The sequence below is a fragment of the Arthrobacter sp. Leaf141 genome, from assembly GCF_001424565.1.
Lineage (GTDB): Bacteria > Actinomycetota > Actinomycetes > Actinomycetales > Micrococcaceae > Arthrobacter.
Map to the genome: position 1 here is coordinate 1 of NZ_LMOL01000023.1, position 55,213 is coordinate 55,213.

59 protein-coding genes and 1 tRNA gene (1 of these 60 cut by a window edge) are annotated in these 55,213 nt (G+C 64.7%); 21 read left to right on the forward strand and 39 right to left on the reverse strand.

Annotated features, from left to right (window positions below; all coding sequences use genetic code 11):
- Positions 1-422 precede the first annotated feature (422 nt).
- Complete coding sequence (locus ASF72_RS15065) at positions 423-887, reverse strand: hypothetical protein (RefSeq protein WP_050687183.1); 465 nt, start codon at positions 885-887, stop codon at positions 423-425.
- A gap of 202 nt (positions 888-1,089) precedes the next feature.
- Here ASF72_RS15065 and ASF72_RS15070 point away from each other — a divergent pair, with 202 nt between their 5' ends.
- From ASF72_RS15070 to ASF72_RS20095, 3 genes are all read left to right on the forward strand, one after another.
- The gene (locus ASF72_RS15070; protein WP_056600270.1) at positions 1,090-1,398 is read left to right on the forward strand and encodes a hypothetical protein; all 309 of its coding nucleotides are present in this window, start codon (positions 1,090-1,092) and stop codon (positions 1,396-1,398) included.
- 179 nt (positions 1,399-1,577) lie between these two features.
- Positions 1,578-2,573, forward strand: coding sequence for a hypothetical protein (locus ASF72_RS15075; protein WP_157371000.1), 996 nt, complete (start codon positions 1,578-1,580; stop codon positions 2,571-2,573).
- 626 nt (positions 2,574-3,199) lie between these two features.
- On the forward strand, positions 3,200-3,853 hold the full coding sequence (locus tag ASF72_RS20095; protein WP_235504743.1) for a hypothetical protein: 654 nt from the start codon (positions 3,200-3,202) through the stop codon (positions 3,851-3,853).
- Between the two features lie 1,019 nt (positions 3,854-4,872).
- On the opposite strand, the gene ASF72_RS15085 is transcribed toward ASF72_RS20095, so the two are convergent.
- From ASF72_RS15085 to ASF72_RS20380, 3 genes are all read right to left on the reverse strand, one after another.
- Positions 4,873-5,406 (reverse strand): helicase associated domain-containing protein, encoded by a 534-nt coding sequence (locus ASF72_RS15085; protein ID WP_056600281.1) that lies wholly within the window; start codon positions 5,404-5,406, stop codon positions 4,873-4,875.
- Between the two features lie 220 nt (positions 5,407-5,626).
- Positions 5,627-5,827 carry a hypothetical protein gene (locus ASF72_RS15090; protein ID WP_157371001.1) on the reverse strand — a complete coding sequence of 67 codons (201 nt, stop codon included), beginning with the start codon at positions 5,825-5,827 and terminating at the stop codon, positions 5,627-5,629.
- Between the two features lie 42 nt (positions 5,828-5,869).
- Positions 5,870-6,088: a hypothetical protein gene (locus tag ASF72_RS20380; RefSeq protein ID WP_157371002.1), complete on the reverse strand. Its 219-nt coding sequence runs from the start codon at positions 6,086-6,088 to the stop codon at positions 5,870-5,872.
- A gap of 584 nt (positions 6,089-6,672) precedes the next feature.
- Here ASF72_RS20380 and ASF72_RS20385 point away from each other — a divergent pair.
- Positions 6,673-6,972, forward strand: coding sequence for a hypothetical protein (locus ASF72_RS20385; protein ID WP_157371003.1), 300 nt, complete (start codon positions 6,673-6,675; stop codon positions 6,970-6,972).
- Positions 6,973-7,022: 50 nt separating this feature from the next.
- Here ASF72_RS20385 and ASF72_RS21270 read toward each other — a convergent pair whose 3' ends face one another.
- The 6 genes from ASF72_RS21270 to ASF72_RS15120 form a co-directional block, all read right to left on the reverse strand.
- Positions 7,023-7,112: a hypothetical protein gene (locus tag ASF72_RS21270; RefSeq protein WP_432244581.1), complete on the reverse strand. Its 90-nt coding sequence runs from the start codon at positions 7,110-7,112 to the stop codon at positions 7,023-7,025.
- A 26-nt stretch (positions 7,113-7,138) separates the two neighbouring features.
- Positions 7,139-7,528: an RCC1-like domain-containing protein gene (locus ASF72_RS21275; protein WP_050687198.1), complete on the reverse strand. Its 390-nt coding sequence runs from the start codon at positions 7,526-7,528 to the stop codon at positions 7,139-7,141.
- Between the two features lie 575 nt (positions 7,529-8,103).
- Entirely contained in the window at positions 8,104-9,186 is a 1,083-nt protein-coding gene (locus ASF72_RS15105; protein WP_056600285.1) for an Ig-like domain-containing protein, read from the reverse strand.
- A 548-nt stretch (positions 9,187-9,734) separates the two neighbouring features.
- Entirely contained in the window at positions 9,735-10,010 is a 276-nt protein-coding gene (locus ASF72_RS15110) for a hypothetical protein (RefSeq protein WP_050687202.1), read from the reverse strand.
- A gap of 36 nt (positions 10,011-10,046) precedes the next feature.
- Positions 10,047-11,327 carry a Y-family DNA polymerase gene (locus ASF72_RS15115; protein ID WP_200933666.1) on the reverse strand — a complete coding sequence of 427 codons (1,281 nt, stop codon included), beginning with the start codon at positions 11,325-11,327 and terminating at the stop codon, positions 10,047-10,049.
- Between the two features lie 29 nt (positions 11,328-11,356).
- Entirely contained in the window at positions 11,357-11,788 is a 432-nt protein-coding gene (locus ASF72_RS15120) for a LexA family protein (RefSeq protein ID WP_056600291.1), read from the reverse strand.
- 284 nt (positions 11,789-12,072) lie between these two features.
- On the opposite strand from ASF72_RS15120, the gene ASF72_RS20390 reads away from it, so the two are divergent.
- Entirely contained in the window at positions 12,073-12,306 is a 234-nt protein-coding gene (locus ASF72_RS20390; RefSeq protein WP_157371004.1) for a hypothetical protein, read from the forward strand.
- Positions 12,307-12,768: 462 nt separating this feature from the next.
- Positions 12,769-13,491: a hypothetical protein gene (locus ASF72_RS15125; RefSeq protein WP_157371005.1), complete on the forward strand. Its 723-nt coding sequence runs from the start codon at positions 12,769-12,771 to the stop codon at positions 13,489-13,491.
- Positions 13,492-13,670: 179 nt separating this feature from the next.
- Here ASF72_RS15125 and ASF72_RS15130 read toward each other — a convergent pair whose 3' ends face one another.
- Positions 13,671-14,612: a glycoside hydrolase family 43 protein gene (locus ASF72_RS15130; protein WP_082484323.1), complete on the reverse strand. Its 942-nt coding sequence runs from the start codon at positions 14,610-14,612 to the stop codon at positions 13,671-13,673.
- Positions 14,613-14,993: 381 nt separating this feature from the next.
- Here ASF72_RS15130 and ASF72_RS15135 point away from each other — a divergent pair, with 381 nt between their 5' ends.
- The gene (locus ASF72_RS15135; RefSeq protein ID WP_050687209.1) at positions 14,994-15,530 is read left to right on the forward strand and encodes a DUF3090 domain-containing protein; all 537 of its coding nucleotides are present in this window, start codon (positions 14,994-14,996) and stop codon (positions 15,528-15,530) included.
- 58 nt (positions 15,531-15,588) lie between these two features.
- Here the strand turns inward: ASF72_RS15135 and pcp are convergent, their stop codons facing one another.
- Positions 15,589-16,230 (reverse strand): pyroglutamyl-peptidase I, encoded by a 642-nt coding sequence (pcp, locus tag ASF72_RS15140; protein ID WP_056600295.1) that lies wholly within the window; start codon positions 16,228-16,230, stop codon positions 15,589-15,591.
- Positions 16,231-16,282: 52 nt separating this feature from the next.
- Between pcp and arr the strand changes: the two genes are divergently transcribed.
- The 5 genes from arr (at position 16,283) to ASF72_RS15165 (ending at position 20,338) form a co-directional block, all read left to right on the forward strand.
- Complete coding sequence (arr, locus tag ASF72_RS15145; protein WP_050687211.1) at positions 16,283-16,693, forward strand: NAD(+)--rifampin ADP-ribosyltransferase; 411 nt, start codon at positions 16,283-16,285, stop codon at positions 16,691-16,693.
- 51 nt (positions 16,694-16,744) lie between these two features.
- Positions 16,745-17,185 (forward strand): VOC family protein, encoded by a 441-nt coding sequence (locus ASF72_RS15150; protein WP_050687213.1) that lies wholly within the window; start codon positions 16,745-16,747, stop codon positions 17,183-17,185.
- A 106-nt stretch (positions 17,186-17,291) separates the two neighbouring features.
- Entirely contained in the window at positions 17,292-18,488 is a 1,197-nt protein-coding gene (locus tag ASF72_RS15155) for a type III polyketide synthase (RefSeq protein ID WP_056600298.1), read from the forward strand.
- A 13-nt stretch (positions 18,489-18,501) separates the two neighbouring features.
- On the forward strand, positions 18,502-19,188 hold the full coding sequence (locus ASF72_RS15160) for a class I SAM-dependent methyltransferase (RefSeq protein ID WP_442854169.1): 687 nt from the start codon (positions 18,502-18,504) through the stop codon (positions 19,186-19,188).
- A gap of 1 nt (position 19,189) precedes the next feature.
- On the forward strand, positions 19,190-20,338 hold the full coding sequence (locus ASF72_RS15165; RefSeq protein WP_056600301.1) for an FAD-dependent oxidoreductase: 1,149 nt from the start codon (positions 19,190-19,192) through the stop codon (positions 20,336-20,338).
- A 12-nt stretch (positions 20,339-20,350) separates the two neighbouring features.
- On the opposite strand, the gene ASF72_RS15170 is transcribed toward ASF72_RS15165, so the two are convergent.
- Positions 20,351-20,764, reverse strand: coding sequence for a nuclear transport factor 2 family protein (locus ASF72_RS15170; RefSeq protein ID WP_056600304.1), 414 nt, complete (start codon positions 20,762-20,764; stop codon positions 20,351-20,353).
- A 61-nt stretch (positions 20,765-20,825) separates the two neighbouring features.
- On the opposite strand from ASF72_RS15170, the gene ASF72_RS15175 reads away from it, so the two are divergent.
- From ASF72_RS15175 to ASF72_RS15195, 5 genes are all read left to right on the forward strand, one after another.
- The gene (locus ASF72_RS15175; RefSeq protein ID WP_056600306.1) at positions 20,826-21,506 is read left to right on the forward strand and encodes a peptide deformylase; all 681 of its coding nucleotides are present in this window, start codon (positions 20,826-20,828) and stop codon (positions 21,504-21,506) included.
- 59 nt (positions 21,507-21,565) lie between these two features.
- The gene (locus tag ASF72_RS15180) at positions 21,566-22,444 is read left to right on the forward strand and encodes a methyltransferase domain-containing protein (RefSeq protein WP_056600309.1); all 879 of its coding nucleotides are present in this window, start codon (positions 21,566-21,568) and stop codon (positions 22,442-22,444) included.
- Between the two features lie 127 nt (positions 22,445-22,571).
- Positions 22,572-23,039, forward strand: coding sequence for an NfeD family protein (locus tag ASF72_RS15185; RefSeq protein WP_050687227.1), 468 nt, complete (start codon positions 22,572-22,574; stop codon positions 23,037-23,039).
- A gap of 33 nt (positions 23,040-23,072) precedes the next feature.
- Entirely contained in the window at positions 23,073-24,014 is a 942-nt protein-coding gene (locus ASF72_RS15190) for an SPFH domain-containing protein (RefSeq protein ID WP_050687229.1), read from the forward strand.
- 247 nt (positions 24,015-24,261) lie between these two features.
- Entirely contained in the window at positions 24,262-24,609 is a 348-nt protein-coding gene (locus tag ASF72_RS15195) for an RNA polymerase-binding protein RbpA (protein ID WP_013600997.1), read from the forward strand.
- Between the two features lie 83 nt (positions 24,610-24,692).
- Here the strand turns inward: ASF72_RS15195 and ASF72_RS15200 are convergent, their stop codons facing one another.
- The 18 genes from ASF72_RS15200 to ASF72_RS15285 form a co-directional block, all read right to left on the reverse strand.
- Positions 24,693-25,430, reverse strand: coding sequence for a polyprenol monophosphomannose synthase (locus tag ASF72_RS15200; protein WP_050687300.1), 738 nt, complete (start codon positions 25,428-25,430; stop codon positions 24,693-24,695).
- Positions 25,431-25,525: 95 nt separating this feature from the next.
- Entirely contained in the window at positions 25,526-27,178 is a 1,653-nt protein-coding gene (locus ASF72_RS15205) for an amidohydrolase (protein WP_056600312.1), read from the reverse strand.
- A 55-nt stretch (positions 27,179-27,233) separates the two neighbouring features.
- Positions 27,234-30,134 carry a DEAD/DEAH box helicase gene (locus tag ASF72_RS15210; protein WP_050687304.1) on the reverse strand — a complete coding sequence of 967 codons (2,901 nt, stop codon included), beginning with the start codon at positions 30,132-30,134 and terminating at the stop codon, positions 27,234-27,236.
- A 20-nt stretch (positions 30,135-30,154) separates the two neighbouring features.
- Positions 30,155-30,949 carry a twin-arginine translocase subunit TatC gene (gene tatC / locus ASF72_RS15215; protein WP_050687408.1) on the reverse strand — a complete coding sequence of 265 codons (795 nt, stop codon included), beginning with the start codon at positions 30,947-30,949 and terminating at the stop codon, positions 30,155-30,157.
- A 48-nt stretch (positions 30,950-30,997) separates the two neighbouring features.
- Positions 30,998-31,282 carry a Sec-independent protein translocase subunit TatA gene (gene tatA, locus ASF72_RS15220; protein ID WP_050687306.1) on the reverse strand — a complete coding sequence of 95 codons (285 nt, stop codon included), beginning with the start codon at positions 31,280-31,282 and terminating at the stop codon, positions 30,998-31,000.
- 26 nt (positions 31,283-31,308) lie between these two features.
- Positions 31,309-31,662, reverse strand: coding sequence for a hypothetical protein (locus tag ASF72_RS15225; protein ID WP_050687308.1), 354 nt, complete (start codon positions 31,660-31,662; stop codon positions 31,309-31,311).
- A 10-nt stretch (positions 31,663-31,672) separates the two neighbouring features.
- On the reverse strand, positions 31,673-33,655 hold the full coding sequence (locus tag ASF72_RS15230) for a helix-turn-helix transcriptional regulator (RefSeq protein WP_200933667.1): 1,983 nt from the start codon (positions 33,653-33,655) through the stop codon (positions 31,673-31,675).
- Between the two features lie 144 nt (positions 33,656-33,799).
- The gene (locus ASF72_RS15235; RefSeq protein WP_056600318.1) at positions 33,800-34,195 is read right to left on the reverse strand and encodes an FKBP-type peptidyl-prolyl cis-trans isomerase; all 396 of its coding nucleotides are present in this window, start codon (positions 34,193-34,195) and stop codon (positions 33,800-33,802) included.
- Between the two features lie 72 nt (positions 34,196-34,267).
- Positions 34,268-35,194 carry an FKBP-type peptidyl-prolyl cis-trans isomerase gene (locus ASF72_RS15240; RefSeq protein WP_056600321.1) on the reverse strand — a complete coding sequence of 309 codons (927 nt, stop codon included), beginning with the start codon at positions 35,192-35,194 and terminating at the stop codon, positions 34,268-34,270.
- 110 nt (positions 35,195-35,304) lie between these two features.
- On the reverse strand, positions 35,305-36,669 hold the full coding sequence (gene pafA / locus ASF72_RS15245; RefSeq protein ID WP_050687316.1) for a Pup--protein ligase: 1,365 nt from the start codon (positions 36,667-36,669) through the stop codon (positions 35,305-35,307).
- Positions 36,670-36,677: 8 nt separating this feature from the next.
- Positions 36,678-37,400 carry a proteasome subunit alpha gene (gene prcA / locus ASF72_RS15250; RefSeq protein WP_050687317.1) on the reverse strand — a complete coding sequence of 241 codons (723 nt, stop codon included), beginning with the start codon at positions 37,398-37,400 and terminating at the stop codon, positions 36,678-36,680.
- 1 nt (position 37,401) lies between these two features.
- On the reverse strand, positions 37,402-38,223 hold the full coding sequence (gene prcB, locus ASF72_RS15255) for a proteasome subunit beta (protein ID WP_056600323.1): 822 nt from the start codon (positions 38,221-38,223) through the stop codon (positions 37,402-37,404).
- 80 nt (positions 38,224-38,303) lie between these two features.
- A complete protein-coding gene (locus tag ASF72_RS15260) occupies positions 38,304-38,507 on the reverse strand; it encodes a ubiquitin-like protein Pup (protein WP_015937113.1) in 204 nt (67 codons plus the stop codon).
- An 86-nt stretch (positions 38,508-38,593) separates the two neighbouring features.
- A complete protein-coding gene (gene dop, locus ASF72_RS15265; RefSeq protein ID WP_157371012.1) occupies positions 38,594-40,213 on the reverse strand; it encodes a depupylase/deamidase Dop in 1,620 nt (539 codons plus the stop codon).
- Between the two features lie 50 nt (positions 40,214-40,263).
- Positions 40,264-42,015: a proteasome ATPase gene (arc, locus tag ASF72_RS15270; protein WP_056600329.1), complete on the reverse strand. Its 1,752-nt coding sequence runs from the start codon at positions 42,013-42,015 to the stop codon at positions 40,264-40,266.
- A gap of 82 nt (positions 42,016-42,097) precedes the next feature.
- Entirely contained in the window at positions 42,098-43,162 is a 1,065-nt protein-coding gene (locus ASF72_RS15275; protein WP_056600332.1) for a tRNA (adenine-N1)-methyltransferase, read from the reverse strand.
- A gap of 92 nt (positions 43,163-43,254) precedes the next feature.
- The gene (locus ASF72_RS15280; RefSeq protein ID WP_056600335.1) at positions 43,255-44,421 is read right to left on the reverse strand and encodes a site-2 protease family protein; all 1,167 of its coding nucleotides are present in this window, start codon (positions 44,419-44,421) and stop codon (positions 43,255-43,257) included.
- Positions 44,414-45,145, reverse strand: coding sequence for an HAD family hydrolase (locus tag ASF72_RS15285; RefSeq protein WP_056600338.1), 732 nt, complete (start codon positions 45,143-45,145; stop codon positions 44,414-44,416). The genes ASF72_RS15280 and ASF72_RS15285 overlap by 8 nt, the downstream gene beginning before the upstream one ends.
- A 152-nt stretch (positions 45,146-45,297) precedes the next feature.
- Between ASF72_RS15285 and ASF72_RS15290 the strand changes: the two genes are divergently transcribed.
- Entirely contained in the window at positions 45,298-46,203 is a 906-nt protein-coding gene (locus ASF72_RS15290) for a PAC2 family protein (RefSeq protein ID WP_056600341.1), read from the forward strand.
- 56 nt (positions 46,204-46,259) lie between these two features.
- Here the strand turns inward: ASF72_RS15290 and mshC are convergent, their stop codons facing one another.
- Together mshC and ASF72_RS15300 are read right to left on the reverse strand one after the other, a co-directional pair.
- Positions 46,260-47,537, reverse strand: coding sequence for a cysteine--1-D-myo-inosityl 2-amino-2-deoxy-alpha-D-glucopyranoside ligase (gene mshC, locus ASF72_RS15295; RefSeq protein ID WP_056600344.1), 1,278 nt, complete (start codon positions 47,535-47,537; stop codon positions 46,260-46,262).
- A gap of 15 nt (positions 47,538-47,552) precedes the next feature.
- On the reverse strand, positions 47,553-48,386 hold the full coding sequence (locus tag ASF72_RS15300) for an undecaprenyl-diphosphate phosphatase (protein ID WP_050687328.1): 834 nt from the start codon (positions 48,384-48,386) through the stop codon (positions 47,553-47,555).
- A 52-nt stretch (positions 48,387-48,438) separates the two neighbouring features.
- Between ASF72_RS15300 and ASF72_RS15305 the strand changes: the two genes are divergently transcribed.
- On the forward strand, positions 48,439-49,377 hold the full coding sequence (locus ASF72_RS15305; protein WP_050687329.1) for an aldo/keto reductase: 939 nt from the start codon (positions 48,439-48,441) through the stop codon (positions 49,375-49,377).
- Here the strand turns inward: ASF72_RS15305 and ASF72_RS15310 are convergent.
- Positions 49,374-49,631, reverse strand: a complete 258-nt coding sequence (locus ASF72_RS15310; protein ID WP_050687332.1) for a hypothetical protein — start codon at positions 49,629-49,631, stop codon at positions 49,374-49,376. The genes ASF72_RS15305 and ASF72_RS15310 overlap by 4 nt on opposite strands.
- Positions 49,632-49,670: 39 nt before the next feature.
- Here ASF72_RS15310 and ASF72_RS15315 point away from each other — a divergent pair, with 39 nt between their 5' ends.
- On the forward strand, positions 49,671-49,904 hold the full coding sequence (locus ASF72_RS15315; protein ID WP_056600347.1) for a DUF5703 family protein: 234 nt from the start codon (positions 49,671-49,673) through the stop codon (positions 49,902-49,904).
- 8 nt (positions 49,905-49,912) lie between these two features.
- On the opposite strand, the gene ASF72_RS15320 is transcribed toward ASF72_RS15315, so the two are convergent.
- Positions 49,913-51,073, reverse strand: coding sequence for an acyl-CoA dehydrogenase family protein (locus tag ASF72_RS15320; RefSeq protein WP_056600349.1), 1,161 nt, complete (start codon positions 51,071-51,073; stop codon positions 49,913-49,915).
- Between the two features lie 11 nt (positions 51,074-51,084).
- On the reverse strand, positions 51,085-52,389 hold the full coding sequence (locus tag ASF72_RS15325; protein ID WP_050687339.1) for a M20/M25/M40 family metallo-hydrolase: 1,305 nt from the start codon (positions 52,387-52,389) through the stop codon (positions 51,085-51,087).
- 179 nt (positions 52,390-52,568) lie between these two features.
- Here ASF72_RS15325 and ASF72_RS15330 point away from each other — a divergent pair.
- A tRNA-Leu gene (locus ASF72_RS15330) sits at positions 52,569-52,651 on the forward strand.
- Between the two features lie 158 nt (positions 52,652-52,809).
- Here ASF72_RS15330 and ASF72_RS15335 read toward each other — a convergent pair.
- From ASF72_RS15335 to ASF72_RS15345, 3 genes are all read right to left on the reverse strand, one after another.
- Positions 52,810-53,304, reverse strand: a complete 495-nt coding sequence (locus ASF72_RS15335; protein WP_056600352.1) for a DUF805 domain-containing protein — start codon at positions 53,302-53,304, stop codon at positions 52,810-52,812.
- 111 nt (positions 53,305-53,415) lie between these two features.
- Positions 53,416-54,381 (reverse strand): glycosyltransferase family 9 protein, encoded by a 966-nt coding sequence (locus ASF72_RS15340; RefSeq protein ID WP_056600355.1) that lies wholly within the window; start codon positions 54,379-54,381, stop codon positions 53,416-53,418.
- Positions 54,378-55,213, reverse strand: partial view of a glycosyltransferase family 9 protein gene (locus ASF72_RS15345; RefSeq protein WP_231686114.1) — the 3' portion only. Its footprint extends 310 nt past the window's final position; only the last 836 of its 1,146 coding nucleotides appear in the window; the start codon falls outside the window, past its right edge; the stop codon is at positions 54,378-54,380. Before ASF72_RS15345 ends, ASF72_RS15340 begins: the two co-directional genes overlap by 4 nt.

Genomic DNA, 55,213 nt, shown 5'->3' on the forward strand with positions numbered 1-55,213 from the left:
CCAACCTAAGAGGTCTTCACCCTTTCACGATGTAACCAACGTCCTGGCCGAGTACAGCTAGGCTTTGAGCAATAACCGGCGGATGAGTCGGAACGCAATTCACTGGTGCGTTAGCGGGGACTAGATGAAAAAAATTGAAGCGCCCCGAACCTGGGCCGTCTACGCAGGTATCGGGATCGTTCTCTGGGTGGTGTTTGGTGCAATCGATTTCGCTAACAACGGGGCTTCGTGGCGAACGATCGCGTATGCGCTGCTGGAAGCAGGGTCGATTTACCTCTTGTTTAGGGCGATTAGCACCTTGAAGCGCGAGAGAACCCAAGGGCGGTAGCCGCCCGCAGCGGTACCCTAGCCGGGCGCCATACCGTTCATTCCGGCTGTCTTGTATGGCTTGTGTTTCGAAGCGCAGAGGTTGAGCAAGTAAGTCAATCGAAGCTGTGGAGGTACTTGTCTACGTCCGCCCAGATTTCATCTTCGGTCCTTGGGGGGATGTAGTTGCTGGTGAGCTCGTCCCAAAGCTGCCATAGGACATACGCTTCCTCGGCGTCTCGATCGGCATACTCGACTGCTCGAAGGTATTGAACGGCATCTCGGAGGATTTGCCCCCTGGTTCGCTGGCCAGTTTTCCATGAGGCTAGTTCGTATGCCCAGATCAAAGGCCACTGCTTTTCAAGTGGAATGGCTTGGACTTCTAAGTCCTGCAGGGTTGCCGTCCACAAGTCACGGATGTCGTTGGGATCCTCGTTGTCGGCGCCGGCAAGTGTGCGAAGGTTCGCCGAATCCATGCCGTCCGCCAGCCACTGGGCGGCAATGTCAGGAAAGTCGTCGACGTCCAACAGCCCGGAAGTCATCAGGGCCATGGCCTGGTCAGGGGTCGGTTGAAGCTCCATTTGATCAGCCTTACATACGTACCGCACGATTCGAGCGCGTCACGCCATAGGGTCGGGGACGCATATATTGTGCCTTCTCTGCGACGGAGCGGCGCCCCGGTAGAGGATCCTTCACCGGACGCCGGCGCTACGAAACGGCCAAAGGCTCAAGAAAGAATCAGGGGTCCGCTTTTAGGCGAGGTTTCGTGCGTAACTGTTCCGTATGGACTGGGACGAAGCTGGCGGTAGTGGTGTTCTTGGCGCAGGTGCGGGGAATTTGGAGACGAAGGCGCCCCGGGACTTGTATACGTTCGCGCTTCCGGCTGGTGGGCAGTCCACTTACCCCGAAATTGGGAGGTGTCCCTATTACGGGAAATGGCACCTGATGTCCCAGGGCACGGTCGCGCAGATCGCGACTGGGCGATGCTGGGCCGGGGACAAACAGATCAACAACATTCCCGCAGGGCACTACACCCTGGATTTTCATGGCATCAAAGAGGCTTTGGGCACCTACTCCTTCGAGATCCGATGAAGATTGAATCCAGTGGTCTGAGCGTCAGTGAAAAGATGATTTTGCGTGAATGGAGGCGGTGTGGGACGGTCCACCTGCGTTTACGCTCAGACTTATCGGTAGATCAGGCTGCTTCATGTTTACGAAAATCCAGGTTGGAGCTCGCACTACCCGGTCTTGGGGAAATGGGCCTCGGGGGAGTGGCCGCAACCTCCCAGGGGCCGGTGCTGATCGTTCATGATGTACCTGACCGCAAGGAGGCTTTGGAACTGGTGCGCAGGATCGCCGATAACTTGCGTGAGCAGGGAGTTGTCGGCCGGTTGATTTCCTGTGGGTTCCAAAAGTCTCCCGTCGACAGCCCGGATCGGTTCTTCCCTGCAGTAGCGGCAGGGATCAGTCTGCGGGGAAAGCCGGCATTTGTTCCCCCTGTTCCGGATGTCGGCCGTGCGCGGGCGGAATATCGCTGGGAGGTCGATCCCGTGGTGCTGGAGGCGGTTTTTGACTATGCCCTTCGCTGGTGCAACGTCCCGTCCGGGAAGTACTTCGTCAACTCTGGGCTGACGCAGTTTAAGTGCGAGCAGGAAGAGTGCCGGGATCTTCTGTTGGCGGCCTACGGGGCCATCCCCACGGCCGCACTGACTTGCGCGGCGGGACCCAATGAGGCACGCCGCGTCGCCATCACTCGCGACGGTTTCCTCAGTTTGGAGTGGCGCCTTCGACCCAGCGCTTGGAAGGAAGGTCTCGCCGAGCTGACGGGGGTGCTGGAGGCGATGGCCGACTATGCGCAGTACGGACTGGTCAAGAGAATCAACATGCCTGGGTATTCCTGGCAGGATCTAATTGACCTCGACTGGCCGGTCAGGCCCCATCTGCGAACATCGTCCATGTGGGGGCAAGAGCTCATGACCGAGCTCATTCCTGATGCCTTCGCGGTTCAGCTCCTCAGCAGCACCCACGTGCTTCCGGACCTCAACGGACAGTGGGACTCCAGACCAGTTGGCCGCTCCTCGGCGCTTCTCACCCACACCGACCTGTCAACCTGGTTTGACGGGCGCCATCCCCGTCAGGAAACTCTTGAAACGGCACGCGACAGCCTGTCCGCGCTCTTCATGAATGATGCGATGCTCCGGGACAAAAAGGCAGACTTCTTCGGAGAACACCTCAGGACGCCGGCTCACACGCTATTCGGGCACTGAACTTGAGCCACTTGGGCGAGCTTATGTCCATTTGTACTAACTCCAGACTGACGTCAGGGCGAGATTTCCCGCATGCGTGACTGTCGGCGGTAAACCACGCCTTTTCACGGTCCTATCGGATGCGCGGAGTAGCCCGCAAGGGGATCCTTTACGGGACATCACAGGGGCGTTTTCGGTAGATTTTTAGCTGTCCCGCTTCCACCTTCACAAAAGGGGATACAGGTGGAATGCTGAGGGCACCTGCCCAGCCTTCCACGGCAGTGGACAGTGGGGACAAGCGAATGCAACGAAGCCAGCCGCGGTTGTGGCGTTCCGGTGTTCCTCTTTTATTTGTTGGGATGCTGCTGACATCGTGCGGTGACATGAGAATAGGAGGGCCAGGCAGCGCCGAGCCTGTCTCCATCGAATCCCCAGCGTTAACCAACCCAACTCCGCATTCCAGCAGCACTTCCCCGCCCGAAGAATCATGCGCGGCGTTCCTACCGTCGGCCCCGTGCACGGACTACACGGCCATCTCAGCCACCGGCAACAATCGAGACCTTCCATGGGCAGCTGCCGGCGTGAGCGCGCAGCTGGCTGCCGTACCTGGGGCACTTTGGCTTGCTGTATCAACCCAATGCGGACCCATGAGCGGCCCAGTGACCATCACTGGTACCACCCTGACCGTCGGGGACATCGCAATCGGCGCGAGCGGTTGCACTGGCGATTCCGGCGAGCAGCAGCAGTGGGTATTAAATTTCCTGCAGCGCCCGATTGAACAGACCTTCAGCAACGGGACTCTCACCTGGAAGAGCGACAGTGACACACTCAACTTCAGAAATTCTCCAGGCGAACCGGGAACGGCCGAGCCCACGATAACCTCCACCGGTTCAATCTCTGGTCCTCCTGGCAGCCCAATTTCAGGCGGCGGGCCGGTGTCGTGCGTTGACTGGGTCCGGTTCGAGACCCCTCAGGACTTATACGACAACGCCGGCGCGGTGCTCGTTGGAAGGTCCGTCGGCCGGGCCGGCGAAACCAGCATTTATGGTTCCAAGGCAGCGACCCATCTTGTTGAAGTCGAGCAGATACTCAAGGGGGATACCGGAGACGGGAACCTCCACATTTCCTCCATGCCCCCGACCTGCACTGGAAGCGATTCTTACCCCGACGGGGATCCCCTCGATTCCAATCAGAGAGTCATCATTTTCGCCGCCAAGCAGGGCGGCGAGTGGTTCACTCTAACCCCCGCACAAGGAGTCTCTCCCTTCCCGCCTAACGCCCAGCTTCCCTTTCACCAGTAAGCCCAGCCGTTGCCGATCAACTCCATGCGTTCTCATAGTTACCGCTAAAGGATCCTTTACGGGGCCCTGCGTTGTCATTGAGAGTGCTTGTCCCATGTTTCGGGCTCCGGGCGCAGCACGTTTAGGCCGAGTAATTTCAATCGTCTGAAGCGACAATGACGTGAAGGATGCAATACCTGAAAGCGGGCACCTAAGCAGTCACTCAGCGGACCCCCCATATCTTGCGACATACTGTTCTCGTTGGCCGCTATCCAACAACACAGAAGAAGGGAGTGCACGGGTCCATACCCGTTCACTCCCTTCGCTGGCTACGGCCCGGGGGGATTAGTCCTTACTAGACCCCATTAACCAGTCCGAAAATTGATAGTCCCAGGCCGAAAAGAGCAAGCGATGAGCCCGTGATTCTGATGAGGAAAAGCTGTCGTTTTTGAAACCTGATTCGATCAGTATCTGTTGCGAGAAACGGGTGGGATCTGCCTGCGATCCTAGCTAGGCGTTTCGAAATTAGCCATCCGAAGATGCCGGCTGCCAGAACAACCAGGCCTGCGATCAGTACGGGCGTCATGGCATGTTCCCCCTAGTGCAGCTTGGAGTAATCAGTGAGATTCAACGAATGAGGGTTCTTCCCGTCGCTCATCGGAGACCCTGGTATCCGCCGAAGAACCTCACGAACTGCCTCGAACTGGAAGGCAGGCTTCCCCGCGGGTTCGAGATCTGACGGGATGCGTTCTACCGGCACTTCGGCGCCCTCGTGCGTGAGCGATCTCCTACTCATCGAATGACGCCCAACGTCGCTTAGGTAGAAGGCTGATTCAGCAGGAAAAGGACCAAACAGGTCGCAACGAGAACCAAACCAGCGACACTTGAGATGATAGTTCTTTTTCTGAACTCCGGTGATCGTCCACGGCGATCTGCCGTTTGCCAGAGAAAGTAGCTTATTCCGAACCCCACGAAGAAGATGCAGCCAGCAACCAGGTAGAGAAGTGCCATGTTCTTGTCCTAACTATTGCTTCAGATATCTACGCTTGCGGTCCGCGGTTGCTGTGTTTCCTGCCGGCCCGCCACCCTGGGAGTGTGGTGTCGAGCATTGCTGCTTTCCGTGGTTCGAGCTTTGAGGCGCGAGCGGTGATCCGTTGGCCATGGAGCCAGAGGCCGAGTTGGCGTTCGTATGGGTCGGTGGTCTTGTTGTGTCGGGGCCAGTCGTTGCCCTCGGCGCGGTAGGCGACGAGTGCTGCGAAGCGGGTGGCCCAGCGGGTTTCGTCCCGTTCCCGGGCCGTGGTCCCGCCAGCGGAGGGGAGCCGGCCCGTGCTGTGGAAGAAGGTAAGGATTTCTTGGAGGTTGGTGCGGCCGGCGGTGGTGGTCCTTGGTGTGCGGGGGAGTAGCTGTTGGTTTGCCTCAGCAAGGCCGGGGTCCTGCCGTTTAGCCAGGGCGAGGTGATATCGGACCGAGGAGCCGGCGACTCTGGCCAGGGTAGCGATCTTCCGGGCGGGTATGCCCTGTCTGTACATCTGGACCCATTCGGGGTTCGGCGCTTCACGCCGGCGCTCGGTCATTTCCTAGGCATCTTCCTCGCTGTGCTGATCGTCTCGGGGGCGTCGGGGCCTATTTTCGTCTGTTCATACGTTTATAGATGATGAACGCGAACAGACTGATGATGCGGAGACCGGGTCCGATGATCTCTGTCTGCATTGCATCGCGGAATGCTTCTCTACCCGAGATGGTGGCGAGCACTTCAGGCGCCCCTGCTTTCGTGGTCTTGTTTGCTGTCGCGGGTTACGGCTCTTTGTGGCCACGTTCCTGCGAATAGAGGTACAGGGCCCCGCATGCAGCTATCCCGAGTGCGAGGAAGAAGACGAGCCAGTTTTGTTGGCTGAGAGCAATGAACACGCCAATGATCATGAACACCAAGGCACTGACGCCGAAACCAGCAGCGATGAGACGGCTCCGGTCACGATTCGACTTTGGCAGCATCAAAACTCCTCCTTGAACGGATAGCGTGGCAGATGTTTCGGGGCCTCACCGTGGCGCATCACGGTGATCTCTTTCATTGACGTAGATGTATCCCGCTGCGGCGAGGGTCACTGCAGCTGGGATGAGAAGAACGAACCAGTTTGAGCTTTCAATGCCGACGTAGACGGCCAAAACCCAGGAAACGACGGCCATAACGCAGTAGCCAAGCCCGACTTTCCTCGCCCGGGACCGGTTGCTGTCTGGTTTGCCCTTGCCTGTGAACATGCGCCTCAATCTGTAGAGAGCCTGACGCTCATCATCCCGGAGAGTTCATGCCGGTGGAGCTTCCTTTCGTATTTCTTTCGCAATGTCTTGTAGGCGCCTCCGCTCGAATTTCTCGCCACGGCTGACCGGGAGGCCTAACCAGTCTCTGCACCGCACCGAACGGCCCACCCTGGCGCGAATTCACCGAGAACAGAGATCTCGACCTGGACTTCGAACTCCACTACTAACCGGTCCCTTGCCCACTACGCTGGGTGATGAGCGGATGTTTCACTGCTCTACGAAATCCCTCCGGCCTCAGGCTGGAGGGATTTCGTTTTTCGCTTCGGATCTACAAAGAATTCTGAGTCCTATTCAGTTGATCGTTCAGAGCTGGAAGGACGATTACCCGCGGCCGTCCTGGGCAGTACAGCCGGCTGGCACGAGCCTCCTGATCAATCGCCGGCGATCGCGGCAGACCTGATGGCCTTCCCCGTGTCTCATAAGTAAAGGGGGAGACCTCAACATAGGTCCGCGTCAGTATGACTGCCACGGCGCAAGTTTTGGAGCAAGCGCAGCAACTCTGACTGCTCGAAAAGCAACTGATCATGCTCCAGCGCTATACGCCGGTCTTCCGCGGCTATCTGTCTCGCATTCCGGCGATCCAGCGCGGAAATGACCAACGCAATTATCGCGGCTACGACGGCCGCGACCACGGCGGCAACCTGAACCCAGAGGGCTATTTCTTCTTTCGTCATGGCTCCACGGTATGTGGCGTCGCCTTGCTACGTGGCCTTGTAAGAAAAGGGGTCTCACTTAGAAGCTGGGAACCTGTCGGCGGCAGCACTCACAAACGACGTATTGTGAGAATTGATCTAATCGAGAACAAAGCTTTCCCTTTTTATTAGAGCTCAGCCCACGTGTATCGGCACACTCGAGTCTGTGGTGGTGCCGTCGCCTAGCCGTATTGACCGCGGTCGTTGTGACCCCAGGCCCATACGCCCCCATCAGTCTTTACCGCGTATCCCGATTCGTAGGCGGTGGTCATGTTCTCAACGCCCGCCAGCTGCGAGACTAGGACGGGAATGGTGGATAGATTGGGACTGAAGTTCCCGAGCTGGCCGTAGTCGTTACTGCCCACGCCCACACCGTTCCGTCAGTCTTCACCGCGTGGACCGAGAAAGAGTCGGCAACCACGTTTCTGACCCCGGTTAAACCCGTTACCTGGACCGACACGTAGGAGTCGGTGGTGGTGCCGTTCCCAAGTTGGCCAAAGAAGCTGTTCAGGCCCCAGGACCACACCGTCCCATCGGTCTTCACCGCGTAAGCAGAACAGTAAGGGCTGACGATACTCTGAACGACGGTTAGGCCCCTGACCTGCACCGGCACGAAGCAGAGATATTGCTCAGGAAGTACCAGCCGGATACCGAACTGCTGGACCTTTCTCAGATCCACAAAGCACACCTCGTTTTAACGTGTCGGCATACTCCTTCAGGAAATCAAATGACAGAGAAAAGTGCTTCCGAAGCAGCCGGCTCCTGTGCCGGTCTCGCAAAAGCAACGACTTATGCCGACTGCTGCAGCGCAAAAGAGGACTCCACTACCTCCCGTGGATCCTCACTCCGAAACACCGCTGTTGCTCATGACGAGGATCGAATCAATGACCTCCCGATAAGGGGCCGGTGCCGGCATAACCCCTCTGACAACCTCAACTTTGGAATGTTCGGAAACTGGCGCGACGATTGGGACAACACATTGCCCTGAGTGGCCACGACAGGTCACTCCAGCCCCAGCGCCGGCCGGCAGCCGTACCGCATCGCAAGCGACTTCTGACTGCTTTGACATCCCTGCTGTCTCCCGCAGGGCTGCATCGCCGGATCTCAGTGATGCGCGTCGACTCAGGTGTCAGTCACTCTCCAGGGCCGGCGGGTGTACATTCGATGCGCATATGCGGGCCTTTCATCAGACCGCAAGGAATCCCGGCCGGACGTTTGTCCGGCCGGCTGATCACATCAGCAGAACATCACCGGGCGCCGGCATCAGCTGCCGATGATGACCGTCCTTGCCGGAGTAAACACCGCCATATAGGAACTGGAGCCAAGGTACCTGGCCTGAAGGACGTGCTTCCCATACTTCAGCGTCGAATGCGTGTAGCCCGCTTTGCCGTTGACCAGCTTCACCGGCGACCCTACTTTGGTGTTCCAGTCGTAAAATTGCACCCATCCCGAAGGCGTGGCTCCGCCAACAACACCGGGTTTGATCACCGCTTGGACCGTAACAGCAGTCCCGGCCGGAATGTCACCGTGATGCGAGGAATGAAACTCGGTCTTCACCGCACCCAGTGCAGGCGTGACTGTGTAGGTCACCGGCGCGGACGTCGACCATCCGTAATTACCTAGCTGGTCCACGTACCTTACGGTGAACATGTGCTGTCCCGCGGGCAGGTTAGTGACGGTAAAGACGTACTGCCACCCCGCCCCTATGTAGTGGTAATCGACCTCAACGCCGTCGATCTCCAGGATGTATTCCCCAACGGGGCGTCCGGTGAGCGGACCGGAAGGCAGCGCCGTGGTCCGGGCCGTGATGGTGATGGGTAGGCCAGCGACGGACGATCCGGCCGGACTGACGGTGATAGCTGTTTGGGTTTTTGGTCCGCTGATGCCCTGTATAGCGAATCTGATGGTCTTGGGCGAAAAGTTGGCGTCGCCCGAATACGCCGCCTTGAAGTAATTCGCCCCCAGAGAAAGAGCGGGCGAGTCCATGAACGTCACGCCCAGGAACGGCTCATCGGTGTTTACATCGCCTACGCTCAGCACCTTGCCGGTGGTGTCGGACAGTAGGCTGACGGTGCCGGACGGGACTTTGGTGCTGGGTAATACGGAATCCACGCCGGCTACGACCTGCACCGGATTGTTCGCGAACGGCAAGCCAAATTCGTTTGCCGTCAGCGTGACCTCCGCCCGGCCCGTCGTGTAGGTGCCGGCCGTACCGGCAGCCTGCGCCGGCGCCGCGAAGCCCGCACACGCGATGATCGCGGCGGCCATCAATGACAGGACTGGGGAGATCCGATACCGCAGGCTGCGGGCTGCTGCTGGGACCGTGGACTTGGATGAGTTCTCCATGGGGTACCGACTCTCTTTTTCCGATGACATAACGTCACGGAAAGCCCCAGCACCTCCGCAGGCCTGGTGTGGCCAACACCCACAGAATAGGCCCGCTCCAGGGAATGCGATAGGTGTCCGGCTGCGCGAAGTCCGGGACTGGTCTGATTCCCCCCCTATATGGAGAAAATTCAGCAGGGCTCACCGTGGCTTCCATCTCAACCCCCGCTGAGGCCGGGGACAACGACCTCATGCGGCCAGGCGACCCGTCCTGCCAGGAATAATTCTGTCTTCGTTTCATCGTTGCTACCGGCCTTGGCAACGAAACTCTGACTCCTCGTTCGCGGCCCGCCACAGGAAGACCTCGGGGTCACAGACCAGCTGCGCACGGCGGCTGGGGCAGCGGCCCGGGACGCTGAGTAGCGGTGGTACCTAACGCACCGCAGTTCGCGAATTTCTCTGGTGCGTCCCCTGCCGGCCAAACCGTGGAAGTGGACCTTGGTGTCGACTGGCGCGCGGCCGAGCCCTGGACCGCCTGCCCATGCAGCACCGCCGCGGCCGTGGTGGGGTTAGGCGGCGTCATCGATGGAGGTCAGGATCCAGTGGTCGGTCATCGCTGGCTGGCGCAGCTGCATGGTCCGTAAGGGGGCGCCGCCGTGGAGTTGGACCTGGACTTGCCAGATGGTGACGTCAACAACGGCGGCGCCGGCGGGCACTCTTGTCTGGTTTTCCCACCAGGATTCGCGTTCGTACCGGCGCACAGGGTCCGCGGCGACGCCCCAGATGTGTCCGTCGTACCTCACCGCCAACGGGGTGCCGTCGAGGGTGAAGCGGACGTCGACCACGGGTGCTGTGCTGTGGGGTGTTCGGGGTGGGGGTGGTTAGCCGGCTTTGGCTAGGGGCAGTTCGTCCCAGTGGGTGGTGTATCGGGGGGAGAGCATGTCGCGTTTCATGGTCCAGTTCAGGCCTTGGCGGATCCCGCCGTGTCCGAGTCCGATGGATCCGCGGCCGTAGCGTTTGGTGACGTTTTCAAGGAGGGTGCCGATGTGGCGTTCCTCGTGCGGGTTCTCGAACAGGGAGAGGGGGGATTGGTTTCCGGAGGGGCGCAGGTCGGTGACCATGATCCCGGCTCTGGCGTAGCGGATGCCGTCGACAATTCTGGGCAGCAGCGCGTGGGCTGCCCTGGTGAGGAGGACCGGGTCCGCGGTCGGCATGGGCAGCGGTACACACACGGCGGGGTAGGAGGTGTCGTGGGGGTTGAAGTGGGAGGTCCCGGCGAACGCGGTGAGGACTTTGGCCTGTTGGTCGTGTTTGGCCAGCCGGGCTGCGGCTTGTTGTCCGTAGACGCTCATGACCTGCCGGACACCCGCTGCGGTGGTGATGGGTGTGGCGAACGAACGGGAGAAGATCAGTTTTTCCTTCCCGATACGTTCTTCTTCCATGGGGATACAGGGGCTGCCTTGGAGTTCCAGGACGGTGCGCATCATGACAACGGAGAACCGGTCCCTGATCATGACGGGGTTTGCGGCGGCGAGGTCGTGGATGGAGTGGATCCCCAGGGCGTTGAGGCGTCTGGTGAGTCTGGTGGCCACGCCCCAGATTTCGATGACGGGTAGGGATCGCATTAGCCGTTGCCGTTCCGCTGTGGGCACGGATTCCCAGTGGCAGACCCCGGCGAACCCCGGGTTGTTCTTCGCCCATTTGTTCGCCAGTTTCGCCAGGGTCTTCGTTGGTGCGATCCCGACACAGACCGGGACCCCGATATGGGCCCGGACGGCGTCTTTTATCTCCCGGCCCAGGGTGCGGAGGTGGGTGGGTTCGCCTTTGACGCCGAGGAAGGCTTCATCGATGCTGTAGACCTCGAGCCAGGCCGAGTACCGGCCCAGCAGCTCCATGACCCGTGAGCTGATGTCGCCGTAGAGCTCGTAGTTACTCGACAGTGCGATCAGCCCCCATTCCTTGGCGCGGGGGGCGATTTTGAACCACGGGTCACCCATGCCGATACCGAGGGCTTTGGCTTCGGGGGAGCGGGTGACTGCGCACCCGTCATTGTTCGAAAGCACGATCACGGGTTTGCCTTCCAGGGACGGATTGAACGCCCGTTCCGCGGAAGCGTAGAAGCAGTTCACATCCACATGGGCGATCTGCGGCATATGCCGCATCAACGCCGGCTTCGACACGGACCGGGCCCCTAGACGTGGTGAAGGCATCGGGTCGCGACACCCCAAATGGTCAGATCCGACAGGGCCGGGACTTCAATGTCGGGGTAGCGGGGGTTCTCAGACTGCAGGATCACTTTGCCGGCGGTGATCCGCAGCCGCTTGATCGTCAACTCCCCGTCCAGGACAGCGACAACAACGGACCCGTCCGTGGGCCGCAGGGCACGGTTGACGATGAGCTCATCCCCGTCGCTGATCCCCGCGCCCTCCATCGACTCCCCGGACACCCGCACCACATAGGTGCTGGTGACGTCCTTGATCAGGTGCGCATTCAAATCGATCCGCCCATCAAAATAGTCCTGCGCCGGCGACGGGAAACCCGCCGCGACCGGCACTGGAGAGAGTAACGCCGAAACCAACGACACGCCCGCGTCTATCACGCGGGGACCAACAACAACGCTCACAACACACCTTTATTCGAATATATGTTCGACTCTTTGAGTGTACGCCGGGACGCTGACATTCGGGGTGCCGACCGGGAGGGTTGAACCCACGGGGGACAGCTTTGAGCTGTTCGCAAGGGCTTCATCTGCCCGCCAATGGGCACTGCCGACCTATAGCAAGGTCCACGGCGCGGCAGGAACCCAGGAATCCCGATTCGACTGGCGACGTGGCGCGGACGTGCAGGCTTGGCGCCTGCAGGGCTGCTCTGCGACCCGTGCCCGCGTGGTTCTGCTAAGTTGGCCGGGTGAGGTTCTTTCCCTACCTGGTGGCCATCTTCCTGGCATTGGCCGTGGGGGTAGTGGCGTTTTTGGACGTGCCGCTTTGGTCGAAAGCCCTCGCCGTGGTCTGGATTGCATCCCCATGGGTTGTGAACGCGTTCCGGCTGAGACAAGGCAAGCGGATTGCTGCTGAGTTAGCTTCGCACTGTTCAAGCTCGGTGCAGGACCGGATTCTGCACGACTACCGTCAACGCAAATAGCACTCTGAATTAGCCCATGAGTCCCGTTGATGCCTGTACAAGCATCCCGGGCCCGGCAAAGGCTCAAGCCCTCCGGGCCTTTGTCGAAAACGGGGAAACGGAACCCAACTGACCGGCTGACCACATAGCGATCCCCGCATCTTCAGGATCCAGGTGGGTCAGAGAAAGAGTCCCGCACCAGCTGGTCGTTGGCCGGCACGCCCGTGGCGGATTTCCAGCCGGGGGAGTAGTGGGTGGAATGTAAAGCAGGTACTGATTACTGTGCCCGGTTTGCGATTGGGCCGCATAGCTTGGTGGGTATCGCGTCAGGCAAGCATTGGTACGGAGGGGGTTAAAACCTGCCCGGCCGCTCTTGTACGTGAGCAGCACGGCCGTACCAGTCCGGGACAGGAATCGACAGGATATGGCTCCGGGACATGCCCCGAAACTCGGGGCGGCCGGCGAACTGAAGGGGACCAGTCCATGCAAAGGCGCACGACATTCACAACCCTTATCCTGACCGCGCTCCTTGCCCTCGCGGGGTGTGGAACAGGCACCGGAACAGAGCCGGTAACCTCCGCTGCACCTGAACCATCCGCCAGCCCGGAACCCAGCCCTGCGAAGACCTACACGGATGCAGACCTCAGCTCCGTGATGGCCACCCTGAAGGACGCCCAGGGCCGCGACCTGACGGTGGTTCCCGCGGCGCAGATCGACCAGGGCATCATCAAAGCCAAAGAGCTCCTGAAAACAGCCGTGTTCTCCCCGCCGGAGTGCAAGGCCTTTTCCGATAGCAATGCCCAGGTCCCCGAAGGCAGCACCTACGCTGCCGGAACCACCGTGTCAGCGGAAGAAAAGACATCGATCGTGGTGACCGTCATTGCCCTCAAAAACGCCCAGGAAATGACCGATCAGCTGGAAGCTTCACAAAAAGCGGCCGCCGCGTGCAGCAACTTCACCATCGAACTTGGCGGACAGAAGATCACCACCGAAGTCCAGCAAATAGCCGCGAAAACCGCCGGAGACCAATCATTCGCCGCCCTGGGTAAGCAAACCCTTGCCACCGGGGAAGCCCAGACAACGCTGACCATGACAGGCATCAAAGGGACCCTGGCAGCCACGGCCGTGAAAGCCGGACCGGCAGTCACTCCGAACGACGCGCGGGAGCTGGCCCAACTCATCGACACCATCCTGGCCCACGGCTAACGAAACACCCTGCCACGAAGTCCACGGTATATGGCCCAGGGCACCGTCGCTGGACGCGGGTGATCATGGAAAAATGCGAGGATTCTTGTCTTACTTGACATAATGTAGATTATCGGCGCTTTAGAGGTCCCGGTGGAAGTGGTTCCGGCGCGCCGTGGAACGCGACTCACGAAACAACGTCATACAATCCGGACCCGGACGCCGTGGATCTCTACTTCGGCAAGTTTAACGCGTTCGTCAGGGGTGTCATTGGGCCAGTGGAAGACCAGATAGCTGTGTCCCGTGGAGGTGCTCAGAATCATGCCGTGGCCGCCGTTGCTGGACCACAGTGGCTGGTCATGCTGCATCCAGGGCCCAACGATGGTTCCACTTTCCGACTCGGCGATTCCCATGGCGTATCCTGTCTGTCCGTGGCTGGACCACAGCATCAGCAGCGATCCTTCGGGCGACCGGATGAGAAATGGACCATCTGTGAACATGGGGTCTTTGGCAAGGTTCAGCCCCGCCGGTGGTTCAACCCCGTCCGGAAACCGCAGCGGGCGGCTCCACCCTGCGGATGAGGCTGCGAACAACAGGATCGGCTCGCCGACGCCGGCCTTGAGGTCCTGCGACAGGCGGCGCGCATACATTTCGCCATCGGAGATCCCTGGCCTGCCAGCCGTCCCCTCAGCGCCGCGGCTGTAGACAAGCCAGCGGACAGCGTCTTCATCAACAAACAATGTCCCGTCGAGGCTTGGCTCCTGCTCCGGCGTAACCGGTCCCTCGCTCCATGGTGCGTAAGGACCTGTGGCGGTGTCGGAGACCAGAATCCCGACTCCGCGGGGCCGTTCGAGTGTCGAGGTGGCGAATGTAGCGAACATAAAGAATCGGCCGTCAAGGTGATGGACTTCCGGTGCCCAATACTGGCTGTCCGCCCAAAAGCCCTGCGGTGGGCGGAATGCGGGGAACGGACCGCTCCAGCGCTTGAGATCATCGCTTGTATAGCAGTCGAAGCCGGTCGCCGGCCCTCCCCAGACGTTTTCGTCAGTCGTCCCGAAAAGGACGAACTCACCCGGAACCGGCTCCAGGATAAACGGATCACGTATCCGGATTTCCTCAAGGCGGAGTTGTTCAACGGGCATCGGCATTCCTTTCCTCGGCTTACTGGTTCGCCTCATCCGGGCGCCCGGCCTGGTCCATACAATGCGACCAGTCTTGCTGTCTTGGCAGACCGCGTGGAGGCTCACTTTCGCCCAATGAAAACGTTTGCCTGCCTCTCCCCCGCCGGATTCACCGTGTGTCTGGGCCGGATCGGCTGCGGGTTGTTCGGAGTCCAGGGTAGAAGACGTCGATTGGGGCGGCGAGCCCCCGCCTTGACCTGGGTGCTGATATCGTCGGCGACGACTTCGAAATCGCCGTTTTCGACGGCGAGCTCCTCAGTACCGAACTCATCATTCGCATGTCGTGTGGCTGCTGACCGGCGCAGAAGCCACCGCGGAACCTTCTGTGCCTAAGATATTCACATGCCTACACGTGTTCACGAGTTTGCCTGGCCTGACCGGGTTGTCGTTGGCACCATCGGCCTCCCCGGGGCGCGCACGTTTTATCTGCAGGTGCGCGCCGGGACGCAGATCGTGACCATCGCCCTGGAAAAGCAGCAGTCAGCCCTGCTCGCCGAAAAGGTCGACGAAATCCTCGACCAACTCATCACCATCGACGGCAACCCGTTCAGCGTCCCCACGGGCACTCCCATCGAACTTGTCGACAACGATCAGCTCGAGCCCGTCCAGGAACAGTTCCGGACCGGCGCGATGAGCCTCGGGTGGGACCCCACGACGGCGCAGGTTGTCGTCGAGGCCTACCCGCTCACCGACGCCGATCCCGAGGATATCGACGACGCTGAGGAAACCGAAAAACTTCTGGTGCGGATGCCCGTAGGAACAGCCCGCGCGTTCGCCAAGCGCACGCGCGAAATCGTGGGTGCCGGGCGTCCGATGTGCCCGCTCTGCGGTTATCCCATGGACGCCGACGGGCATACCTGCACAGTTCCCGAAGGCTGACGCCGACGGCGCGCACCGGGAGGTCCTGCAATATAGGCAGCAGCCCGCAAAGCAAGGCTTAGTGGGTGGCGCCGGCTGACATTTCAACATCGGTTCGGGTGCGCAGGCTTGCGCGGACGACGGCGGCGATTCCGTTGGCTGCCGTTTCCACCGTCATCGACGGGGCGGCGCTGCCCGGCGGGACTTGTTCTGGAAGGTACGGAAGGTGGACAAAGCCGCCCCGGGCACCGGGCCTGTCCGCGAGGGCATGCATCAGGGCGTAAAAAATGTGGTTGCACACGTAAGTGCCTGCCGTCTGCGAGACCTCGCCGTCGATGCCCGCAAGGTTGAGATCCCGAAGCGCAGCCTTGATGGGAAGGGTGGAGAAGTATGCGGCCGGTCCGCCGGGGACAACTTCCTGATCAATGGGCCGCCCGCCCTTGTTATCCGGGATGCGGGCGTCATCGCAGTTGATGGCCACGCGTTCGAGGGACACCCGTCCCCTGCCGCCCGCCAGGCCTGCGCAGACCACCAGCTCCGGATCCAGGCGGGTAATGGCTTCCCGGAGGACCTCCGCCGATTCACCGAAGACGCAAGGCAGCTCCATCGCCTCCACCGCAAGGCCTTCGGCCCGAAGGATCGCCGCTGCCCGGCGCGCAGCCAGCCAGGATGGATTTACTTTCTCGGGTCCGAACGGCTCGAAGCCGGTAATCAGGATCATGGGTTCCACCCTAACCAGCCTGCCTCTCCCCCGGCATGCCTAGACTGAAAGCGTGAGCCAACCCCTGGATGAAGGACCGTTCTTTCACGGTACAAAAGCCGATCTCCGCGACGGCGATTTCCTCAGGGCCGGATTCCGGTCCAACTATCGTCCGGAGGTGGTGATGAACCATATCTATTTCACCGCCCTGAAGGACGGTGCCGGACTCGCCGCGGAACTCGCACCTGGCGACGGGGCCCCGCGCGTCTACGCCGTGGAGCCCACCGGGGCGTTCGAAAACGACCCCAACGTGACCGACAAAAAATTCCCGGGGAATCCCACCCGGTCGTTCCGCAGTGCAGAGCCGCTGCGGGTCATCGGCGAGGTCACTGACTGGACCCGACTGACGCCCGCTGCGCTGCTGGCCTGGCAGGAGCGGCTGGCGGTACTGCGCTCGGACCAAAGTGCCAAAATCATCAACTGACCAGGATCCTGCCCTTTCCAGGGCCCGGCCCGGCTGGGTAGCGTGCTGTGCATGGCCATCAAACTTGAAAACGTCGGCATTGCCGTTCGCGACATCGAAGCAACCATCGCCTTCTTCACCGACCTCGGTCTCACAGTGGTGGGCCGGGACACCGTCAGCGGAGAATGGGCCGATACCGCCGTGGGCCTCGACGGCAACCATGCCAAAATTGCGATGCTCCAGACACCCGATGGCCACGGCACCCTGGAGCTCTTCGAATACATCCATCCGGACGCCATCGAAACGGAGCCCACCCTCCCCAACGAGATCGGCATGCACCGCGTCGCGTTCTCCGTCGACAACATCGACGCTGCCCTGGAGATCGCCGCGAAGCACGGCTGCCGGCCACTGCGTGGAGTTGCCACTTACGGGGACGTCTACAAACTCTCCTACGTCCGGGGCCCCAGCGGAATCATCGTGATGCTCGCCGAGGCATTGAACACAAAAAACTGACGGCTGCGCCGAAGCAGGGCTGCTCACCGGCTCCCCCATTAATAGATTGTGCAGGTCAACGGCCCAAAGCATTGTCTTCTTCCGGAGGCTCGCCAAGAATGAACCAATGACGGTCTATGTGCGGGCACTCGAAACAGCAGTTCCAAAAACCACCCTGGTCCAGTCCGAGGCGCGTGACGTGTTCGCTGCCCAACCCGGCTTGACCCGGCTCGGATCGCGGCTGGTCAGCACGTGTTTCGACTCGGCCGCCATCGACACCCGCTACACCGCCGTGGATGAACTGACCAAGGACTTCCGCGCGGACGATCCGCAGTTCTTCGACCCGGCCACCGGGCTCCTGCTGAATCCCAGCACCAAGGTGCGCAATGAAATCTTCGGCCGGGAAGCCACCAAACTTTTTGTTGAAGCTGCCGCTGCAGCCCTCGGGGCCTGCCCTGACCTCAGCCCGGGCGACGTCACGCACCTCATCACGGTGTCCTGCACCGGCTTCTTCAACCCCGGCCCGGACTACAAAATCGTCCGGGAACTGGGACTGAACCCCTCTGTGCAGCGTTACCACCTCGGCTTTATGGGCTGTTATGCAGCTTTTCCCGCCCTCCGCGCCGCGAAGCTGTTCTGCGAGGCGGACCCGGGCGCCGTGGTGCTGGTGGTTTGTGCAGAACTCTGCTCGTTGCACGTCCGGACCTCCAACGACCCCGACACCATCATGGGGTCGGCGCTGTTCGCGGACGGAGCCGCTGCCGCCGTCGTGACCTCCCAACCTGCCCCGGACGGGACGGCGCTGCTGCAGCTGGACCACTTCGAGACGGTCCTGACGCCGGTGGGCGAGGACTCCATGGCGTGGAACATTGGTGACCACGGCTTCGAGATGGTTTTGGGCAACTACGTCCCGCACATCATCGATGACCACATCGTGGGGGCGCTCGAGCCGCTCCTGGCCCGCGATCCGGACCTGCTGCCGCTCCCCTACACCGCCATCCGGCACTGGGCCATCCATCCCGGCGGGCGGAGCATCCTGGACAAAGTCCAGTCCCGGCTGGGCCTGACGGACCAGCAGCTGGTGCCGGCCCGGGAAACCCTCCGCAACTACGGCAACATGAGCAGCGCCACCGTCCTGTTTGTCCTCAAGTACATTGTGGAACAGGAACCGGAGCCGGGCGATGAACGGATCTGTTCCATGGCTTTCGGGCCGGGCCTGACAGTGGAAACTGCCCTGTTCACCAAACTGCCGCGCACCTCCGCCGCGGCCGGCAGCGAAACCGTTTCCGGCCGAGTCTCGCTGCAGGAAGCGCCGGTGGCCTGACCCGGTGCGACTCCTGCTGGGCGAGCGGGCGGTGGACGCCGTGGAACTGATGGACCGCCCCGACTGCAACCCCGTGCTGCTCGAAAATACCTACCGCCAGTTCGGCCCGGTGAACCGGCTGTTTTCCGGCTGGCGGGGACTGTACCGCCGGGAACTGCGGCCGCTCCTCGCCACGGCGGTCCGGCCGGTGTCCCTGCTGGACATCGGCTGCGGCGGGGGCGACCTCGCCACCCTGCTTGCCCGGTGGGCCGCCCGGGACGGACTGCGCCTTGACCTGACGGGCATCGATCCTGACCCCCGTGCTGCCGCGTTTGCGTTGCGGCGCCCTGCCCGGCCGGGTGTCCTGTTCCGCCAGGCCCACAGCCGGGACCTTGTGGCCGAGGGACGCAGGTACGACGTGGTGATTTCCAACCACGTCATCCATCACTTGCCGCCGGAACAGCTCAGCGAGCTGCTGTCCCATTCCGAGCAGCTGGCCACACGATCGGTCCTGCACAACGACCTGCGCCGCAGCCCCACGGCGTTTGCCCTTTTCAGCGCCGCAGCCCTGCCGTTCCGGAACTCCTTTATCCGCGCGGACGGGCTCACCTCCATCCGGCGCAGCTATACCCCGGCCGAGTTGCGGGCTGCCGCTCCCCAGGGGTGGCGGGTGGAACTGAACCAGGCGTTCCACCAGGTGCTCACCTTCCGGCACGGCTGATATGGAAACGGATGTGGTCATAGTGGGCGGCGGTCCGGTGGGGCTTTACCTGGCTGCCCTGCTGCTCCAGGCCGGCGTCCGCGTCCGGGTCCTGGAGCAGCGGCCATCCCCCAACGGGCACTCCCGTGCCATCGGCATCCACCCTCCGGCGCTGGCGGCGCTTGAGGACGTCGGGCTTGCCTCCGGCCTGGTCCACGCCGGCGTCCCCATCCGCCGCGGCCTGGCCATCAGCGGCGGCAGGACGGTAGGTGCCATGGAATTCAGCAGCGTTTCGCGCCGTTATCCCTTTGTCCTGGCGCTCCCCCAGCACCGGACGGAGCAGCTCCTGGCAGAACGCGTCCGGACCCTGGACCCGGACGCGCTGGTGCGGGGTGCACGGGTCACGGGCGTAGCGGACGACGGCGGACAGGTTGCCGTCAGCGTTGGGCCCGGCCTGGGTGCCGCGGACCCGGCCCGCGGCTACGCGGCACAGGTGGTCATCGCCGCGGACGGGGCCCGGTCCGGCCTGCGGCAGCAGCTGGGTGTACCCGTCGCCCGGAAAACGTATCCGGACCATTACCTGATGGGTGATTTCGCCGATGCCGGCACCCATGGAGAAAAGGCCGTCCTGTTCCTGGAACGGCACGGCATAGTGGAATCCTTTCCGCTGCCCGGTGGCGTCCGCCGCTGGGTGGTCCGCCTCGGGGCACCCGCAGCCGCCACGGATCCGCTGCATCTTGCCCACCTGGTCCGAGACCGGACGGGAATCCTGCCCGAGCCAGGCAGCAACTCCATGCTGAGCGCCTTCTCCGTCCACACCACCGCCGTCAGGAAAACAGTCATCGGCCGGGTGGTCCTGCTGGGTGATGCCGCCCATGAAATCAGTCCCATCGGCGGGCAGGGCATGAACCTGGGTTGGTTGGATGCCCAGGCGCTGGCCCCCGTGATCCACCGCGTGCTGGCCGGCACCGCCACGCCCGCGGAGGTGTGCCGCTATGAGTCCGGCAGGCGGCAGGCCGCCGCCCGGGCCGCCCGGCAGGCCGGAATCAACATGATGCTGGGCCGGCCGCTCCCACCGGCGTTGCTGGGCGTGCGGAACGCCGCCCTGGCCGCGGTCGCGTCCAGCCCGCCTGTGAACCGCTGGGTGGCCCGCCGGTTCACCATGCAGTGACCGGGGCGGAGCCTACCGGTAGTAGCAGTCGTAGCTGGCCTGGCTGGTGATCAGGCCGTCGCTGACTTCGAACACGGAGGAAGTGCTGGCGCGGATGGTTTCGCCGCGGTCCCAGTAACGCAGGTCCATGCGGACCGTGGCGGACCAGTCGGCTTCCACCACAACGCGTCCGTCCCCGCTGGTGGTCCGCTTGATCACAAACTCCTGGCCGGAAACAACTTCGGAGCTCTGGTCCGCTCCTTGCAGCACCTGGGCCAGGTTCCGGGTGGCACCCTCGGGCGCCAGCAGGTGCGGCGCCTCCACCAGCGTGAAGGTATCCGCCAGGAAGGGCCTCAGTTGCGCCGCGCCGCCGCCGGCTTGCAGGGTCCGGATGAACTCGAGCACCAGCTCACGCGGGGATGAAACACGTTGGGGTTCAGTGGCCATGCCTTCGAGACTAACCCAGCCGCCGGCCGTGCACGCCCGGCGGCGCCGCTAGGCTTTGCCCATGAGCAACAATCCTCCGGAAACAACCCAGAGCCCGGCGCAGATCGCCGAACAGGTCGAGGCCATGCTGGCCACCGGTGACCTGCCGCCCATTGTGCAGGCGGGACACCCGGTGCTGCGGCAGCGTGCAGCCGCCTACGATGGCCAGCTGCCCGGCGACCAGCTGGAACGGCTGATCGAGTTGATGCGGCGGGTTATGCATGATGCGCCCGGCGTGGGACTCGCCGCACCGCAGTTGGGCATCCCGCTGCAGCTGGCGGTCCTGGAGGACAAATTCGACGTCGACCCGGAGGCGGCAGCGCTCAGGCGGCGGGAACCGCTGGACTTCCTGGCCATCGTCAATCCCCGGTACACGCCGCTGGGAGCCAGCCACGCCTCGTTCTACGAAGGCTGCCTGTCACTGAACGGACTGCAGGCAGTGGTGGCCCGGCCGGAAACCGTCCGGCTCGACTTCCTGACGGTCGACGGCGGTGCGGTGCAGCGGGAATTTTTTGGCTGGCAGGCCAGGATTGTCCAACATGAGACGGACCACCTGAACGGGGTTCTGTACGTGGACCGCGCCCAGTTGCGCTCGCTGAGCAGCAACGCCGAATACGCTGCGCACTGGGCGGGCCCCGGCATCGACAAGGCCAGCGAAGGGCTGGGGTTCGACGCCGGACCGGCGGGTATCAGCGTCGCCTGACGGCAGCGGCCGCGGCACTGCGCCGGGCAGCGCCGGGTCCGCCGCCTAAAGTGGTATCCATGCCCTTTGCCCCGCACCTTTCCCTGCTGTGCCCGGTATGCCGGCAACCCTTCGAGCCTTCCGGAGCCCATCCGCAGGCCGGGAAGCGGCTGGTCTGTCCGGCAGGGCACAGTTTCGACGCCGCACGGCAGGGCTACTTCAACTTTCTGGTCGGGAAAGGGACGGCTTTCGAGGCGGACTCTGCCGCCATGGTCGAAGCCCGCCACTCCTTCCTCGCCGCGGGGCATTACCTGCCGCTGGCAACCGCCGTGGCAGCCGCCGTCGTCCGTGTCCTGCCGGCTACCGGCGCGGCGGTCCTTGATTCCGGCACCGGGACGGGCCAGTACCTTCGGGTGCTCCTTGACCAGGCAGCGGCAACGGCCCCCGCTGCCTACGGCCTGGACATCTCCAAATACGCGCTGCGGCGGGCAGCCCGGCTCAACCCGGAGGCCATGAACCTGGTCTGGGACATCTGGCAGCCGCTTCCCCTGGCAACAGATTCCGTGGACGCCGTGACGGTGGTGTTCGCGCCCCGGAATCCTGCCGAGTTCGCCCGGGTCCTGCGGCCCGCCGGTCGGCTGGTGGTGGTCACCCCCCGCAGCGGCCACCTCGCCGAACTCGCTGCGCGCACCGGGATGCTGGCCATTGAGGAGGGTAAGGACGCGCGGCTGGCTGCTGCCATGGCCTCGCATTTCGATCTCGAATCATCCTCGGACATCGACATTCCGTTGTCACTCACGGTGCCGCAGGCAACGGACCTGGCTTTTATGGGGCCAGCCGGCCACCATCTGGGCCGCGAGGCCATCGCCGGCAGGCTCGCGGGCAGCAGGGAGCCCGTGACTGCCGAAGCCCGCTTCAAGCTGTTGGTGTTCACCCCTGCGCAGACGCCGGCGGAGTAACGACTTGGCCAATATCCCGGCCCGCACGGATGCGCCCGCCCCCTCCGGGAGGCGTCCGGACTAGGATGGAAGTGCAGTGACTGGGGGGTCTGCGGCACGCGGCTCCACGAAGCAGAGGGGGAACGGCATGTTCGAATGGCTGGGCGAAAACTGGTGGGCATTGTGGCTCACCGCGTTCCTGGCATTTGCGGTGATCGAGATGATCACCCTCGACCTGTTCTTCATCATGCTGGGCGGCGGCGCCCTCGCGGCCCTGGTTGCCGACTTCGCCGGCGCCGAGGGCTGGCTGCAGATCATCATTTTCTGCGTCGTTTCGCTGCTGATGATCGCCTTCGTCCGCCCCGTGGCCCTTTCGCACATCAAGAAGGGTCCGGCTGAGCAGCGGACCAACGTGGACCGCCTGATCGGCGAGTCCGCCGTGGTGATGGAAGCCGTCACCACAGCCGGCGGGCTGGTAAAAATCGGTGGCGACATCTGGAGCGCACGCTCCTCCGCGGGCGACCTGCCCGCCGGCCAGCACGTGGTGGTGGCCGCCATTGAAGGCGCCACAGCAGTGGTGTCAACGCCGCCACCGGCCACCCCCGCCCAGTCCTGACAGAGTCTTATCAATTGGGGAAAGAGGAGATGTATGGAAAACGCAGGGGGGACCGCCCTGGCCATTGTGCTGGTAGTCCTGATCATATTTGTGGTGATTGTCCTGGTCAGGTCGGTGCGGATCATTCCGCAGGCCCGGGCCGGCGTGGTGGAGCGGCTGGGTAAGTACCAGCGCACGCTCAATCCCGGCCTGACCATCCTGATCCCGTTTGTGGACCGGCTGCTGCCGCTGCTGGACCTGCGTGAACAGGTGGTTTCGTTCCCGCCGCAGCCCGTGATCACCGAGGACAACCTGGTGGTCTCCATCGACACGGTGGTCTACTTCCAGGTCACCGACGCCCGCGCCGCGACCTACGAGATCGCCAACTACATCCAGGCCGTGGAACAGCTCACCACCACCACCTTGCGCAACGTGGTGGGCGGGCTGAACCTCGAAGAGGCGCTCACCTCCCGGGACCAGATCAACGGCCAGCTGCGCGGCGTCCTCGACGAAGCGACCGGCCGCTGGGGCATCCGGGTGTCCCGGGTGGAGCTCAAGGCCATCGATCCGCCCCACTCCATCCAGGATTCGATGGAGAAGCAGATGCGCGCCGAGCGGGACCGCCGTGCGGCCATCCTCACGGCTGAGGGTACCAAGCAGTCCGCCATCCTTACGGCCGAAGGCCAGCGGCAGTCGTCCATCCTGAAGGCTGAGGGCGACGCGAAAGCGGCGATCCTCCGCGCCGACGGTGAAGCGCAAGCCATCCAGAAGGTCTTCGACGCCATCCATAAGGGCAACCCTGACCAGAAGCTGTTGGCGTACCAGTACCTGCAGACCCTGCCGAAACTTGCCGAAGGCACGTCGAACAAGCTGTGGATCATCCCCAGCGAACTCACTGAGGCACTGAAGGGAATCGGGGGCGCCCTGGGCGGCACCAACCCGGATCCCTCAGCGGACGGATTCGCCGCCACCCCGGCAGCGCCCGCCCAGCCCTGAACCACCGGGCTGATTGCCCGGGGGGGATCCGCAGTAACCTGCGGGTCCCCTCCCCTGTTTTGTGCCTGCGCCGGTTGAACCGGTATACTCGGGTATTTGCCCGGCTGGAGCAATCCGCTGGAACAACACAGCTTCGCGATGCGTTGAATCCTATGATGCAGCACAGAGCACAAAGAAGTCCGGCGGTGCTTCGTTACTGCCGGCCAGCGCGGGTTTTCCTACCGCGTAACGACCAGAGGGAGAAATCATGAGCGATCGCAGCCTGCGGGGCATGCGCCTTGGCGCGCAGAGCATGGAGACCGAGTCCGGCGTCGAGCCGGCGCCGCGCCAGCGGGTCGAGTACCGCTGCGAAGACGGCGAGCAGGTTTTTGTCACCTTCTCCTCCGAAGCGGAAATTCCCCCGGTCTGGGTTTCGAAGACCGGCAAGGAAGCGCTCCTGGTGGACGGCGAACGCCCCGACACCAGCAACGACAAAGCTGTCCGCACGCACTGGGACATGCTGCTGGAACGCCGGTCCCTTCCCGAGCTGGAGCAGATTCTTGAGGACCGCCTGACCATCCTGCGGGAACGCCGCGGAGAGCGTCGCTCAGCCTAGCTGCCGCAACAGAAAAGGGGCCATCCCGCACTTCGGTGCGGGATGGCCCCTTTTCTGTTCAGCCGGAACGGCTGCGGGAGCCGTCAGTTCGCGGCTTTCCTGCCGGTCAGAGCCTTCCAACGGGCAGCCAGGCCCCACTTGGTGACGTTGATCATGGCCTCAACCACAATGTTGCCGCTCATCTTCGATGCCCCGAGTTCGCGCTCCACAAACGTGATGGGCCGTTCCTCGATGCGCATGCCCATCCGGGCCACCCGCCAGGCGAGGTCCACCTGGAAGCCGTAGCCCACCGAGTCCACCTGGTCCAGGTTCAGCCGCTCCAGGGTGGTCCGCCGGAAGGCACGGTAGCCGCCGGTGACATCCTTGATCTTCAGGCCCAGCATAAGGCGGGCGTAGGTGCTGCCGATCCGGGAAATGGCCTGGCGGTACAGCGGCCAGTTGACCACGCTGCCGCCCGGAACCCAGCGGGATCCCATGGCCAGGTCCGCGCCCTGTTCGATGGCTTCCAGGAGCTGGGGAAGTTGCTCGGGCTGGTGGGAGCCGTCAGCGTCCATCTCCACGAGGACGTCATAGCCCGCCTCGAGGCCCCAGCCGAAGCCGGCGATGTACGCGGCGCCAAGGCCTTCCTTTCCTTTACGGTGCAGGACGTGGACCTGGGCGTCGTCGGCAGCGATGGAGTCGGCGAGCTTGCCGGTGCCGTCAGGGCTGTTGTCATCAACCACCAGCACGTCCGACGACGGGACGGCGGCCCTGAGGCGCTGGAGCGTCTTGGGCAGCGATTCCAGTTCGTTGTAAGTGGGGATGATCGTAAGGACGCGCACAGAGGGCCTTTCCTGGGAGGAGCGGTCAATGCACCAGAGGGTGAGCGGGTCACCGGCGGGCGCAACTACCCATTATAGGGCGGACGGGGCGCCGGTCAGTGACGCAGGGCCGGGCTCGCGAAGAGTTCGACGCCGTTGCTCACCGTCTGCAGGCACGTCGGGTCGGTCCCGGTATCCAGGGCCGGCAGCAACGGCGTCCTGGCGCGGGGATCAGTGCTCCACGACTGGACCCGGCCATCCGCCACCTGCACCATCAACTCTTCGACCTCCCACACCGCGAAACTTGCCGGCGCGCCGGGAACCAGTTGCCCGGCCATAAAGTCGGGATGCCGGGCTGCCCGCCAGCCTGCACGGGTGTGGCCCAGGAACGCTGCGCGGGCGGAGATCCGCTGGTCTGGGTTGTGATGTTCCAGGCAGGCCCGGATGCTGGACCACGGCCGCAAGGGCGTGACCGGGCTGTCGCTGCCGAAACAGACAGGGACTCCCTGTGCGTAGAGGGTGGCGAACGGATTCATTCCCCGGCTCCGCTCCCCCAGCCGCTGTTCGTACAGGCCGCCGGGTCCACCCCAGGCGGCGTCGAACGCCGGCTGTGCGCTGACGGTGACGGCGTATTTAGCCAGCCTCGCCACCGCGGCGGCGTCCACCATTTCCACGTGCTCAAAACGGTGCCCGGCGGCGCGGACCCGCTGCTCGCCCACCTGTTCCGCGGCGAGGTCCAGCGCGTCGAGTGCCGCGTCCAGCCCGGCGTCGCCAATCACATGGAAGCCGCCCTGGATGCCCAGCAGCGAGCACGCGGCCAGGTGCGCCGCGGCTTCGTCCACGCCCAGGTACAGCGTGCCCTGCTCCGCTGAGTCGCTGTAGGCGGAACGGAGCGCCGCCGTCCGGGACCCCAATGAGCCGTCGATGTTCAGGTCACCGGCCAGGCCGCGGATCCCAAAACCGAAGCTGTCCAGGATGCTGCGGGCGTGCGCCTCGGACTCCGCCAGCTCACCCCAGTAGGGCAGCACCTCGGGAACCGCCGGGGCACCTGCGGCTCCTTCATTCCAGGCGGCCGCGATCCGGAGGTCTTCGGCGCCGCCGATGTGCGGGGCTCCCATCTCGGCGACCGCCACGTACCCGTTGGCTGCAGCCTCGGCCAGGGCCCGGGCCTGGTGCTCCCGGAGGGTTGCGGCCGGCAATGCCCTGGTGAACTGCCGGGCCGCTGCGTGCGCGTCCCGGCGGACCCGGGGGCCGCCGTCGAACCCGTCCCTGCCCCGAAGCCCCGCGGACCCGGCCAACGTTGCGGACACCAGGGCGGAGTGGACGTCCACCCGGGCCAGGTACACGGCACGGCCGCCGGCGGCCCGTTCGAGTTCCTCAGCGGTGGGCAGTGTCGCGTCAGCCCACCGCGTTTCATCCCAGCCGTGCCCCAGGACGGTACCCTGGCCCGGCGCCGCAGCAACGGCCGCCAGCAGTTCGGCCGCCGAGGCGGTACTGCCCAGGGCCAGGGAGCCCAGCGCGATGCCGGTCTCGGTGAGGTGCGCGTGCGAGTCCACGAACCCGGGGGTCACCAAGGCGCCGCGTAGGTCAATGATCTCCATGGAACTGTCCGCGATGGACGTGGCCGCCTGTTCGGACCCCACCCAGGCCACGGTGCCGCCCTCCACCACCATGGCGGTGGCGAAGGGATCTGCGGCGGTGTAGACGGACCCGTTGCGGTAAAGCACTGCTTTGGGGCGGCCTGCGGACGGGGATTCCGGGGTGGTCATGTAGGGCGGGGCTCCTCAGGGGAAGGGCCGGCGGGCGCCGGCGGACGGGAAAACGTCAGAGAACGGACGAGTAGGCCACAACGCCCCGGCGGATCAGGGCGATGGCTTCGGCGCACAGCCGGGAAAGCCGGGGCTCCAGGCCGGGGATCTTGGCCAGTTGGTCCAGCAGGTCCACTACCTGCTTGACCCAGCGGACAAAGTCGCCGGCTGCGAGGTCAGTCCCGTTCAGGACCTCCTGCAGGTGCCGGCCGCGGGCCCACTTGTACATGGGCCACACCAGCCCGAGTTCAGGTTCGCCGGTCAGGGGAAGTTTGTTGTCCTCTTCCACGTCCTCCAGGGCGGACCATTCCCGGACCACAAGGTCCACTGACGTCTCCAGTGAGACGCTGGGCATGCGCGGCCGGAGGCCCCGGTCCTCGCGTTTGGCCTGGTAGACCAGGACGCTGGCCAGGGCCGCGACTTCCACGGCATCCAGGTCGTTGAATGCGCCCAGCCGGAGCGACTGGGAGATGAGGAGGTCCTTTTCGCCGTATATCCGGCGGAGCCGTTGGCCGTCGGGGCTGATGGACAGCCTGCCGTCCGGGGCGCTTTCGAGATAACCGTAGGTGGACAGGACGTCGCAGACACGGTCGAAAGTCTTGGCAATGGTGTTGGTCCGGCCCTGGATCTGCCGGACCAAGCCGTCGGTTTCCCGGCGGAGCTTCCACCAGCGTTCAGCCCAACGGGCGTGGTCCTCACGTTCGCTGCACCCGTGGCAGGGATGCGCGCGAAGCGCGCGGCGCAGTTCCGTGATGCGCTTGTCCTGGTCCGGCAGCGCGGCTGCCCGGCCGAAGTCGTCGTTGCGGGTGTGGCCCGGGGCCAGCGGACGGTTCTCACGGAGCGCGTTCCGGGCGGAGGAGGCCAGGTCGCGGCGGGACTTGGGCACCTTCGCGTTGAACGACTTGGGGATCCTGATCCGCGTGACGGGCGAGATGGGTCCCTCAAGGTCGTCAGTGCCGATCCGGCGCAACTGGTTGTCCAGGGTCAGGACCGCCGGCCGGGGCTCACGGCTGCCGTGGTCCGAACTGAGCACAATCGCCGGGCCGGGCGCCCGCCCACCGGGAACGTCTACTACATCCCCCGGCAGGAGCCGGGCCAGGGAGTCATCGCTCAGGGACTTCCGGTTCCGGTACTTGGATTTGGTGCCGGCGTTCTCCGCGTCGGAAAGTTCCCGGCGCAGGCGCGCGTACTCGGTGAAGTTGCCCAGGTGGCAGGTCATGGACTTGGCATATCCGGCCAGGGACTCTTCCCGGCTCCTGACCTGCTTGGCCAGGCCCACCACTGACCTGTCCGCCTGGAACTGGGCGAAGGAAGACTCCAGGATTTCCCGGGCCCGGGCGCGGCCGAACTGGGCCAGGAGGTTGATGCTCATGTTGTAGGTGGGCCGGAAACTGGAGTTCAGCGGATAGGTGCGCCTGGAGGCCAGGCCTGCGACCGCTGTGGGGTCGGTGCCGGGCTGCCAGAGCACCACGGCATGGCCCTCCACGTCGATGCCGCGGCGGCCCGCACGGCCGGTGAGCTGGGTGTACTCGCCCGCGGTGATGTCCACGTGCGCCTCACCGTTGTACTTATCGAGCTTCTCCAGTACCACGGACCGGGCCGGCATGTTCACGCCCAGCGCGAGGGTTTCGGTGGCAAATACGGCCTTGACCAGGCCGTCCACAAAGAGTTTTTCCACCACTTCCTTGAAGGTGGGGAGCATGCCGGCGTGGTGCGCAGCAAAGCCGCGCAGCAGCCCGTCGCGCCAGGTCCAGAAACCCAGGACATCCAGGTCGTCCGGCGGGATGTCCTGGCCGGCAGCGTCAACCCGCTGGGCGATGACCTGCTGCTCCTGCTCCGTGGTCAGCCACAGCCCCGAGGAGACGCACTGCGCAACGGCGGCGTCACAGCCTGCCCGGGAAAAGATGAACGTGATGGCCGGCAGCAGGTCCATCCGGTCCAGGCTGGCGATCACCTGGGGCCTGCTGGCCCTGCGGACCCCTGGCTCCTGGGCGCCGCGGGCCGGCCGGTCGGAGCCGCCGCGCCGGCCGCGCTGGTTCCGTCCGCCGGAGCCAGGCCTGCTGCGGAAGCCCTGCTGTCCCTCGCTGCGGGCCACGGAGAGGAGTTCGGGGTTCACATCGAAGCCGCTCCCGGGGGCAGCTGCGGTGACGGTCGCCGGAGCGCCGGAGGCGTCCACTGGCGGGGCGATCTCATCAAAGGTGGTCTCGCCGGCGAACAGGTCCACGATCTGGCGGCCCACCATCACGTGCTGCCACAGCGGCACCGGACGGTGCTCGGAAACGATGATGTCCGTGTCGCCGCGGACGGTGTCCAGCCAGGCCCCGAACTCTTCTGCGTTGGAAACAGTTGCGCTCAGGGAGGCGACCTGCACCTCGCTGGGAAGGTGGATGATCACTTCTTCCCAGACGGCGCCGCGGAACCGGTCGGCCAAATAATGGACCTCGTCCATCACCACGTAGCCCAGGTCATCAAGGGTGGCGGAATCCGCGTACAGCATGTTCCGCAGGACTTCGGTGGTCATCACCACCACCGGCGCATCGCCGTTGATGCTGGTGTCGCCGGTCAGGAGACCCACGTTTTCGGCGCCGTATTTTTCGCCGAGCTCAGTGAATTTCTGGTTGCTCAGGGCCTTGATGGGTGTGGTGTAGAAGGCTTTCAGCCCGCGCTGGAGGGCCAGGAAGATGGCAAATTCGCCAACGATCGTTTTGCCGGCACCGGTGGGCGCCGCCACCAGCACTCCCCTGCCTTCCTGGAGGGAACGGCAGGCCTGGCGCTGGAAGTCATCGAGTTCGAACTCCAGGGTCCTGGTGAAAGCCCCCAGGTACGTGGCGTTTTCGGCTTGGCGTTCCGCGTTGGCGCGGTATCTCTCTGCCGGTGATAACTCGTCAGGATCGGTGGGCCCGGTGGTGGAGAACATGTCCCAAGCCTAGCGGGAGCTTAGAGCTTCTTGAGCTCACTGCCGGGGGTGGCGACGTCCGCGGTGGCGTCCGTCTCAGCGGCGACCTTTGCCTCACGCTTGTCCCTGCGCTTGTCGTTGATGATGCACAGGCCGATGGCGGCGAAGAACAGGATCAGCAGCGGAGCCGCCAGCATCACCATGGACAGCGCGTCCGTGCCGGGTGCGGCCAGGGCGGCGAGGACGAAGACCAGGAAAACGATGATGCGCCAGGCCTTCAGGATGGTGCGGCCGCGGACCACGCCGGCCATGTTGACGCCGACCAGGATCACCGGCACCAGGAAGGAAACCCCCAGGATCAGGAACATCTGCGTGGCAAACGTGAGGTAGTCAGTGGCTGAGACGTTGTTGGCGCCTGTGGTGGGGGTGAACTGAAGGAGGGCCCGAACCACCGTGGGGAAGACCAGCCAGGCGACAAAAACGCCGGCGAGGAACAGCGGTACGGCCGCGGCCATAAATCCCAGCGTGTACCGGCGTTCCTTACCCGTCAGGCCAGGGGTGATAAAAGCCCACACCTGATAGATCCAGACGGGGCTGGAGATGACCAGGCCGATCTGGATGGCAATCTGGATCTTGAACGCGAACGGATCCGCGATGGTCGCGAAGTTCAGTACCGCGGTGCGGCCTGTCTGCTGCGCGATGGTGATGAGCGGTTCAGAGAGGTTGAAGACCACCGGATCGTAAAGGAACCAGCCGGCGATGCCGGCCAGCACCACGGCGATGGCCGACTTGATCAACCGGTTCTTGAGTTCCTTGAGGTGGTCCCAAAGAGCCATCCGGCCTTCCGGATTGGCTTTGCGGCCCTTCTTTTGTGCCACCTTGAACTACGCGCGGGTGGAGGGCGGTACGTCCGTACCGTCAGCGTTGCCGCTGGACGGGGTTTCGGGGCGCGGGTGGTTCACTACCCGGCCTTCGACGGGACCTGAGGCATCGGCGGCGTCGCCGTCAGTCTTGCCGTCGTTCTTCATTTCCTTGACCTCGGACTTGATGATCCGCATCGACTGGCCAAGGCTCCGCGCCATCGCCGGAAGTTTGGGCGCGGCAAAAAGCAGCAGTGCTACAACGATGATGATAACGATGGGCCAGGGGCCATCAAAGAGTCTTCCCATGGGAAATCCTTTCCTCTAAGTACATCCTACTTCGAAGTGAAGTCGAGATCTCCGAGCGCCTGCAGTTGGCCCCGGTCTGTCCTGCGCTGCACCCGGCGGCGCCGCCGTTCTTCCCGGCGTGACGCTTTGGCGGCCTCGTAATCATGTCTCATGATCTCGGGTGAGGCAAAAACAGCGGATCCGGCTGGCATCCGGTCGGGAGCAGGCGCCGGTTCGGGAAGGAACACGGGGCTGATGTGGCCCAGTTTTTCGCCGGCTGCGCCCAGGTCCTTGACCGTGGCCATGAATTTCCGGAACAGCCGGATGCCTAAAAGGAGGAACAGCAGCAGGGCCAGCGCAACAAGCGCCACCCATATCAGAATCCAGGACCACCAAAGCATGGTTTCGAGTCTAGCCGCCGTACCGGGCAAGCGACGCAGCGAGCCATTCCCGGGCCGCGTCGGCCAGGCCTGCCGGTGCCAGGATGCGGGCCTGGCCACCGTGCTGGGCCACAAATATGGGCAGCCACGCCGTGTTGCCGAACTGGATTTCCGCCACCAGGCCGCCGTCGGGAAGTTCCGCGGTACGCGCCGCATGGTATTCATCCGCAAGTCCCCGCCCCTGCCCGGTGAGCTGGACTGTTACGGACGTATCGCCGTCGTTCGCTGCGAACATTCTGCCGGAGCCGGCCGCGAGGGCCGTGGCATCCGTGCTGATCGATGTGCCGGTGGGGCGAAGGTCCTGGACCCGGTCGAGGCGGAAGTTCCGGAGCCCGTCCACCAGGTGGCAGTACGCCTCGAAGTACCAGGTGTCGTCCAGCGAGAAGAGCCGCAGCGGGTCCACGTCCCGCTCCGACACGGTGTCGCGCTGGGGTGAGAGGTACGTCAGGTGAAGTTGCGAGCCGGAACTGATGGCGTCCCGGACTGTGGTGTGGACACCGGCATCGGCAGGCGCCATGGCGGGTCCTGCCAGCGACCCCGCCCGGAGCCCGGCTTCGCCGGCTGCCGCCATAAGTTTGAGTGTCACTGATTCCAGGGCTCCTCCCCCGGCCAGTTCCGGCAGGCCGTTGAGGGTCTCCAGCCCGGCCAGCAGGGCGCAGGCTTCCTCCACTGTGAACCGGACCGGCCTGTTCAGGTCCAGGTCCTGGCTGATAAAAACGTGGTCGTCCTCCCACTGGATGTCCAGGAGGTCATCCGGGTATCCGCCGGGGAGCCCGGAACAGATCAGGATCCGCAGGTCGGCCTCGAGTTCCTGGCGGGAGATGCCAAAGTGCCGGGCCACTTTCTGGATGTGCAGTCCTTGATTGTGGACCAGGAACGGGACCAGTTGAAGCATACGTTTGAGCTGGTCCTCGGCTGTTCCTGCCCTGTCCTGCCGGGATCGTGCTCCGGAAAGGGTGAAGAGGGGAACGGGCGCTGCGCTGAAGTCCGCGGCGGCGCGGAGGCGGCGCTGCACCGCCTCAGCGAGTTCCGGCGGGGCAACTGCCACAGCGTCGGGTCCGTAGGAGGCCAGTTCCTCGGCCAGGACTTCGGGGTCGCGGTACGCGAGTGCCAGGCGTTCGTAGTCCGCATCGGGTCCGGCCGGGTGGTCCACATCATTGGTAACGGCCCGTTGCCGCAGGGACAGGAGGCGTCCTGTTCTGACGTCGACGACGGCGGTGCGGCGCGGGAGTTCGGGAAGGAGGTCCAGTTCCTGGCGGATGTTGAAGTCCGCAGGTGGGGTGTACTGCTCCCGTGCCAGGGTTTCCACGGAGCTGGTCAGCCTGGAAAGGCGGAAGTGCCGGGCGGCCTGCCGGGCCCGGTCGAAGCCGATCAGGTACCACTGACCGAACCGGCTGCCCAGTCCCCACGGCTCCACCGTCCGCCGTTCCTCCTGGCCGGTGGAGGCGGCGCGGTACCCGAAGGAGACCGGGTGCCGGGTGTGCATGGCCGCTACGAGGTCGTCAAACGCCTGGCCGGCAGGCTTGATGCGGGGCTGCACGCCGGCGGGCAGCTTAATGTCGGCCATCTGGCCGGCCGCCTGAAGTTTCCGCATTGCGCTGCGGGCCGCAGTGCCCAGCGCCGCGCGTTCCCACAACTGGGAGGCAAGGAGCAGCACTGTCCATTCGTCCGGGCTGAACTGGACGTCCGGAAGACGGTTGGATTCCTTGCCGATCCGGTACCGGGTGGTGGCTGGATCGTCTTCGCTCCAGCCCAGGTCCGTCAGGGTTTCAACGTCGAAGCCGAACTGCCGGAGATCGTTTTTATCCCGTTCGAACATGCGGCCGAACGCCACGTCGTTTCCGGTGACGGTGCGGTACACGGTCTCCCGCAGTTCGCTGCGGCGCAGGCCGTACCGGGTGTTGAGAAGGGCGATCAGCAGGTTCAGGAGGCGTTCAGTGCGGGATGCGGACACGGTTGCTACGTTACTCAATGACGGCCCGGAACGCGCAAAGCGCGGCAGCATGTGGACGCAAGGTCCGATCAGCTGCCGCGCTTTGCGGTGCCTGCCAGGGTGCCGGGAACCGGCTGACCCGGGCAGGTCAGGGGGCCTTCCGGATCAGCGGACGCCCACCAGGTCAACAACGAAGATCAGGGCTTCGTTGGGCTTGATCGCTCCACCGGCGCCACGTGAGCCGTAAGCAAGCTCGGAAGGGATCTCCAGGCGGCGGCGGCCGCCAACCTTCATGCCCAGCAGGCCCTGGTCCCAGCCCTGGATGACCTGGCCCACGCCAACCCGGAAGTCCAGGGGTGCGCCGCGGCCCCAGGAAGCATCAAACTCTTCGCCGGTGGACCAGGCGGCACCCACGTAGTGGGCGGAGACGGTGCTGCCGGCCTGGGCTTCCGGTCCGTCGCCTTCGATCAGGTCCGTGATGACCAGGTCCGTGGGGACGTCGCCCTCGGGGAAATCGATCTCGGGCTTCTGGCGGTCGAAATCACGCTGTCCAAAGGACATGGTTGCTCCTTGTCGTTGGTGCTTACTGGTGGGATGCCACGGAGGAATCCCGTGCTCCGGTCTTAAATGTTGTTACTTGACGCCCAGAATGTCCACTACGAAGACCAGGTCGCCCTTGGCTTCGCCCTGGCCTGCGTCACCGTACGCCAGGTCCTTGGGGATCACCAGCAGGACGCGGGAACCCACCGTTTTACCGGCGAGGCCCTGGGTCCAGCCCTTGATGACCTGCTGCAGCGAGAACGGTGTGGGCTTGCCGCGGTCATAGCTGGAATCGAATTTGGTGCCGCCCACGAGGGTGACGCCCACGTAGTTCGCCGTCACCGTGTCGGTTTCCTTGACGGTGGCACCGGTGCCCTTGATGAGGTCCTGGGAAATGAGCTCCGTGGGAGCTGCGACGCCGTCAACGTTGATCTCCGGGATGCCGTCGCCGTTTTCCTTCACCGTCGGCAGCCCGGCCGGCGGGGTAATGGTTTCACCCTCCGGCTTTTCGAGGACCGGGGCAACCTCGGTGGTGGAGATGACCTTGATCACCAGCAGCTGGGTGGGCTGCGCCGGGGCACCCGCGGTGCCGGCCTGGCCGGGGACGGCGAGGGCGATGCTGGAGCCAACCTTGGCCCCAACGATTGCGTTGTAAACCAGCTCGCTGCCGGTTTTCAGTTCATCGTTGAGCTCGAGTGCTTCCGGCTCAGCGGGGAAGGTGTCTTCCAGGGTTGCCCCGTCTTCGCCGTTGATGGCGAGGATGGACAAGTTGGCGATCTGGTTGGCCTTGACGGCGTCACCGCTGCCCTCGGTAACCAGCTTGGCGGTGGGTTCCGTGACCGCGAGGGGCTTGTCGAATTCGACGCCCGGGGCTTTTTTGTCACCGTTTTCGGTCAGTTTGAGGGAGTCGAACTTTGCAGTCTCGCCAGCGGACTGGCTGGTGGGCTCCGGTTCACCGGTACCGCCGCAGGCAGTCAGCAGCAGCAGGCCGGGAAGGAGAATTGCTAGTAGTCGGCGCACGTTGGAAACTTTCGTCGGGGCAGGGTGGGGGCGACACGCCGCTTGCAGCGGCCGTTATCGCGGCAGCCCAAATAATGGGCCTTTTCAAGAATAGCCCGGAAAGCTGGGTGTCAGCCCATAGACTCGAGCAGCGCATCCACGCGTTCGTCCACGCTCCGGAACGGATCCTTGCACAGGATAGTTTGGTGCGCCCGGTCGTTGAGTTTCAGATGGACCCAGTCCACCGTGTAGTCGCGGCCCAGTTCCTGGGCGCGCCGCACGAAGTCACCGCGGAGCTTGGCACGCGTTGTCTGCGGCGGCGCGTCCACCGCGTCCTTGATCACGGTGTCATCCACCATCCGGCGGACGGCGCCGCGGGACTGAAGCAGGTAATAGAGTCCCCGGGTACGGGAGATGTCGTGATAGGTCAGGTCCAGTTGCGCGATGCGCGGAGCGTCCAGGCTCAAACTGTGCCGGTTCCGGTAGCTGTCCATCAGCTTCTTTTTGATGGCCCAGTCGATTTCCGTGTCGATCCCCCGGTGGTCGCCGGACTCGATGGCCTTCAGCGTCCGCTCCCACAGGTCGAGGATCAGTGGGACGTGCGGGTTGTGGGCGCCATGCTCCCGGACGAACGCCGTCACTTTGGTGAGGTATTCCTGCTGGATCTCCAGGGCAGTCAGCTGGCGCCCGTTGGCCAGCCGGACCAGCGCGCGGCCACTGAGGTCGTGGGAAATCTCCCGGATGCTGCGGATGGGGTTTTCCATCCGCATGTCCCGCATGATCACCCCGGCCTCCACCATGCGCAGCACCAGGTCCACCGTGCCCACCTTCATCAGGGCGGTGGTTTCGGACATGTTGGAGTCGCCTACGATGACGTGGAGGCGGCGGTAGAACTCGGCGTCCGCGTGCGGTTCGTCCCTGGTGTTGATGATGGGCCGGGACCGGGTGGTGGCGGAGGATACGCCTTCCCAGATGTGGTCTGCCCGCTGGGAGAAGGCGTAGGTCGCCCCGTGCGGTGTCTTGAGGATCTTCCCGGCACCGGCGATGAGCTGGCGCGTGACAAGGAAGGGGATGAGGATCTCGGCAAGCCGGGAGAACTCGCCGCGGCGCGGGATGAGGTAGTTCTCGTGGCTGCCATAGGAGTTGCCGGCGGAGTCGGTGTTGTTTTTGAACAAGTAGACGGTGCCGTTGAACCCTTCCGCAGCGAGGCGGGCCTGCGCTTCGTCCACCAGGTCATCGAGAATGAGTTCGCCGGCACGGTCGTGGGCGATCAGCTGGGCCAGGTCGTCGCATTCCGCGGTGGCGTACTCAGGGTGGGACCCCACATCGAGGTACAGCCGGGACCCATTGGTGAGGAAGACATTGGAGGAACGGCCCCAGGACACCACCTTGCGGAAGAGGTACCGGGCCACCTCTTCGGGGGCCAGCGGCCTCGAGTCGGGGCTTGAATACGAGATGCCGAATTCGGTTTCGATGCCGAAGATCCTCTTGTCCATCTGTCCTCCTAGGTCAGCAGTGCGGCGATGTCGGCGTCGTTGAGCCGTCGGAAGGCCCGCCGCGCGCCGCGTGTTGCCTCCGAATGCCGGTCCAGGACTGCAACTTCCAGGGCGCCGGCAGGCAGCGGCGCTGCGGCACCCGCTGGTTCAGCGGCCCCAGCCGCCGGCCGGACCAGCCCGCCCATGGCGAGGCGGACCGCCTCGGCCAGGGTCAGCGAGGTCCGCCAGCCGTCCTCGATGGCGGCGGAGACTTTATCCGCCTGGCCGCCCATGACCACAAAACGGTGCTCGTCGGCGATGGACCCGTCGAACGTCAGCCGGTACAGGTGGTCGCCTTCCTGGCTGGCTCCGACTTCCGCCACCGCAAGTTCAACCTCGAAGGGTTTCTGTTCGGTGGTGAAGACGGCGCCGAGGCTTTGCGCATAAACGCTGGCCAGGCCCCTGGCGGTGACGTCCTCGCGGTCGTAGGAGTATCCCCGGACGTCTGCGTAGCGGACACCCGCCTGGCGGAGGCTTTCGAATTCGTTGTATTTCCCTACGGCGGCGAACGCGATTTTGTCGTAGATCTCGCCGATTTTGTGCAGTGACGGGGAGGGGTTTTCCGCGACGAGAGCTATCCCTTCGCCACAGCTGATGACCACCACGGACCTGCCACGGGCGATGCCCTTCCGCGCGAAGTCGGCGCGGTCCTTCATGAGTTGTTCGGGTGAGACGTAGAACTGCTGTGTCATCTCAGGCCTCCCGTCCGGCGATGGTGCGTGCCTCGATGACAGCCCTCGCGGCCGCCCCGAGCTCTTCGTCGGGAACCCGTCGGGTACCGGTGCTGTCAACGGTGTAGACCACAGGCCACAACTGGCGGACGGTGTCAGGCCCGCCCGTGGCTGAGTCGTCGTCGGCGGCGTCGTAGAGGGCCTCGACCGCTACGGCCAAGGCTTCGGCGGCGGTGAGATTGGGCCGCCACAGCTTTTTCAGGGCGCCACGGGCAAAGACGGACCCGGAACCCACGGTGTGGTGTTCGTGTTCCTCGTACCGGCCGCCGGTGACATCGTAGGAGAACAGCCGGCCCGCGTTGGCGCCGGTATCGAATCCGGCGAAGAGCGGCACTACCGCCAGGCCCTGCATGGCCAGCGGCAGGTTGCCGCGGATCATGGCGCCGAGCCGGTTGGCTTTGCCCTCAAGGCTGAGGAGTGTTCCCTCGATTTTTTCGTAGTGCTCCAACTCGACCTGGAACAGCCGGGTCAGGTCAATGGCAATGCCCGCGGTGCCGGCGATCCCGAGGACCGAGAACCGGTCAGCGGGGAACACCTTTTCAATGTGCCGGCTGGCAATGACGTTGCCCATGGTGGCCCTGCGGTCCCCCGCCATCAACACGCCGCCCGCGTAGCCCATGGCCACGATGGTGGTGGCGTGCGGGACCTGGAGCGGCGCTGTCACGGCGGCCCCGGTCGGGAGGGCCCGCGTGAACGGCAGGAGTTCGGGCCGTTCACGCTGGAGGTGTTCGGTAAAGGACGAGGTGGCGTAGGCGGCTACCTTGTTGGCGGTTGATTCCTGCACTCATGCACTCCTTGAACGTGGTCCTTCGACGTCGCTTCAGATTCCGGCCGTCCGGGGCTTCCGCCACCTGGGTGCTGCGGTTACTGGCCGCCCTTTTGGACAAACGCGCGGACGAATTCCTCGGCGTTGGATTCCAGGACGCCGTCGATCTCGTCGAGGAGGTCATCCACACCTTCGGTGGAGGCTGACGCCTGCGCTTCGGGCGGTGCCGGCGGCGCCTCGGGGATGTCTTCGTCGACTTGGCTGTCCCGCGACTGCGGCTGCTGCTGCTCCTGGCCTGCCATGATGTTTCCTTCCAATATTCAGTCTTTGGATCCGGCGGATCCTCCGATATGCCCATCCTGCCACGGGCCGCACCTCCCGGCGTGGTTTACGCCGCAGGCGGAGCGGTGGTGTGTCCTAGCAGTTCAGCGAGGAATGGACCCGCTTCCCGGTGGCGGGCAAACAGCCCGCCGGTGAGCGCCATGGTGCCCCGCAGCGGTTCCCGGGTGGGGACACGCTGCAGCCGGCCGTAGCCGGGGACATCAAAGATCACGGAGTCCCAGCTGGCCCCCACCACGTCCTTGCCGAACGTGCTGACGCACCGGCCGCGGAAGAACGCACGTGTATCCGGTGGTGGCTCCGTCATTGCCGCCGCGATGGCAGCATCCGGAGTGATCCGCTGCATCCGGTCCCGTGCCAGCAGGCGGTGGTACAGGCCCTTCTCCGGCCGGATGTCTGCCCACTGCAGGTCCACCAGGCCAAGCCTGGCATCGTTCCAGTCCAGCCCGTCACGCTGCCGGTATCCGTCCAGGAGGGAGAGTTTGCCCAGCCATTCGACCGATGAGGCGGCAGCTGCCCGGTCGGTGTCCAGTTGCGTCAGGACGGTGGCCCAGCGTTCCAGCACGCCGTGGGTGTGTCCGTCGCCGTCCACCGGATCGGCGACGCCGGTATCCTGGGCCAGTTTGGCGGCGGCTTCGTGATACATCCACTGCAGGTCAAGAGCGCTGACGCGCCGGCCGTCAATGAGCCGCAGCTTGCCGGTGAGGCCGGTGTCGTGGCTGACCGCCTGCAGGGCGGCCACGGGTTCGTAGACCTCCACTTTGGGCGCGAGGCCCGCTTCGATCAGGCTCAGGACCATCGCCGTGGTGCCGAACTTCAGGTAGTTGGCCACCTGGGAAAGGTTGGCGTCCCCGATGATGACGTGCAGGCGCCGGTATTTGTCGGCGGTGGCGTGCGGTTCGTCGCGGGTGTTGATGATGGGCCTGCGGATGGTGGTTTCCAGTCCCACTTCCGCTTCGAAGAAGTCGGCCCGCTGGCTGATCTGGTAGCCGGCGGCCGAGTTGTCCTGTCCCAGTCCCACCCGGCCTGCGCCGCAGATGATCTGGCGCGTGACGAAAAAGGGCGTCAGTCCGCGGACAATGTCACCGAAGGGCACGGACCGGGGCATCAAATAGTTTTCGTGGGAACCGTAGGAAACGGATTTGTTGTCCGTGTTGTTTTTGTAGAGGTTCACGGGGGGCAGTTCGGGATCCGCTGCGAGGCGCCGCACGGTGGCCAGCGCCACGAGGTCCCCGGCCGCATCCCAGGTCACGGCGTCCAGCGGGTTGGTTACTTCGGGGCTGGAGTACTCGGGGTGCGCGTGGTCAACGTAGAGCCGGGCGCCGTTCCCCAGGACCATATTCATCAGCAGGGTGCCTGATTCGTCCTGGCCGTCCAGTTCGAGTTCCTCCCGGCCGTACGCCAGGGCCACGGCCTCGGCGTCCAGCACGGGAGGCTGGTCCGTCAGCTGGCTCGGGTGTGCCGCGCCGCGGTCAACGGTCCAGCCGCGGGCGTCGTGCAGCGGTTCCTCGTCCGTGTAGTCCCAGCGGGTTTCGGCCCCGCCTGCCGCACGCTGCCGGGTCACCTGTGCATAGGCCTGGACCACCCTGGCGCTCATCATGGTGGCATTGGCTGACGGTGCGGTGGGCGCGTGGATGCCGTATTCGGTTTCCGAGCCCATGACCCGCATGGCCCCGCCGGCCGGGAGCGCTCCCCCGCCGACGGGTTCCGGTGCAGCCGTCACAGATATTGTCCTGTGCTGGGCATCGTTTCGATGGACTTGCCGGGCTCCTGGCCGGCTTTGCCCTGGACGATGGTGCGGATGTAGGTAATCCGCTCGCCCTTCTTGCCGGAGATCCGGGCCCAGTCATCCGGGTTGGTGGTGTTGGGCATGTCCTCGTGCTCACGGAACTCATCAACGACGGCCCGCAGGAGGTGCTCGATGCGGAGCCCCTTCTGCTGGATGGTCAGGAGGTCCTTGATGGCGTACTTCTTGGCGCGGTCCACCACGTTCTGCACCACGGCGCCCGAGTTGAAGTCCTTGAAGTACAGCATCTCGGTATCGCCGTTGGCGTACGTGACTTCCAGGAACTCGTTGGACTTGTCGGTGGAGTACATCGCTTCCACGGTGCGTTGCACCATGGCGTCCACGGTGGCCTGGACGTCACCGCCGTACTCCGCCAGGTCAGACACGTGGAACGGCAGGTCCGGGGTGATGTATTTGTTGAAGATGTCCGCGGCGGCCTCGGCGTCAGGGCGCTGGATCTTGACCTTGACGTCGAGCCGGCCCGGCCGAAGGATGGCGGGGTCGATCATGTCCTCGCGGTTGGACGCGCCGATCACAATCACGTTGTCCAGCCGCTCTACGCCGTCGATCTCGCTGAGGAGCTGCGGAACGATGGTGGTCTCGACGTCGGAGGAAATGCCGGTGCCGCGGGTGCGGAACAGCGAATCCATTTCGTCGAAGAAAACAACAACGGGGCTGCCATCCGATGCCTTCTCGCGCGCCCGGGCAAAGATCAGCCGGATGTGGCGTTCCGTTTCGCCCACATACTTGTCCAGCAGCTCGGGGCCTTTGATGTTCAGGAAGTAGCTCTTCAAGTCAACGTTGCCGGACCGTTCGGCGGCGCGGGCGGCCAGCGAGTTGGCCACGGCTTTGGCGATGAGGGTCTTGCCGCAGCCTGGCGGGCCGTAGAGCAGGATGCCCTTGGGCGCCTTCAGGCCGTGCTCGCGGTAGAGGTCCGGGTGCAGGAACGGAAGTTCCACCGCGTCCCGGATCTGCTCGATTTGGGGTCCCAGGCCGCCGATGTCCTCGTACGTGATGTCCGGGACCTCTTCGAGGACCAGGTTTTCCACTTCGGAGCGCGGCACCTTTTCCAGGGCATACCCGGTGCGGGAGTCGATGGACAAGGCGTCGCCCACCCGGAGCTTCTGGGCCAGCAAGGCACCGGAAAGGCGCACCACACGTTCTTCGTCGGCGCGTCCCACCACCAAGGCCCGGTCGGTGCCCAGCATCTCCTTGAGGGTGGCCAGCTCCCCGGCACGCTCGTAGCCGAGCCCGGCAACCACCAGGAGGGCCTCGTTGAGCAGGACCTCCTGGCCCACTGCCAGCTGGTTCATGTTGACCAGCGGGCTGACACCCACCCGCATCTTCCGGCCGGCGTTGAAGATGTCCACCGACTCCTCGGTGGCCGCCTGCCCGCTGTTGCCCTGGGAGGGTTGCTTTTTGGGATTGAGCTGAAGGATGGTGCCGAAGCTGTACGGCGGCTGCCCTTCCTGGTCCAACGCGTTTTTCAGCCGGATGATCTCGGCTTTCGCGGCTTCCAGCATGGCCACCAGCTTGGTGTTGTTCTGCGATGCCGCAGCCAACTGCCTGTCGATGTGCCTGAGCTTGTCCCGGAGGATGTTGACCTGGCGGTCTGCAACCGAGAGGTCGTTGGCGGCAGACTGCTCTGCCGGTGTACGTCCGGAGTCCTGGTTCGGCGTCTCCATGATGTATCAGCCCCTTCCTGCGCTTCCCTTACGACACTAGTCCCAAGATGGCAGGTAGGGGTGGAGGCTCCCGAAATGTGGACTAGTTCGTGACCTCCGGAGCGTCCTTGACCTGGGTGCCGGCGATGGCATCGCGGGCGGCGCGGCGGAGCTTCTTATCCGAAACCAGCCGTTCGCCCACAGCGCCGGGGGTCCAGGCGTTGACGTCTTCAGCGTTGAATTCGGTTTTGGACGGTCGCCGTTTGACGGAGATGCCCGTGACGCCGTCCGCAAGGCGGCGCGTGACCAGCAGGAAGCCGGTGTGCGCCACCATCCGGTGGTCAGGGCGGACTGCCAGGCCCTCGAGGTGCCAGCCACGGACCATGGATTCCCAGGCGTCCGGTGCGGTGAAGCGGCCGTCGGCACGGATGGCCTCCGCGGTCCTGGACAGCTGCGTGACGGTGGCCACGTAATTGATCCATACTCCGCCGGGGGCCAGGACCGTGGCGACCGCGTCCAGGCATTCCCAGGGAGCGAGCATGTCCAGGACCACGCGGTCCACGGAACCCGGAGCCTCGCTGCGGACCACTTCCTCCTGGAAGTCACCCAGCGAAATCTGCCAGGCCGGGTGCGGCCCGCCGAAGATGGTTTCGACGTTGCCGCGGGCAATGTCCGCGAATTCCTCACGCCGCTCGAAGGAATGCAGGTAGCCATTGTCACCTACTGCACGGAGCAGCGAAATGGACAGCGCCCCGGAGCCCACGCCGGCTTCCACCACGCGGGCGCCCGGAAAGATATCGGCCATGGTGACAATCTGGCCTGCGTCCTTGGGGTAGACCACAGCGGCACCGCGGGGCATGGACAGCACAAAGTCGGACAGCAGCGGTCGGAGCGTCTGGTACTGCTGGCCCACGTTGTTCACCACCACGGAGCCGTCCGCCTGGCCGATGATCTCATCGTGGTTGAGGAAGCCGCGGTGGGTGTGGAACGCGCCACCCGTTTCCAGGGTGACGGTGTTCATGCGGCCACGTTCGTCCGTCAGCTGGACGCGTTCGCCTTCGCGGAAAGGGCCCCGGCGGCGGGCCGCACCGGCCGGCTGCGAGCCGCCGCCGGCAGCGCCGGGCTGGGCTGCTGCTGTGGCTTCGTTGACGGCAGATTCGCTGCTCATGGAATTCCTCACTCCTTGTAAACCTTTGGCGCCGCTGCGGGGACGTCCCTCACCGGGACCTGCCGTGGCGGTGCACCGACCGGCAGGTAACTCTACCGGGTCCTGCCCGGCGCGCCCCTATTGGGCCGGGGCGCCTTGCCGGTGATGGCGGTTACCACGCTGTCCTGGGCCAGGAGGCCCGTCACCTTGCCGTTGTGGTCCACAACGGCATAGTGCCTGCCTTTCACCTGGGACAGGAAGCCGATCAGCTCCTGGCCCCGGGACCACTCCGGGACGTAGGCGCCGGCGGCCAAGGCAAAGGATACGGCGGTGATTGGGGTGGCCGCCGCTGCTGCGTCCGGCACGGAGTGCAGCGCTGCGGGTTGCACCACGCCTTCCGGTCGGCCGTCTGCGCCGCAGACCACCACGCTGACCGTTCCGCCGGCGCTGCTGGCCAGGGCGTCCTTAACAGACGCGGTGGCGGGAAGCCCGGTGGCCGGCGTCGACAATCCGGCGGCGGTGACTCCCGGGAGCCGGGTGCGGAATTGTCCCTGCTGGATGGATGCCGACGCGCCCATCCAGAGGAAGCTGCCCACCAGGACGGTGATCATGACCAGGCTGAGATCCGGGTTGTCCCCGGCCAGGAAGGGGCGGATGAGGAACCAGTAGGCAATGGCCACCACAATGATCCGGCCGCCCCAGCCGGCGGCAATGGTGCCTTTCGCCTGGCTGCCGGTGGCCTTCCAGACAGCGGATTCCACCATGCGGCCGCCGTCCAGGGGCAGGCCGGGCAGGACGTTGAACACGCCGATGAGGAAGTTGGCCCACATAAAGATGTTGGTCAGGATCTCCGCGACGCTCCCCATGGAGGTGTTGGCCAGGACCAGCCAGGCGCCCCCGGCCAGGACAAAGTTGGCGGCAGGCCCGGCCAGGGCCACCAGGACGGAGCGGCCGGGAGACGCGGTGAAGCTTTCGAACTGGGTATGTCCGCCCCAGAGGTTCAGGACGATTTTTTCCGTGGGCCAGCCGTAGATCTTTGCGGTCAGGGCGTGCGCCAGCTCGTGGACCAGGACCGAGATGAGGAGCAGGACTGCGTAGGCGAAGGCTACAACGTAGGCGCTGGTTCCAAGCGCCGGGTTGCTGCGGGCAAGGACAGGGCCGTAAACGATCACGGTGAAAGCCGCGATGATGAACCACGAATAGGCAAGGACCACGGGAACGCCGAAGATCCGGCCCAGCGGAATGCCTTCGCGGCGGACCGGGGTGCTGGTTTCAGTCATGGGCGTGCCCTGTTGCGGGCACCGGCGCTGCCGGCTCCTGGCCGGTCAGCAGCAAAGCTTCCAGATCTGCCGGTGACCGGCCGGCCAAAGTGTCCCAGCGGGTGTAGCGGTCATCCAGGGGCAACGGCACGATGTGCGGGATGGCGACGGTGGCCACACCGGAGGCAACGGCTGCCGCCACGCCCGGAGCCGAGTCCTCCAGGGCAACGCAGTCACCGATATTCAGGTTCGGGTCGGTTTCCTGGAGGAGTTCGACGGCGGTCAGGTACGCCTCGGGGTGCGGCTTCCCCTGGGTCACGGAGTCGCCGGTGACAATGACCTCAAAGTAGGGCCGTGGCAGGCTGGCAACAACTTCCCGGGCCAGCGGGCCTTCGGACATGGTGACCAGGGCGCATCGGATGCCGGCGCCGTGGAGCTCCTCAAGGAGTTCTTTCGCGCCGGGCCGCCAGGGCACCTCCTGCCGGACGCTGCGGACCACTTCACCGGTCAGCACGTCGATGATCTCCCGGATTTCAAGGGCCACACCGGCTTGTTGCAGCAGACTGGCGGAGTAGTCCAGCGACTGGCCCACCAGCTGCACCGCCTGCTGGTGCGACCACGTCCCGCCGTGGGCTTCCACCAGTGCGTGCTCGGCAGCCATCCAATAGGGCTCCGTGTCCACGATGGTCCCGTCCATGTCCCAGAGGACGGCTTTGAGTGGGGAATGTGTGGAGGGGGATCGCATGCTGCACAGTCTACGGCGACTCGCTGGAAGGTTGCTGGTGGGTACGCCCACGGCGAATACTCCTGTTGTGCCTGCTGACCGCGCGGGGGCGGGACACTTTTGCGGCGGTTCATGCACTGCGGGAGGGCGGTTCTTGGACGTAGGGTGAAGAAATGAATAGCTTCGAGGAAGACACCACCGAACCGGGTGCCGTACCGGGGCAGGAGCGGTTCCTGCAGCCTGTGGCTGAGGGACGGCGCGTAACAGTGATGCTTGCAGCTTTCGAAGGCTGGAACGATGCGGGGGAAGCGGCCAGCGACTCCCTGCGCTACCTGAATAAGCTCTGGGGCGGCAAAAAGGCGGCGTCGATAGATGCCGACGAATATTACGACTTCCAGTTCACCCGGCCCACCGTCCGCCGGAATGCGGCGGGTGAACGCAAGATCAAGTGGCCGTCCACCCGGATCTACAAAGCCAGCGCCCCCAGCTCCAATGTGGACGTGATTTTTGTCCAGGGCACGGAGCCGTCCTATAAGTGGCGGGCCTATACCGCCGAACTGCTGGTCCACGCCGAAGCGCTGCACGTCGATTACGTGGTGTTGGTGGGGGCATTGCTCGCGGATGTTCCGCACAGCCGGCCCATCCCCGTCAGCACCTCGTCCGACGACGGTCCGCTCCGGGAGCGGATGAACCTGGAGGCCTCCCAGTACGAAGGTCCGGTGGGCATCGTCGGCGTCCTGTCCGAGGTGGCGCTCCTGGCCGGCCTTCCCACCATCTCGCTGTGGGCTGCGGTGCCGCACTATGTGGCCCAGGCGCCATCTCCCAAGGCACAGCTTGCCCTGCTGCACCGGATCGAGGAGCTGCTCCAGGTCCCGCTGGACATCCACGAGCTGGCTGAGGAATCCGATGCCTGGGAGCGGGGCGTGGATGAGCTCGCCACCGAGGACCCCGAGATCGCCGCCTATGTCCGGCAACTGGAAGAAGCCAAGGACACCGCCGACCTGCCGGAGGCCACCGGGGAGTCCATCGCCCGGGAATTCGAGCGTTACCTCAAGCGGCGCGGCCAGGACCGGCCCTGATTGCAGAGCGGCGCCGGTCCTGGGGACCGGCGCCGCATCAGGATTGCTGACCCGGGCTAGAGCACAACACCCAGCAGGGCGTCCACGGCGTCGCTGACCAGCGCCTGGTCGGTCAAACTTGCCGGACCGCCGTCGGACATTGCCTGCTGCGACCACTGGGACACCGCAGCCACGGCGGCGGGGGCGTTGAGGTCCGCGGCGAGGGCGTCGCGCATCCGGGCGACCAACGGCGCCGCAGAGCCTTCCGGCGCATGCCCGAGCGCCTGGCGCCACAGGCTGATCTCCGCTTTGGCTGCGGCGAAGCCTTCGTCAGTCCAGGACCAGTCCGAGCGGTAGTGGTGGGCCAGGATAGCCAGCCGGATCGCTGCGGGGTCCTCCCCCGCTGCACGCAGCCGGGACACCAGCACCAGGTTTCCCTTGGACTTGCTCATCTTCTCGCCGTCCAGGCCCACCATGCCGGCATGTGCATAGTGCCGGGCCAGCGGAACACCGGCCAGGGAGTATGCATGTCCGGCCCCCATCTCGTGGTGCGGGAAGACCAGGTCCGAGCCGCCGCCCTGCACTGTGAACGGGGCCGGCAGATACTGCTGTGCGATGACGGTGCACTCGATGTGCCAGCCGGGCCTGCCGGCGCCAAGGCTTGCGCCGGGCCAGTGGGGTTCGCCCTCGCGGGCCACCCGCCACAGCAGCGGGTCGAGTGCCTGCCGCTTCCCGGCCCGGCCGGGGTCGCCGCCACGCTCGGCAAAGAGCTCCAGCATTTCACTTTCGGCGAGCCCGGAGATGGCGCCCAACGTCCATGCATCGGGTGCCACCGACTGCTTTCCCGCGGCCTCAACGTCGTAATAAACGTCGCCGTCCGGTTCACCGTTGCTGCCCTGGACGGTGTAGGCCAGGCCAAGTGCCACCAGCTTTTCCACGGCGGGAACAATCAGGGCGATGGATTCCACGGCGCCCACGTAACGGTCCGGGGCCAGGACGTTCAAGGCTTCCATGTCCGTCTGGAAGAGTTCGATCTGGCTGGCGGCCAGGTCCCGCCAGTCAACGCCGGTGGCGGTGGCCCGTTCCAGCAGTGGATCATCCACGTCGGTGACGTTCTGGACGTACGCAACCCGGTGGCCGGCGTCGCGCCACACGCGGTTCAGCAGGTCGAAGGCGACGTAGCTGGCGGCGTGGCCCATGTGGGTGGCGTCGTACGGGGTAATGCCGCAGACGTACATCGAGGGCGACGGGCCAACATGCAGCGCAGTTTCGCGGCCTGCTGCGGTGTCGAACAACCGGATGGCAGGCATGCTTCCGGGCAGGGTTGGAACGGGGCGGGAGGTCCAGGATTTCACAGGGCAAGCCTAGTGCTACGCGGCGATGACACCGAAACCGAGCAGGATGTACAGGGCGAGGCCCAGGAGGATCCGGTACCAGACAAAGAGCCGGTAGCTGCGGGTGGAAACGAATTTCAGGAACCAGCCGATGATCACATAGCCCACCACAAAGGCGATGACGGTTGCCAGAGCGGTTTCGGGCAGGCCGTACGGGCCGGTCAGCCCGTCCTTGGACACCACCTTGTACAACTGGTACAGCCCGCTGCCGAACACGGCCGGGATGGCCAGGAGGAAGGAGTAGCGGGCCGCCGCTTCCCGGTTGTAGCCCATCAGGAGCCCCGCGGTGATGGTTCCGCCGGACCGTGACACGCCTGGAATCAGGGCCATGGCCTGGGCGAGGCCAAAGAAGATGCCGTGCTTGTAGGTCAGCTGGGTGAGGTCCCGCTCCTGCTTGCCCACGGCGTCGGCCACGGCAAGGATCAGGCCGAAGACGATCAGCATGGTGGCCACGATCCACATGCTGCGGAGCACGGACTCGATCTGGTCCTGGAACAGCAGGCCCAGCACGATGATGGGCAGGCTGCCCAGGATCACCAGCCAGCCCATGCGGGCGTCGGGATCCTGCCGGGAGACTTTGCCGCTCAGGGATCCGGCCCAGGCTTTGACGATCCGGACAATGTCCCGCCAGAAATACACCAGCACGGCCGTCTCGGTACCCAGTTGGGTGATGGCGGTGAACGCCGCCCCCGGATCAGCGGCGCCGGGCAGGAACTGCCCCACAATCCGCAGATGCGCGCTTGACGAGATGGGTAGAAATTCGGTCAGTCCCTGCACTAGGCCCAGCAGGGCCACCTCAAACCAGTTCACGGTAAGACCCTACGTCATGGGCAGCTGTACTCCAGCCCGTAAGCTTGCAGCTATGCAGCAGCGTTACGTCGGCAACAGTGGTTTGCGAGTCTCCGCCCTTTCGCTGGGCACCATGTCCTGGGGCGCCGGAACAGACGAGCAGGACGCCGCGGCGCTGCTCCGCACCTTCCTCGACGCCGGCGGCCGGCTGGTGGACACCGCAGCGTCCTATGCCGACGGCCAGTCCGAAGCCATCATCGGGTCCCTGCTGAATGATGTGGTGGCCAGGACGGAAATTTCGATTTCCACCAAGGCAGGAATGACGACGCCGGCCGGCCGGCTCGCCGTCGACGCGTCCCGCAACGCCATGCTCACCGGCCTCGACGCCAGCCTGGCGCGGCTGGGCACCGACTATGTGGACGTCTGGTTTGCCCAGGCCTGGGACGGAAACGTTCCGCTGGAGGAAACCCTGTCCGCCCTGGAATTCGCTGTCCGCTCCGGCCGGGCACGCTACGCGGGAGTGTCCAACTTCAGCGGCTGGCAGGCCGCCAAAGCCGCTGCGATCGCCGGTTTCCCGTTGGTGGCGGCGCAGGCGGAGTACTCCCTGCTGCAGCGCAAACCCGAAACCGAACTGGTCCCCGCCATTGAGGACGCAGGCCTTGGCCTGATGGCGTGGGCCCCGCTGGGCCGGGGCGTCCTCACCGGTAAGTACCGCGGCAGCATCCCCTCCGGTTCACGCGCCGCGTCGGCGGCCGATGCCTCCTATGTGGAGGCGTACCTCGACGAGCCGGCGTCGCGGACCGTGGAAGCTGCCTGCATGGCAGCCAAGGGCCTGGGCCGTTCCGCCCTGGACGTGTCCCTCAGCTGGCTGCTCCGCCAGCCCGGCGTGGCCACGGCTGTGGTGGGGCCGCGCACACCGGTACAGCTCAAGGAGATCCTGGACGCGCAGCTGACGCCGCTGCCACCGGAAATCTCCAGCGCCCTGGATGACGTGTCCTTCAAGGCGGCTTAGTCCTCGAGAATTTCGAGGTCCTCGTCCGCGTCACTTTCCTCGTCCTCGTCCTCGTCATCAAAGATCTGGAGCGGGGTCACTTCGTTGTACGCTTCGTAAAGAGCGTCCTCATAGACTTCGAAAGCATCTGCTACCGCAAAAAATGCTGCTTCCACTGAGGGGTCACCATCTCCACGGCGGTTGGATGCTGCTATAAGGTGTTCTTCCAAAGCGGTGGTCAGGGACGAAAGCGCGACACGCGGATCGATGCTCATGACAACACGCTAGCCGGAAAAGGACGAAAATGGAGAGCAATGAAGGAACAATTTCTCACCAGCTCGGTCCAGCGGGAACGGGACTATCTTCGCCAGTACGAGTACCTCGTCCTGACGGTCAGCCCTGAGGATTCACTGCCTGAGGCGAGGCGCAGGCTTGTTGAACATTCCGAGTACGGCAAATGGGAGCTTGAGCGCAGCCGGCTGTACGTGGGTGGCGGCAGGCGGTTCTGGCTCCGCCGCCGGGTGATGCAGGTCCAGCGGACCGTTTAGGTCCCGGTTCAGTCCGCCAACGGCCCCAACCAGGCGTTGGCCACGGTGTTGTGCGCGCTCTCGTCATCCGAGGGGTGGAACATTCCCGCCAGCACGTCGCGGTAGAGGCGTTCCAGCTCCGAGCCCCGGAAGTAGCTGGACCCGCCGCTGACCCGGATGGCCAGGTCCACTACGCGGCGCGCAGTTTCGGTGGCGTTGACCTTCAGGCCCACCAGCTTGGGGAACCATTGCCCGCCATGGTCAACCAGCCGGTCCACGTCAGCAGCCACTGACTGCAGCTGCGGGTACAGGTTGTCCATCGCCATGGCCGCCTCCGCAACCTTCCACCGGATGTCCGGGTCCTGGGCGTAGCTCCTGCCGCCGTTCTTCAGCGAGGTGCGCCGCTTGGCGGTTTCAACACCCACAGTGAGCGCACGTTCCCCCAGCCCGGTATATACGGCCGCCAGCAGCGTTTCGAAGCACGCAAAGATGGCGAAAACCAGCGGGTCCGGATTGGGCCCCACGGGGAGCTTGCGGAAGATCCGGTCCGCCGTCACCACGGCACCGGCCAGGACGGTGGTGCCCGACTGGCTGGCGCGCATGCCCAGGGTGTCCCAGTCGTCCTTGATGAGGTAGCCCGGAGTGTCCCTGGTCATGAACCCGTGCACCAGTTCACCCTCGCCGTCCCGGCCGGCAGCGTCCTTGCCGAAGATCCCCAGCCGCGTCCAGGCCGGCGACAGGCTGGTGAAGATTTTGGTCCCCGTAAACGAGTAGCCACCATCGGGCAGCGGTTCGGCGACCGTGCGCGAGTCGAACAGGACGGAATCGTTTCCGGCCTCCGAGTTACCGAAGGCAAAGACCTCCCCCTGCGCCGCCTCCGCCAGGATGAAGTCCAGGGAGTGGTCGCCCCGGGCGCCGAGGACGCGGGCGACGCCGGTCCACACCAGGTGCATGTTGACCGCCAGGGCCGTGGCCGGGGCCGCCGTGGACAGCCGCCGCTGGCACTGCGCCGCGGCTTCGAGGCCAAGGCCCAGGCCGCCGTCGTCCGTGGGGACAAACAGTTTCAGGTAACCGGCGGCTGCCAGCTCCGCCAGGTCTTCGTGGAAGAAGGCGTTGTCCCGGTCATAGCCGGCCGCCCTGCCCCTGATACGTTCCAGCAGGGGGTCCGGCAGGACATCCTCGGGGGTCACGACGGCACCTGTCAGTAGTTGGTGAGCAGCGTGTCCAGGACCCTGGCCCCGAACTTCAGCGAATCGGCGGGCACACGCTCGTCCACGCCGTGGAACATGCCCGTGAAGTCAAGGTCGTCCGGGAGCATCAGGGGCGCGAAACCGTAGCCGGTGATACCAAGCCGGCTCAGGGATTTGTTGTCCGTGCCGCCCGAAAGGGTATAGGGCAGGACCTTGGCGCCGGGGTCCTCGGAATGGAGCGCATCGATCATGGAGTCAACCAGGTTGCCGGCGAAGGGCACCTCGAGGGAGACGTCCTGGTGGACGTAGCTGACGTCGACGCCGGCCCCGGCGAGGTCGCGGACAATCTCCAGGACGCGGTCCTGCTGGCCGGGCAGCGTGCGGCAGTCGATCAGGGCTTCGGCGGATTCGGGGATGACGTTGTGCTTGTAGCCGCCCTTGAGGAGGGTGGGGTTGGTGGTGTTCTGCAGCGTTGCGCCCACAAAGCGGGCCACGGTGCCCAACTGGTCCAGCAGCAGGTCCGGGTTGTCCGCATCAAATTCGACGCCGGTCAGTTCCGTGACGCCATCCAAGAACTGGCGCGTGGTGGGCGTCAATTCGATGGGCCACTTGTAGTCGCCGATGCGGGTGACGGCGGCGGCGAGCCTGGTGACCGCATTGTCGGTGTTGATCTGCGAGCCGTGGCCGGCCCGGCCGTGCGCCACGAGGCGCAGCCAGGAGATGCCTTTTTCGGCGGTCTGCAGGAGATAGGTGCGCTGCCCGCCGATGGTGGCCGAGAAGCCGCCCACCTCGGAGATCGCTTCGGTGGCGCCTTCGAAGAGTTCGGGGCGTTTATCCACCGCGTAGCGGGCGCCGTACTCGCCACCGGCTTCCTCGTCGGCGAAAAACGCAAAGATGATGTCGCGCTTGGGCTTTTTGCCGGACCGGGCGAAGCCGCGCAGTACGGACAGGATCATGGCGTCCATGTCCTTCATGTCCACCGCGCCGCGGCCCCAGATCAGTCCATCCTTGAGCTCGGCGCCAAACGGGTCCACTGACCACTGGTCGCGCAGGGCGGGGACCACGTCCAGGTGGCCGTGGACCACCAGGGCACTGGCGGCCGGGTCTTCGCCGGCCATCCTGGTGACAACGTTGGCCCGGCCGGGTGCGGACTCGAAGATCTCAGCGGAGAGGCCCACCTCTTCAATCAGGCCTGCCGCGTATTCGGCGGCCGCACGCTCCCCCGGACCCGATCCATCGCCGTAGTTCGAAGTGTCGATCCGGATGAGGTCCTGGCAGATCCGGACAACTTCATCCTCAGGCAGGACGTCAGGCATGGAAAACTCCTCGGGTTTGGTGGCTGGTGGGGTGTTCCCAACTGCTGCCCTCAGCCTACCCACACGCCCCCCACAGGCGCCGATTCCATGTTTCGGGAAAGTTCATGTTAGAGTTTTTCTCGCTGCTTCCGAGAGATGCGAAACGCCGAAAGGCGGGAAACGTCGTCGGGAAACACCCTGCGCGGGTGGCGGAATGGCAGACGCGCTAGCTTGAGGTGCTAGTCCTCGAAAGGGGGTGGGGGTTCAAGTCCCCCTCCGCGCACAAACGAAAAACCCCGGAAAATCAATGATTTTCCGGGGTTTTTCTGCGTTCCCGGTGTTATGCCATCCGGTGACTCCGCGGCGCCCGGGGATCCGTTACCGCTAAGCAAAGCAGGGAGCCCACCGTGAGCGGTGGACTCCCTGCCTATGTTGCGGTGGTTAGTTGCCTGTGGGCTGGTCGTAGACCTGCCCGGCCGGGTTGGCCGGCATGAGTGTCAGGATGAAGACTGCCAGCGCGCCCAGGAACGGAACGAGGTTGAGCAGGATGAGCCAGCCGCTGAAGTTCCCGTCGTGGAGCCTGCGGACAGTCAACGCCAGGGACGGGACAAAAATGGCCAGGCCCCACAGCAGGATCAGGGCACCGACAACAAAGAACCCCGGACCGGCCATGGGGCTGCCATTGACATCAGTGGTGGAACTGGTGGCAGCGGCGATCCCTGCCACGATATAGAGGACGGTGATGACGATGACGTTGGCCAGCGTGAACCACCAGTACTCGCTGCGGCTGGCACGGCCGGAAAACGTGGCGTACTTCTTGAAGAAGCGGCGCACGGCCACCGGCAATGAGGCACCGTAGTGCGGTGCCCACAGAGGCACCTCGCCCGTAGGAGCGAAAGCAGCCTGCTGTTGGTCTGGATATTGTGGATAGCTCATGGGAACCCCCCGGTTGTTCGAGTGATGCGACGTGCTAATAGTAGGGCCTGGCCAGCCTAAATCTGTTCGTTGGAGTAACTTTTGTTCCGGCTGCAGGGTCAGCCGCGGGATTCACGGCAGGCCCAGGGTCCTGACGGCCGCCAGCACGTCGGCCACCGTTACTCCGAGCAGTGCCGGATCCGGTTCCTGTGCGAACGTGTCCCCCCGGCGCAGCGCGGCCCGGGTGAGGACCACGTGCGGTCCCGGTGGCGGACCCCAGATCTCCGGCGGAGCAGGTCCGAAGAGGACAACTGATGGCGTTCCGTAGGCTGAGGCGAGGTGGGCTGCGCCGGTGTCGGCGGAGACCACCAACCGGGCAGCGGACACAGTGGCCGCGAACTGCGCAAGCGGCAGTTTTCCAGCGAGTACTGATTCCCCTGGCAGGCCTGCCAGGGTGCAGACCTGAAGTGCCCGGTCCCGTTCGGAACTGCTGCCAGTGAACACCACCGCGTGCCCTGCCCGGTCCAGGGCCGTTGCCACTGCCGCAAACCGCTCCGCCGGCCACAGCCGGCTTCCGTACGCGGCACCGACATGGAGGACCGTGGCGCCAGGCGCGCTGCTGGGAACCCTGGGTGTCTGCAGTTGGACATCAAGGGGGTCGGCGGCGACGCCATGCCAGGCCAGCAGCCTGACCCAACGGTCCCGCTCATGCAGGTCCGCGTCCCACGCAGGACCGTCCCGGTGCAGGCCGCGGTGGCCCATGGTGGTCCGTGCCTGCAGGGCATCGATGCGGCCCTGGCTTTCCGGGCCGCTGCCGTGAAGGTTGACTGCCACGTCCACCACGCCAGGCGCCAGTGCCAGGGGTTCATCCAATCCGTGGGTGGGCAGGAGTTCGTAGCCGCCCACCAGGTCCAGTGCTTCCGTGAGCCACCCCTGGGCCGCATACCGCAGGCGGTGGCCCGGGAAGGCACGGCGGAGCCCTTTCAAGGCAGGGACGGCCACCAGTAAGTCGCCGAGTTTCAAGGCCCGGAGCACCAGCAATTCCGGCTTGGCCTCCCGGATGCCGGCTGCTTCCGGGTGCGCCGTTCCGACGATCATCCTTGCCGTCCGGGGCGTGGCGTGGATACCAGGCTGCGCACGTCTTCATACACTCCCTGGACAGGCACTCCCGCCACCACAGAATCATCGTGGCCGCACCTGGGCGCAGTCCAGCCCACCTGGGTCACGTCGATTCCGCACGCCGGACAGGCGGTGGTCCAGCCCAGCTGGACGCGGTGCAGGCTGCGGCCCAGGGGGCCGGCGTTGATCATGTTGCCTACCCAGAAGATGCCCACTGTGGGGGTACCCAGTGCCTGGGCCAGGTGCCTCGGTCCGCTGTCGTTCCCCACCACCACATCCGCTGCCGCCAGGACGTCCACCAGCCCGGCCAGGTCCAGTTCGCCCGCCAGGGAAACTACTGGCGCAGGCGCGGCAAGGGCGAGGATCCGTTGGGCCAGTGGGCGGTCGCTTTCATCCCCCACCAGCACCACGGCGCAGCCATCGGCGGCACATGCCGCTGCAAGTTCCGCGAAGTGCGCCACCGGCCAGCGGCGGCGGGGATCTGTGGCTCCCGGGTGGACGACCACCAAAGGCCGGCTGCCGGCGTCGTCCGGAAGGACTGCAGCGGCACCGGCCGAAGGCGCGGCGGCAAGCCGGGCCTCGAGGTCCACCGGGGCTGCCCCCGCCAGTCCTGCCACTTCCAGCGCCCGCAGGGGTTCGTGCTGGTAATACAGATAGGGAACGGTGCGCTCAAGGCTCGCGGCATCGGCCGTCCTGGTCCCCACGGTGTGCCGTGCATCCAATCGCAGCAAAAAAGGATTGGAATAGCGGCCGCCGCCATGCAGTTGGACTGCGAGGTCGAATTGGCGGCGCTGCATATCCGCAAAAAAGG

Excerpts from the sequence above, each read along its gene's own strand:
- ASF72_RS15065 (WP_050687183.1), bottom strand. The coding sequence starts at position 887 with ATGGAGCTTCAACCGACCCCTGACCAGGCCATGGCCCTGATGACTTCC.
- ASF72_RS15070 (WP_056600270.1), top strand. The coding sequence starts at position 1,090 with ATGGACTGGGACGAAGCTGGCGGTAGTGGTGTTCTTGGCGCAGGTGCG.
- ASF72_RS20095 (WP_235504743.1), top strand. The coding sequence starts at position 3,200 with ATGAGCGGCCCAGTGACCATCACTGGTACCACCCTGACCGTCGGGGAC.
- ASF72_RS15085 (WP_056600281.1), bottom strand. The coding sequence starts at position 5,406 with ATGACCGAGCGCCGGCGTGAAGCGCCGAACCCCGAATGGGTCCAGATG.
- ASF72_RS20380 (WP_157371002.1), bottom strand. The coding sequence starts at position 6,088 with ATGTTCACAGGCAAGGGCAAACCAGACAGCAACCGGTCCCGGGCGAGG.
- ASF72_RS20385 (WP_157371003.1), top strand. The coding sequence starts at position 6,673 with ATGCTCCAGCGCTATACGCCGGTCTTCCGCGGCTATCTGTCTCGCATT.
- ASF72_RS21270 (WP_432244581.1), bottom strand. The coding sequence starts at position 7,112 with ATGACCACCGCCTACGAATCGGGATACGCGGTAAAGACTGATGGGGGC.
- ASF72_RS15105 (WP_056600285.1), bottom strand. The coding sequence starts at position 9,186 with ATGGAGAACTCATCCAAGTCCACGGTCCCAGCAGCAGCCCGCAGCCTG.
- ASF72_RS15115 (WP_200933666.1), bottom strand. The coding sequence starts at position 11,327 with ATGCGGCATATGCCGCAGATCGCCCATGTGGATGTGAACTGCTTCTAC.
- ASF72_RS15125 (WP_157371005.1), top strand. The coding sequence starts at position 12,769 with ATGCAAAGGCGCACGACATTCACAACCCTTATCCTGACCGCGCTCCTT.
- ASF72_RS15130 (WP_082484323.1), bottom strand. The coding sequence starts at position 14,612 with ATGCCCGTTGAACAACTCCGCCTTGAGGAAATCCGGATACGTGATCCG.
- ASF72_RS15135 (WP_050687209.1), top strand. The coding sequence starts at position 14,994 with ATGCCTACACGTGTTCACGAGTTTGCCTGGCCTGACCGGGTTGTCGTT.
- pcp (WP_056600295.1), bottom strand. The coding sequence starts at position 16,230 with ATGATCCTGATTACCGGCTTCGAGCCGTTCGGACCCGAGAAAGTAAAT.
- ASF72_RS15150 (WP_050687213.1), top strand. The coding sequence starts at position 16,745 with ATGGCCATCAAACTTGAAAACGTCGGCATTGCCGTTCGCGACATCGAA.
- ASF72_RS15155 (WP_056600298.1), top strand. The coding sequence starts at position 17,292 with ATGACGGTCTATGTGCGGGCACTCGAAACAGCAGTTCCAAAAACCACC.
- ASF72_RS15165 (WP_056600301.1), top strand. The coding sequence starts at position 19,190 with ATGGAAACGGATGTGGTCATAGTGGGCGGCGGTCCGGTGGGGCTTTAC.
- ASF72_RS15170 (WP_056600304.1), bottom strand. The coding sequence starts at position 20,764 with ATGGCCACTGAACCCCAACGTGTTTCATCCCCGCGTGAGCTGGTGCTC.
- ASF72_RS15175 (WP_056600306.1), top strand. The coding sequence starts at position 20,826 with ATGAGCAACAATCCTCCGGAAACAACCCAGAGCCCGGCGCAGATCGCC.
- ASF72_RS15180 (WP_056600309.1), top strand. The coding sequence starts at position 21,566 with ATGCCCTTTGCCCCGCACCTTTCCCTGCTGTGCCCGGTATGCCGGCAA.
- ASF72_RS15185 (WP_050687227.1), top strand. The coding sequence starts at position 22,572 with ATGTTCGAATGGCTGGGCGAAAACTGGTGGGCATTGTGGCTCACCGCG.
- ASF72_RS15190 (WP_050687229.1), top strand. The coding sequence starts at position 23,073 with ATGGAAAACGCAGGGGGGACCGCCCTGGCCATTGTGCTGGTAGTCCTG.
- ASF72_RS15195 (WP_013600997.1), top strand. The coding sequence starts at position 24,262 with ATGAGCGATCGCAGCCTGCGGGGCATGCGCCTTGGCGCGCAGAGCATG.
- ASF72_RS15205 (WP_056600312.1), bottom strand. The coding sequence starts at position 27,178 with ATGACCACCCCGGAATCCCCGTCCGCAGGCCGCCCCAAAGCAGTGCTT.
- ASF72_RS15210 (WP_050687304.1), bottom strand. The coding sequence starts at position 30,134 with ATGTTCTCCACCACCGGGCCCACCGATCCTGACGAGTTATCACCGGCA.
- tatC (WP_050687408.1), bottom strand. The coding sequence starts at position 30,949 with ATGGCTCTTTGGGACCACCTCAAGGAACTCAAGAACCGGTTGATCAAG.
- tatA (WP_050687306.1), bottom strand. The coding sequence starts at position 31,282 with ATGGGAAGACTCTTTGATGGCCCCTGGCCCATCGTTATCATCATCGTT.
- ASF72_RS15225 (WP_050687308.1), bottom strand. The coding sequence starts at position 31,662 with ATGCTTTGGTGGTCCTGGATTCTGATATGGGTGGCGCTTGTTGCGCTG.
- ASF72_RS15235 (WP_056600318.1), bottom strand. The coding sequence starts at position 34,195 with ATGTCCTTTGGACAGCGTGATTTCGACCGCCAGAAGCCCGAGATCGAT.
- pafA (WP_050687316.1), bottom strand. The coding sequence starts at position 36,669 with ATGGACAAGAGGATCTTCGGCATCGAAACCGAATTCGGCATCTCGTAT.
- prcA (WP_050687317.1), bottom strand. The coding sequence starts at position 37,400 with ATGACACAGCAGTTCTACGTCTCACCCGAACAACTCATGAAGGACCGC.
- ASF72_RS15260 (WP_015937113.1), bottom strand. The coding sequence starts at position 38,507 with ATGGCAGGCCAGGAGCAGCAGCAGCCGCAGTCGCGGGACAGCCAAGTC.
- dop (WP_157371012.1), bottom strand. The coding sequence starts at position 40,213 with ATGCGGGTCATGGGCTCGGAAACCGAATACGGCATCCACGCGCCCACC.
- arc (WP_056600329.1), bottom strand. The coding sequence starts at position 42,015 with ATGGAGACGCCGAACCAGGACTCCGGACGTACACCGGCAGAGCAGTCT.
- ASF72_RS15275 (WP_056600332.1), bottom strand. The coding sequence starts at position 43,162 with ATGAGCAGCGAATCTGCCGTCAACGAAGCCACAGCAGCAGCCCAGCCC.
- ASF72_RS15280 (WP_056600335.1), bottom strand. The coding sequence starts at position 44,421 with ATGACTGAAACCAGCACCCCGGTCCGCCGCGAAGGCATTCCGCTGGGC.
- ASF72_RS15285 (WP_056600338.1), bottom strand. The coding sequence starts at position 45,145 with ATGCGATCCCCCTCCACACATTCCCCACTCAAAGCCGTCCTCTGGGAC.
- ASF72_RS15290 (WP_056600341.1), top strand. The coding sequence starts at position 45,298 with ATGAATAGCTTCGAGGAAGACACCACCGAACCGGGTGCCGTACCGGGG.
- ASF72_RS15305 (WP_050687329.1), top strand. The coding sequence starts at position 48,439 with ATGCAGCAGCGTTACGTCGGCAACAGTGGTTTGCGAGTCTCCGCCCTT.
- ASF72_RS15310 (WP_050687332.1), bottom strand. The coding sequence starts at position 49,631 with ATGAGCATCGATCCGCGTGTCGCGCTTTCGTCCCTGACCACCGCTTTG.
- ASF72_RS15315 (WP_056600347.1), top strand. The coding sequence starts at position 49,671 with ATGAAGGAACAATTTCTCACCAGCTCGGTCCAGCGGGAACGGGACTAT.
- ASF72_RS15325 (WP_050687339.1), bottom strand. The coding sequence starts at position 52,389 with ATGCCTGACGTCCTGCCTGAGGATGAAGTTGTCCGGATCTGCCAGGAC.
- ASF72_RS15335 (WP_056600352.1), bottom strand. The coding sequence starts at position 53,304 with ATGAGCTATCCACAATATCCAGACCAACAGCAGGCTGCTTTCGCTCCT.
- ASF72_RS15340 (WP_056600355.1), bottom strand. The coding sequence starts at position 54,381 with ATGATCGTCGGAACGGCGCACCCGGAAGCAGCCGGCATCCGGGAGGCC.